The sequence below is a fragment of the Actinacidiphila alni genome (assembly GCF_900112845.1).
Lineage (GTDB): Bacteria > Actinomycetota > Actinomycetes > Streptomycetales > Streptomycetaceae > Actinacidiphila > Actinacidiphila alni.
On sequence record NZ_FONG01000026.1, the window covers coordinates 1 to 57,549 of the forward strand.

Here is a 57,549-nt window from a genome sequence, read left to right on the forward strand (position 1 = left end):
CAGACTTCCTCCACACCTACAACCACCACCGCAGCCACACCGCAATCGGAGGCCAGCCCCCGATCACCCGAATCAACAACGCTACGGGTCAATACACCTAGGGCGTGTCCGCAATGTCGCGGCGTCCGCCCGCAGGGCGGGGCCGGCGGTGTCTGGTGCGTGCGATCGCAAGGCGGAGGGTCGTCCTCGTAGTGGGCCTACTCGGACGAGCCCGACAACGCAGCGAGCGTGCGTGCCAGGCGCCGCCGGCCAGGCGCGACATTGCGGACACGCCCTAGGGCGGCGTGCGGTCGCCCGTTGTTACCACCAGGCGGAGTCGAGGCGGCCTTCGATACTGCGGAGGTGCTGACGGGCGCAGGTCACGCAGAAGTACACGCGCTGGCCGTTCTCGACGGAGCAGGTCCACGTCAGGGGAAGACCCTCGTGGGTCTCGCCGCAGCGGGCACACGTGGTCATGGTCGAGGGCGTGGCCCGGGAGTTCTTCTGATCCACTGGTTGACGATACCTCTGCATGTGCCGCGTTTGTCGTCATAACGCACCGCGGGGCCGGTCGATGTCGACCGGCCCCGCGTCAGTTGTCGGTTACTGCCTGTACTGCCTGCACGGATACTGCGTGGTTCCCTGCGGGGAACCGTGTGCCGCGACGTGCGCCGCGAGCTGTGCTGTTACTGCATGACCGCCATGGCCAGCGCCCGGCGGGCGCGCAGCGAGGCGCGTTCGGCACGGCGCTGCAGCCGGCGGGCGGCGAGCAGGCGCACGGACCTTCGTTCGTGTTCGGCCTCGTAGAGGCGCTGTTGCATATGGGCACGAGCCAGTGCTTCTGGCATGAGTTGCATCTCGAGGTTCCTGTTCTGGTGCGACGCGAAGTCGTCGGATGTACGTGCGGGGATTTCGCTGAGTGTGGGATTCATCGGGGCCTGATTCCGGGGGTCGAGCGTGAGTGGGTTGTCGATGGTGCCGGGCATGAGCGGGGTTCTGACGTTCCTGACCGGACGGGTCCTCCTGGCGGTCATACCGCGACCGCGTCCTTGCGCGGACGGCCACGGGGCCGCTTGCGGGGGACGACCACACCCTGGATGAACAGCTCGCCGCCCCAGACACCCCAGGGCTCACGGCGGTCCTTGGCACCGGCGAGGCAGGCCTCGCGGACCGGACAGGTCTGGCAGAGGGACTTGGCGTATTCGACGTCGGCCGGGGACTCGGCGAAGAAGACCTCCGGGTCGTAGGTCCGGCACGGGACGGGCACGCCGAGTCGGTCGATCTCGTCGTCGAGTTCGGTGAGGGGCAGCAAGGGAGTCTCCGGGTCGTGGGCTGCGGGCGGGTGGCTCAGGTCGGGCTGGGGTCCGGACGGTGCGTGCTGGGCGGTAGGCACGGTTGGTTCGTTCCTCGTCTGTCGGTCCGGCCGGTGGGCCGGGTCTTTTTGCTGCCTGTCCTGCGGAACAGGCCGTTTTCCTGGAGGGAAAACAGAAGGGCCGCGGATCCCGGTCTGGGATTCCGCGGCCCTGAAGGTGCCGACCTGATGCTGTATCAGGCTGGATCACTCCAGGGTTCGAGCCCGCGGAAGGCCCACTTGCCGTACTGCTGCGTCTTCTGCTGTCCATTGCCGTTGGCAAAGCCGGCGGCGAGACCATTCGTCGCGACCTTGGCGGTACCAGCGCCGGCGCCGTTGGCCGTCGCCGCGTAGGCAGAGGCATGCGCCTGAGCCTTCGCCGCTACCGCCGCCGCGGGCGCCTGGGTCGGTCGCTCGCTGCGCTCACGGATCGGCAGAACCGGGAGAGCGGCGGAGGACAGACCGGTGGTGCGCAGCGAAATGCCGAGCGGGCAGGTGGCGACGACCGAACGATCGGTCATTTTCACGGTGGTCATGATGCTGATCATTGGGCTCGCCTCCTCTCGGCGTCTCGTGGGGCTGATGGAACGGACTGCAAGTACATCACGTTCCGACCGGGTCTTGGAAGACCCGCTCTCGACCGTGCTCCCGCAGGCTATGGGGACTTCCCGGGGATGCGCAAACTATTTTTCCGCCTCTTCTTCAGATTCTTCGGAAGATCCTTCGAGGGCCTGGTCGGCGCCCGGTTCGAGTCCCGCGCACAGCGCCAGGACGTCCGCACCGAACTTGTCGAGCTTGCGCGCCCCGACCCCGGCGATCTGCGACAGCTCCGCCTCGCCGTCCGGCCGGACCTCGGCGATGGCCAGCAGCGTCTTGTCGGTGAAGACGCAGTAGGCGGGCTGGCCGAGCGCCTTGGCCTGCTCCATCCGCCAGGCGCGCAGCCGCTCGTACAGCGCCTCGTCGAGGTCGGACGGGCAGTCCTCGCAGCGCATCAGTTTGATCTCGCCGGCCTCGGACAGCGTCCGGCCGCAGACCCGGCACAGCACCGGGCCGCGCCGCTTGCGCCCGCCGGAGCCGCGCTCCGCCCCGCCCGCGCCCGCCCCCTGGCCCCGGGCGCCGCGCGGCGCCGAGCCGGGCCGCAGACCGTCGAGGAAGCGGGACGGCTTGCGCCCGCCGCGCCCGCCGGGCGACCGGGACAGCGCCCAGGACAGCGACAGGTGCAGCCGGGCCCTGGTGACGCCGACGTAGAGCAGCCGCCGCTCCTCCTCGACCTGCTCGTCGGTCTTGGCGTACGTGATCGGCAGCGTGCCCTCGGTGAGGCCGACGAGGAAGACCGCGTCCCACTCCAGGCCCTTGGCGGCGTGCAGCGAGCCGAGGGTGACGCCCTCGACGGTCGGGGCGTGCTGGGCGTTGGCCCGCTCGTCCAGCTCGGCGACGAAGTCGGACAGCGTCGCGTCCTGCCGGGCCGCCGCGAAGTCCTCCGCCAGCCGGACCAGCGCGGCCAGCGACTCCCAGCGGTCGCGGACGGCCCCCGAGCCGGACGGCGGTTCCGAGGCCCAGCCGCGGGAGCTGAGCACCGCCCGCACCTGTTCCGGCACGGTCTCGGTCTGGCCCGGGTCGGTGGAGGCGCGGGCGGCGCCGCGCAGCAGCAGCCCCGCCTCGCGCACCTCGGGCCGCTCGAAGAACCGCTCGGCGCCGCGCAGCTGGTACGGCACCCCGGCGTCGGCGAGCGCCTGCTCGTACACCTCGGACTGGGCGTTGATCCGGTAGAGCACCGCGATCTCGCTGGGCCGCACGCCGGCGGCGATCAGGTCCTTGATCCGGCGGGCGGCGCCCTCGGCCTCGGCGGGCTCGTCGGAATACTCGGCGTAGACCGGCTCGGGGCCGCCCTCGCGCTGCGAGACCAGTTCGAGCCGGTGGGCGGCGGCCTGGCCGCGTGCCTGGGCGAGCAGGCCGTTGGCGAGGCCGACGACCTGGGGGGTGGAGCGGTAGTCGCGGACCAGCTTGACGACCGTGGCGTCCGGGTGCCGGGAGCGGAAGCCGAGCAGATAGTCCGGGGTGGCGCCGGTGAAGGAGTAGATCGTCTGCGAGGCGTCGCCGACCACGCACAGGTCGTCCCGGCCGCCGAGCCACAGCTCCAGCAGGCGCTGCTGGAGCGGGCTGACGTCCTGGTACTCGTCCACGACGAAGTGCTGGTACTGCGAGCGGACGGTGTCCGCGACGTCCGGCCGGTCCTGGAGCACGCCGACGGTCAGCAGCAGCACGTCCTCGAAGTCGATCACCCCGCGGTCCCGTTTGAGCTGCTCGTACGTGGTGTAGATCTTCGCCACCTCGGCCGGGTCGCGCGGCACGTCCCGGCGGGTCTTGGCGGCGGCCGTCGCGTACTCCTCCGGCACCGTCTGGGTGACCTTGCACCACTCGATCTCACCGGTGACGTCCCGCAGTTCGTTGCGGTCCAGCCGGATGCGGCAGCGCGCGCCCGCCTCCGCGACGAGCTGCACCTTGCGCTCCAGCAGCCGCGGCATCTCGCCGCCGATCGCCCGCGGCCAGAAGTACTGGAGCTGGCGCAGCGCCGCGGAGTGGAAGGTGCGCGCCTGCACCCCGCCCGCGCCGAGCTGGCGCAGCCGCCCGCGCATCTCGCCGGCCGCGCGCGCGGTGAACGTGACCGCGAGCACGCTCGTCGGCTGGAGGATGCCGGCCCGCACCCCGTAGGCGATCCGGTGGGTGATCGCCCGGGTCTTGCCCGTGCCGGCGCCCGCCAGCACGCACACGGGCCCGTGCAGCGCCGTGGCGACGGCGCGCTGCTCGGGGTCGAGGCCGTCGAGCACCGCGTCCGCGGAGTCGGGAAGCGCGGGGAAGAGCGATTCGTGGGTTGTCGCAGTCACCCCGCCACTCTGCCAGGTCCGGCCGACACCCCGGGAAAGTTGTCCACAGCCCGCCCCGGAATGCCCGTCCCCGGCATGGTGTTCTACTGGCGCGGGACTCCCTCCCAGGATCCCCCCCATCCGCAGGCGACGAGGAGCGAGAAGCGATGTCGGGCACCGTGACCATGTACAGCACCACCTGGTGCGGCTACTGCCGCCGTCTGAAGAGCCAGATGGACCGCGAGGGCATCGCGTACACCGAGATCAACATCGAGGAGGACGCGGAGTCCGCGAAGTTCGTCGAGAAGGCCAACGGCGGCAATCAGACCGTGCCGACCGTCCTGTTCGCCGACGGCTCCACCCTCACCAACCCTTCCCTCGCCCAGGTCAAGCAGAAGATCGGCGCCTGACACATCAATGCCGTGGGCCGGTCACCACTTCACCGTGGTGACCGGCCCGAACCGTCGCAAGAGCCCGGCCGCTGGAAAGACGCCGAAAAGGCTCAGGCGGTGCCCGGTCGCGGCAGGGGCTTGCCGTACCAGAGTTCGATGAGGCGGGCGGCGATGGAGATGCCGAAGGGCGGCAGGACCTCGCCGGACTCGAAGGCGGCGCGCAGGTCGTCGCGGGAGAACCAGCGGGCCTCGTGGATCTCCTCGCCGTCGACGGTGATCTCGGACGAGGTGGCCTGCGCGTTGAAGCCCAGCATCAGGCTGGACGGGAAGGGCCACGGCTGGCTGGCGACGTATTCGACGTCGCCGATGACGACGCCGGCCTCCTCCAGGACCTCGCGGCGCACGGACTGCTCGATCGACTCGCCGGGTTCGACGAACCCGGCGAGCGTGGAGAAGCGGCCCTCCGGCCAGTGCACCTGGCGGCCCAGCAGCGCACGGTCCTTGTCGTCGGTGACCAGCATGATCACGGCCGGGTCGGTGCGCGGGTAGTGCTCGGCGCCGCAGGCGGGGCAGCGGCGGATGTGGCCCGCGGCGGCGATGACGGTGCGTTCGCCGCAGCGGGAGCAGAAGCGGTGCATGCGCTGCCAGTTCTCCAGCGCGACCGCGTGCACCATCAGCCCGGCCTCCAGCGGGGACAGCAGCCCGCCGACCTCGCGCAGCCCCGCGGGCCGCGCCTCCTCGTCCATCCGGCCGGGGAGGGTGTCCTTCTGGAGCGCGAAGTAGCGCACACCGTCGGGGTCGATGCCCAGGAAATAGCGGTGCGTCTCGGTCTCGGGGGCGTCGAAGGCGGGCGTCATCACCAGGGACGTCCGGCCGTCGGGCCCGTCCTCGACCAGCACCTGGCCGCCGGAGACGACGAAGACGCGGGTGCTCGGATGGCTCCAGGCCGCGGCCAGCCACGCCTCGTCCATACGGTGGTGTGCGGCGCGGTCGACGCCCTCGAACGTGAGGGCGAGCGGCTGCGACGTCGCGTCGAATCGGGTCAAGGCTGCATCCCACTCACGGTCGTCGTGCACATACGTTCAGCCTAACGGGAAGGGGTGACACTCCGGTGGCCGGGCGGTGCGGGCCGGGGGCCGTGCCTACGTCCCGGGGCCCAGCAGACGCTCCAGCGCCGCGCGGTCCGGGAGGTCCGCGGGGCGGACGAGGGCGCCGGTACGGATGTGCAGGAAAGCGGCGCTCACGCGGTCCGGGGGCACGCCCGCGTGTTCGGCCCACGCGAGCCGGTAGACCGCGAGCTGGAGCGGATCGGCGTCGGTGGCGCGCCCGGTCTTCCAGTCGAGGATCTCGTACGTGACGCCGTCGCCGTTCACGTCCCCGTCCCCGCTCTCCTCGCGGTACACCGCGTCCATCCGGCCGCGGATCACCCGGCCCGCGAGCACGAGGTGGAAGGGGAATTCGACCCGGTACGGGGTGCGGTCGGCGTACGGCGTACGCAGGAAGGCGTCCTTGAGCGCGGCGAGGTCGTGTTCGTCGGCGATCTCGTCCTCGCCGCCCTCGACGCCGGGCAGTTCCTCGGGGCCGAAGAGCGGGCGCGCGTCGAAACGGGACTCGATCCAGGCGTGGAAGCGGGTGCCGCGCCGCGCGGCGGGCGCCGGGGGCCGGGGCATGGGCCGGGCCAGATCCTTGGCGAGCCCGTCGGGGTCGGCGGCCAGCCGCAGCAGCTGCGTGGCGGTCAGCGCCGGCGGCAGCGGCACCTCCCGTACCCCCGCCCGCGCCCGCCGCAGCTCGTCCGCGAGCGCGCCGAGGTCCCGGTCCCAGGACGCGACCAGCCGCGCCTCCTCGGGCAGCAGCTCCGTATCGGCGTCCGGTACGGGTCCGGGTACGGACCCGGCTCCGGCTTCCGGCTCCGCCGCCTGCTCCGGTACGAGGCCGGGGAGCGCCCCGGCCGGGCGCGCGGTGTCCGGGCGCGCGGTGGGCAGCGTCTCCCAGTCCTCCGGGTCGAAGGGCTCGTCCTCCGCCGAGTCGTACGGCTCGTCCTCGACGGGCTCGAAGGGTTCGAAGGGCTCGCCCTCGGCCGCTTGCCCCTCTGTCACCGAAGCCTCTTCCGAAGCCGGCTCCGCCACGTACGCCAGCACCGTCCGCGCCGCCTGCCGCCGCCGTTCCAGCGCCGCCGGGTCCAGCGGGAGCGGCCAGGGGTGGTCGACGGGGACGGCGAGCGCCGGATTCTCCTCGCCCTCGGCGGGCTCCTCGGTCCAGTGGTCGATCTCGCCGTGCCCGGCCTCGCAGTGCTCGCGCAGCGCGTCGAGGAAGGCCGAGGGGCCGAAGGGCTTCTTCTGGCTCGGCCCCCACCAGTGCCCGGAGCCGAGCAGCAGCGAGCGCGGCCGGGTGAAGGTGACGTAGCCGAGACGGAGTTCCTCGATCCGCTGGTGCTCCTTCATGGCGTCGCGGAAGCCGTCGAGCCCTGCCCGGGTCCATTCGGGCACGTCGGGCAGGGTGCCGGCGTCGCCGCGCAGCCCGTGCGGCAGCACCTTGGCGTTGTTCGGCCACAGCTCGCGCCCGCGCTCGCTCGGGAAGCCCTTGGCGACCAGGCCGGGGACGGCGACGACGTCCCACTCCAGGCCCTTGGATTTGTGGGCGGTGAGCACCTTGACGGTGTTCTCGCCGCCCGGGAGCGAGCTGTCCAGGCCCTTCTCGTACTGGATCGCGGTGTGCAGGAAGCCGAGGAAGGCCAGCAGGGTGGCCTCGCCGTCCAGGGCGGCGAAGCCCGCGGCGATGTCGAGGAAGGCGTGCAGCGTCTCGCGGCGGCGGGCGGCCAGCGCGTGCGGGGACGCGGACAGTTCGACCTCGAGGCCGGTGACGGCCAGGACGCGGTGCAGCACGTCCATCAGCGGGTCGGCGAGCGCCCGCCGCAGATCCCTTATCTCGGCGGCGATCCGCGCGAAGCGCACCCGGGCCTCGGGCGAGAAGGGCAGGTCCGGCTCCGGTTCCTTGTCCGGCGGGTGGAGGAAGGTCTCCAGCGCGTCCGCGAGCGAGATCACCTCGGCCGGGTCGACGCCCTCCACGGCCGCCGCCAGCGGGTCGCGGCCGTCGTCGGCGCCGGGCCCGTAGCGGACGAGCTGCCGGGCGCGGCGGCCGAGCAGGGCCAGGTCGCGGGCGCCGATCCGCCAGCGCGGGCCGGTCAACAGCCGGACCAGGGCGGCGTTGGCGGTCGGGTCGTGCAGCACCTCGCAGACCGCGACCAGGTCGGCGACCTCGGGCAGGTGCAGCAGCCCGGACAGGCCGACGACCTCGACGGGGATGTCGCGGGCCACCAGCGCGGCGTGGATGTCCGCGAAATGCGTGGCCGTACGGCACAGGACGGCGATCTCGCCGGGCGGGGTGCCGGTGCGTACGAGGTGGGCGAGGGTGTCGGCGAGCCAGGTGATCTCGTCGTCCTGGCTGGGCAGCAGGGCGCAGCGCACCTGCCCGTCGCCTTCGGCGCCGGGGGCGGGCCGCAGCGCCTCGACGCCTTCGTGGCGGGCGCGCAGTTCGACGGCGAGAGTGTTGGCGAGGTCGAGCAGCCGGCCGCCGGAGCGGCGGTTCTCGCTGAGCGCGTACCGGTCGGCGGGGCGGCCGTCGGCGTACGCGAAGTGCCGGGGGAAGTCGTCCAGATTCGCGACGGAGGCGCCGCGCCAGCCGTAGATGGCCTGGCAGGGGTCGCCGACCGCGGTCACGGCGTGGCCGGTGCCGTCGCCGAACAGTCCGGCGAGCAGCAGCCGCTGGGCGACGGAGGTGTCCTGGTACTCGTCGAGCAGCACCACCCGGTACTGGTCGCGCAGGATCGCGCCGACCTCGGCGCGGCTCTGCGCGAGGGTCGCGGACAGCGCGATCTGGTCGCCGAAGTCGAGCAGTTCGCGGGAGCGCTTCTCGTCCCGGTAGGCGGCGGCGAGTCCGGCGAGGTCGAGGCGGGCGCGTACGGCCTGCTTGACCTCGCGCGCCCAGGCGTAGCCACGCCGCGCCGGGTCGATGCCGGCCAGCTCCTCGTCGAGCCGGGTGTCGTACGCCGTCAGCCGGCCGACCGGCACCAGGTGCTCGGCCAGCTCGCCCTCCAGTGCCAGCAGGTCGCCGACCAGCGCGGGCAGGCCCTTGGTCAGCGCGGGGAAGGGTCCCGGCGCGGAGCGCAGCACCTTGGCGGCGAGCTGGTAGCGGGTGGCGTCGGCGAGCAGCCGGGCGCCGGGCTCCAGGCCGATCCGCATGCCGTGGTCCTTCAGCAGCTGCCCGGCGAAGGCGTGGTACGTGGAGATCCGCGGGTCGCCGGGCGGGTGTGCCGCGTCGCCCTCGGCGGCCGGATCGGGGTCCGGGTCGGTGATGCCGGCGCGGGCCAGCGCCTTGCCGACGCGTTCGGCCAGCTCGCCGGCGGCTTTGTTGGTGAAGGTCAGCCCGAGGACCTGCTCGGGGGCCACCTGCCCGGTGCCGGTCAGCCACACCACGCGCGCGGCCATCACCGTCGTCTTGCCGGAACCGGCCCCGGCCACGATCACGCCCGGCGCGAGCGGCGCGGTCACGCACGCCATCTGCTCCGGGGTGAACGGGATCCCCAGCAGCTCCTTGAGCTGTTCGGGATCGCTGAGAGGGGCTGCCACCCTGGTGAGGCTAGCCGCCCTGGCCGACACCCGGGACGCCGGAACCTCCCGTTCCGCGACGCGCCGGGTGCTGTACCGCGTGCCGCGCCGTGTGCCGCGCCGTGTGCGGGGAGGGGCTCACTCCACGACCTGCCGCCCCTCCGGGCGGGCCGTACAGGCGCCGCGGAAGGCGCAGTTGGCGCAATGCTGGCCGGTGGAGGGGGTGAAGCGTTCGTCCAGGACGCGGCCCGCGGCCTCGGCCAGCAGCTCCTCGGCCCACGCACCCTCCAGCGCGCCCTGGTGCTGGACGGCGGGCAGCGTGTCGCCGCCGTCGCGGCGGGCGGCGCCCAGGCGCAGCTGGACAAGTTCGGCGCCGCCGGAGGGCGGCCGGGTGTCGTTGAAGAGCGGGTCGACGGCGCCTTCGCGGACGGCGAGCTGGTAGACCGCGAGCTGGGCGTGGTGGGCGACCTCGGCGGCGGTGGGTTTGGCGCGGCCGGTCTTGAAGTCGACGATGTAGGCGTTGCCCTCGGCGTCGGTCTCGACCCGGTCCATACTGCCGCGGATCCGGACCCGGGCGTCGCCCGCCTCCAGGGTGACGTCGAAGCCGTGCTCGGTGGCGACGGGCGTACGGCCGCGCTCCAGGACGTGCCAGCGCAGGAAGCGTTCGAGGACGGCGCGGGCGTTGTCCTTCTCCTGCCGGGACTTCCACGGCGCGTCGAAGGCGAGGGCGTCCCAGACGGAGTCCAGGCGCTCCATGAGCACGTCGAGGTCGGCGGGGGCGCGGCCGGAGGCGACCTCGTCGGCGAGGACGTGCACGACGTTGCCGAAGCCCTGGGCCGCGGTGGACGGCGGCTCCGCCTTGACCTCGCGGCCCAGGAACCATTGCAGGGCGCAGGTGTTGGCGAGCTGGTCGAGGGCGCTGCCGGACAGCACGACCGGCTGGTCACGGTCGCGCACGGGGACGGTGGAACGGGTCGGCTCGTACAGGCCCCACCAGCGGTCGGGGTGCGCGGCCGGGACGAGGGCGTGGCCGTCGTCGTGGAGCGAGGCGAGGGTGGCGAGCCGGCGCGCGGCGGCGTCGCGCAGCGCCGGGGAGGCGGCCGGGTCGACGGTGGTGGCGCGCAGTTCGGCGACGAGCGCGGCGACGGCCAGCGGGCGGCGGGCGCGGTGGGTGACGTCCTGCGGGGCGACGCCGAGTTCGGTGAGCAGGCGGGAGGGCTGGTCGCCGTCGTCGTTGGCCGACTTCACGGCGGTGACCAGCAGGCGTTCACGGGCGCGGGTGGCCGCCACGTAGAACAGCCGGCGCTCCTCGGCGAGCAGCGCGCCCTGGCCGAGCGGCGGGGCGAGGCCGTCGGTGCCGATCCGGTCGGCTTCCAGCAGGGAGCCGCGGCGCCGCAGGTCGGGCCAGACGCCCTCCTGGACGCCCGCCACGACCACCAGCCGCCACTCCAGGCCCTTGGCGCGGTGCGCGGTCATCAGGCGTACGGCGTCGGGGCGTACGGCCGGGCCGCCGAGGGTGTCCGCGGCGATGTCGTGGGCGGACAGCTCCTCGATGAGGTTGAGGGCGCCGCGACCGCCGGTGCGTTCCTCGGCGCGGGCGGCGGTCTCGAACAGCGCGCACACCGCGTCCAGGTCACGGTCGGCGTTGCGGCCCGCCGCGCCGCCGCGCAGCGCCGCCCGCTCCAGCCGGTCCGGCCACGGCGTGCCCTGCCACAGGCCCCACAGGGCGTCCTGCGCGGTGCCGCCGCCCGCCAGCGCGTCCCTGGCCGCCCGCAGCAGCGCCCCCAGCCGCTGCGCGCCCCGCGCGTGCGCCGGATCGTGCGCCGTCAGCCGCTCCGGCTCCCCCACCGCCTCCGCGATCAGCTCGTCCGACCCGCGCGGTACGGCCCGGCCCGCGGCCCGCTCCTCCTCCCGCAACGCCCGCCCCAGCCGCCGCAGATCCGCGGCGTCCATGCCGCCGAGCGGCGACGTGAGCAGCGTGACGGCGTCCTCGACCCCGACGACGACCCGTGGCGCCGTGGCCCCGCCATCGTCTGCGGCGTCCGGCGCGGGAGATTCGGCGTCCTCCGGCGCAGGCGCGACGTCCGTGTCGCCAGGAAGCTCAGGCGCAGCCGATTCCGCAGCCGATTCCGCTGCCAGGCGGAGGGCCAGGAGGAGGGGGGCGACGGCGGGTTCGGCGTGGAGGGGGATGTCGGGGGCGTCGAGGTGGACGGGGACGCCGGCGGTGGTGAGGGCGCGGCGGAGGGCCGGGAGGGGGGCGGCGGCGCGGAGGAGTACGGCCATGTCGTGCCAGGGGACGCCGTCCTCCAGGTGGGCGCGGCGCAGTACGTCGGCGATGCCGTCGAGTTCGGCGCCCGAGGTCGGATACGTACGGACGGCCACGCTGCCGTCGGACCGTACGGCGTGCAGCTCGCGGTGCTTGCGGACGGCCGCGGCGGGCAGCTTCGGCAGCGGCATCCGTGCGGTGAGCCGCCGGGTCGCGTCCAGCAGCCCGGCCCCGGACCGCCGGGAGACGGTGAGCACCTGGACGGGCGCGGCCTTCCGGCCGCGCGGCGGGAAGTCGGTGGGGAAGTCGAGGATGCCGTTGATGTCGGCGCCGCGGAAGGCGTAGATCGACTGGTCGGGGTCGCCGAAGGCGACCAGGGTGCGGCCCTGCCCGGCCAGGGCGCGCAGCAGCCGCACCTGCGCCGGGTCGGTGTCCTGGTACTCGTCGACGTACACCGCGTCGTAGCGCCCGGCCAGCTCCGCGTACACCTCGGGGCGTTCGGCGAGCAGCGCGGCCCGGTGCACGAGTTCGGTGTAGTCGATGACCCCTTGGAGGTCGCTGACCTCCAGGTATTCGTCGAGGAAGGCCGCCGCCGCGATCCAGTCGGGGCGGCCGATCCGGCGCGCGAAGGCGGCGAGCGCGCGTGGGCCGAGCCCCAGTTCGCGGCTGCGCGCCAGCACCGCGCGCACCTCGTCGGCGAAACCGCGGGTGGTACGGGCGGCCTTGAGGTCGGTGGGCCAGTGGAAACGGGCCCGCCCGTCCCGTTCCAGCGCGGCCTCGCCGGCCAGCAGTTCGCGTACCAGCAGGTCCTGCTCCGGGCCGGACAGCAGTCTGACCGGGTCGGCGAACAGGTCGGGCGCCTGGTGCGCGCGGACCAGGGCGTAGCAGAAGGAGTGGAAGGTGGCGGCGTGCGGCGCGACGACCGGCCCCTCCGCACCAGGACCCCCCGCCCCGCCGTCAGTCCCCGGCCCCGCCCCCGGTTCCGCGGCGGCCCGCGCCGCCATCCGGTCGCGCAGTTCGACGGCCGCCTTGCGGCTGAAGGTGAGGACGAGGATGCGGCCGGGGTCGGTACCGCGCCGCACCCGCGCGGTGACCGCCTCGACGAGCGTGGTCGTCTTGCCGGTGCCGGGCCCGGCCAGTACCAGCAGTGGTCCCTCGCGGTGCTCAACCACCGCGCGCTGTGCCGCGTCCAGCACAGGAGGCGCCGCGGCCACCGGCGGCGTCCGCACCAGCCGGTATCCGCCGCCCGCGGCGCGGTGCGTCTGGTGCGGCACGGCCGAGGTGGCGGCGGAGGATGCGGCCGAGGAGAGGGAGGGGGGTGTCACGTGGTTCGCCGGTTCTGTCGGTGCCTGGAGCGGATGCGGTGTCCGGACGCGGTCCGGGGCTCGGGTGCGGTCCGGGACGCGGTTCGGTACGCGGATTCGGTTCGGTACGCGGATTCGATTCGGGACGCGGGTGCGGTTCCGTACGTACGGGTCGGCGCGGCGCGCGGCCCGTCCGTACGGGAGAGGACGACGCTACGCCACGCGCGGGGTGTACTCCGTACGGACGGCGCAAACCCGTACGGCGCCGCCCATGACGGAAGCTGGGGAGCATGACTTCCCGGCCGTCAGCCGTCGCCGCCCTCCGCGGGCCCGGCCGCGCCCCCGTCCCAGCGGGCCCTGCGCATGTCGACGCGCGGTATGTGCCCGTCGGCGGCGGGGCCGCGGACGCGCAGCGGGGTGCCCTCGGCGCGGTAGGCGGCCAGCGCCCGCAGCTCGTGGCCGGGCAGCAGCGTCCCGTCGGAGCGCACGACACGCCACCACGGCACACCGCCGCCGTACAGCGCCATGACTCGGCCGACCTGCCGCGGCCCGCCCTCGCCCAGGTATTCGGCGACGTCCCCGTATGTCATCACGCGTCCCGGCGGGATCAGATCTACGGTGTCCAGCACCCGCTCCGCGTACTCCGTGGGGGCACCGGGGTCGAACTCCTCGCTCATCCGAACAATCCTGCACCAGACCACCGACAACGGGGGGTTACGGTCCCATTCGCAGACCTCTCATGCCACCATCGTCCGGGCGGTGACTGGTGATACGAGATCAAGAAGAAGAGACGGCTGGTGAGCAGCAGCAGGGCGCGGAGCGGGCCGGGGCGGCCGACCGCGCTCCCGGCGCGCTGCCCGCGGGCTCCGAAGCGCTGCCCGCGGTGAGCACTCCCGGAGAGAGTACGTCGGCACGGAGCACGTCCGGAAGAAACGGTTCCGGAAAGGCCACCGGCTCGGGGAAGGCCGCCGACTCCGGAAAAACCGCCGGCTCCGGAAAAGCCACCGGTTCGGAAGCGGCCGCCGGTTCGGAAAAGGCCGCGCCCGCCGCCCCCGGCCGGACCTCCGGTCCCAAACCCGGCACCGTCCTGGTCGACGAACCGCTGCTCGCCGCCCGCGTGCACCGCCCCGCCGACCTGATGCGCTTCCTGTTCGGCCTGCTCGGCATCGCCGTGGTGCTGGCGATCGCGGGCTTCGCGCACGCGACCACGACCGGCCTGGAGACCGACATCTCCAAGGGCGCCGACCACGCGCCGGACGCCCTGTCGTCCTTCGCGGGCCTGACGGCCAGCATCGCCGTCCTGATCGTGCCGGTCGCCTTCGCGATCGAGCGGCTGGTCAAACGGGACGGGCTGCGGATCGCCGACGGCGTGCTGGCCGCCGTCCTCGCGCACGGCACGGCGCTGGCCACCGACTTGTGGGTGACGAGTTCCGCGCCGAATCCGATCCAGGAGGCGCTGACCCACGACGCGCCGGGCGGCACTGGCCTGACCGACCCCGTGCACGGCTATCTCGCGCCCGTCATCGCCTATGTGACGGCGGTCGGCATGGCGCGCAGGCCGCGCTGGCGGGTCGCGCTGTGGTTCGTGCTGCTGCTGGACGCCTTCGCGGTGCTGGTCGGCGGCTACACCACGCCGTTCTCGATCGCGGTGACCGTGCTGATCGGCTGGACGGTCGCCTACGGCACGGTCTACGCGGTCGGCTCGCCGAATGTGCGCCCCACCGGTCAGCACCTGCTCGCCGGGCTGCGCCGGGTCGGTTTCGCGCCGCTGACCGCGCGCCGCGTGGAGCCGGCCGGGCCCGAACCCGCGGACTCCGACCGCGGCCGGGCGTATCTGGTGACGCTGGAGGACGGGCCGCCGCTGGACGTGACGGTCGTCGACCGCGAACAGCAGGCGCACGGCTTCTTCTACCGGCTGTGGCGGCGGCTGGCCCTGGTCGGCGGGATCACCCAGCGGCGCAGCCTGCTCTCGCTGCGGCAGGCGCTGGAGCAGGAGGCGCTGCTGGCGTACGCGGCGATCGCCGCGGGCGCCAACGCGCCGAAGCTGATCGCCACCTCCGAGCTGGGCCCGGACGCGGTGATGCTGGTCTACGAGCACATCGGCGGCCGGCGCTTCGACGCGCTGGACGACGAGGAGATCACCGACGAGCTGCTGCGCGAGGCGTGGACGCAGGTACGGGCGCTCCAGTCGCGGCGGATCGCGCACCGCCGGCTGGTCGGCGACTCGCTGCTGGTGGACGAGGGCCGCCGGGTGTTCCTGACCGAGCTGCGCGGCGGTGAGATCGCGGCCGGCGACATCGTGCTGCGGATGGACATCGCGCAGATGCTCACCACGCTGGCGCTGCGGGTCGGCCCGGAGCGCGCGGTGGCCTCCGCGCTGGCCGTCCTCGGCCCCGACTCGGTCGCGGACTCGCTGCCGCTGCTCCAGCCGATCGCGCTGAGCCGGGACACCCGCGCGCAGCTCAAGGCGCTGGCGCGGGCCCGCGCGCAGCGGGAGCGGGACGCGGTGCTGGCCGCCGCGGACGCCGAGAAGGAGGCGCGGGTCGCGGAGCGCGCGCACGGCGCGGACTCCGGCCGGCACGGCGCGACCGAGGTCACCGCCGAGTCCAAGTCGGCGTCCAAGGCCGAGCGCAAGGCGGAGAAGCGGGCCATAGAGGACGCCCTGGAGGAGGCCCGCGAGGAGGATCTGCTCGCCCGGATCCGGCAGCAGGTGCTGCTGATCCGGCCGCAGGCGCCGGTCGAGCCGGTCCGCCTGGAGCGGATCAAGCCGCGCACCCTGATCACGGTGATCGCGGGCGCCTTCGCCGCGTATTTCCTGCTGTCCCAGCTGAGTTCCGTGCCGATCGGCGACGCGATCGCCAACGCCGACTGGCGCTGGGCGGTGGTCGCGGTCCTCGGGTCCGCGGCCAGTTACGTCGCCGCCGCGTGCGCGCTGGCCGGTTTCGTGCCCGAGCGGCTGTCGCTGGTGAGGACGGTGCTGGCGCAGGTCGCCGGGTCGTTCGTGAAGCTGGTGGCGCCGGCGGCCGTCGGCGGTGTCGCGCTCAACACCCGCTACCTGCAGAAGGCGGGCGTCCGGCCGGGCCTGGCGGTGGCGAGCGTCGGCGCCTCCCAACTGGTGGGCCTGGGCGCGCATGTGATGCTGCTGATGACCTTCGGCTTCATCACCGGTACGGAGAAGACGCCGTCGCTGTCGCCGTCCCGTACGGTGATGGCCGGACTGCTGACCGCGGGCGTGCTGGTGCTGGTGGTCACCGCGGTGCCGGCGCTGCGGAAGTTCGTCTCGACCCGGGTCCGCGCGCTGTTCGCCGGTGTGGTGCCGCGCATGCTGGACGTCCTCCAGCGGCCCGCGAAGCTGCTCACCGGCATCGGCGGCACCCTGATGCTGACGGTGACCTTCGTGGTCTGCCTGGACGGCTGTGTGCGCGCCTTCGGCGGGCACCTGAGCTACGCGGCGATCGCCGTGGTGTTCCTCGCGGGCAACGCGCTGGGGTCCGCGGCGCCGACCCCGGGCGGTGTCGGCGCGGTCGAACTCGCCCTGACCGGTGGTCTGATCGCGGCCGGCCTGCCGAAGGAGGTCGCGACCCCCGCGGTGCTCTTCTTCCGGCTGCTGACCTTCTGGCTGCCGGTGCTGCCGGGCTGGATCTCCTTCACCCACCTGACGCGCAAGGGCGAGCTGTAGCACCCGCCGTACGGCCCCGGAAACGATCACGACAACGGCGAAGGCCCGCCGTACGGAGCGGACTCCGTACGGCGGGCCTTCGGGGCACCGTCCCGCGGGTGGCGGGAACGGGCCTTCTAGAACAGGTAGTTGTACGTGTTCCAGCCGGGGCCGATCTTCACGCGCGACGCGTACGGGCCGCTGGCGTTGCCGGTGCCCTTGTACAGCCACAGGTTGCCGGAACCGTCACGGGCGATCAGGTCGTTGCGGCCGTCCTCGCTCGTGTCGCCCAGGCCGAGGATCTTGTTGTACGTGTTCCAGCCGGGGCCGATCTTGGTGCGCTTCGCGAACGGCGCGTCCGCGTTGCCGGTGCCCTTGTACAGCCACAGCACACCGGAGCCGTCGCGCGCGACGATGTCCGGCTTGCCGTCACCGGTGAGGTCGCCGCGGCCGGCGATCTGGCTGTAGATGTTCCAGCCGGGGCCGACCTTGCGCTTCGTGGTGAAGGTGCCGTTGCCGTAGGACAGGTACAGCCACAGGTTGCCGGAGCCGTCCCGGGCGAGCAGGTCCGGGTTGGCGGCGCCGCCGAGGTTGCCCGGCGTGACGAACGTGTTGTACACGTTCCATCCGGTGCCGATGACCTTGCCCTCGTCGGGCGTGGACGAGGTGAAGATGCGCAGGGTGCTGCCGAACAGCGCGTAGACGTTCACGTCCGCGTCGTCGTTGGAGTTGTTCTTGAAGAACGCCTTGGCGCTCCCCATGCCGTAGCCGGACAGGTGCCGGGCACCGAAGCCGTTGGCCTTGATGTCGTAGCTGTAGATGTTGCCCTTGGAGTCACGGCCGTCGATGCCGAACGTCCAGACCTTGTCCTGCGCGGCGTTCGTCGAGAACGACGTCAGGTTGTGCGCCGTGGTCTGCTGCGCGGGCTTGACGTCGGTGATCGACGCCGACGGGCCGCCGCTGGCGCTCGCCGCGACCGATGCCCCCAGCACCATGGCGAGCGCGCCCGCCGTCACCGCGGCGGACCTGGCCTTGATGCCACGTCCGGTCCGCCGGGTCTGCTGTGCTTTCACGTAGTGGTCCCCCAATGCGAATGTCCCGAATCCGCCGCGGATCACTCCGCGCGGAAGCCACTGACGCTACCGCCTGCCTCGGACAGTCTCCCCATGGGATCGTCATGGGTCCGTCACAGTTTCGATACCGTTTCCGGACACCGGAGTTCGGCCGGACACGGCTGAGGGCCGGGTGCGCCGCACCCGGCCCTCAGGGCCTCAACTACCGCAATCCGGTCAGTAGATCGGCTTGTCCGGCTCGATCGTGTTGACCCAGCCGATCACGCCGCCGCCGACGTGCACGGCGTCGGAGAAGCCCGCGGACTTCAGGACGGCCAGCACCTCCGCCGAGCGCACACCGGTCTTGCAGTGCAGCACGATCCGCTTGTCCTGCGGGAGGTGCTCCAGCGCGCTGCCCATCAGGAATTCGTTCTTCGGGATCAGCTTCGCGCCGGGGATGGAGACGATCTCGTACTCGTTCGGCTCGCGGACGTCGATGATCTCGATGTTCTCGCCGTCGTCGATCCACTCCTTGAGCTGCTTGGGAGTGATCGTGGAGCCGAGCGCGGCCTCCTGGGCCTCCTCCGACACGACGCCGCAGAACGCCTCGTAGTCGATCAACTCGGTGACCGTCGGGTTCTCGCCGCAGACGGCGCAGTCCGGGTCCTTGCGGACCTTGACGGTGCGGTACGTCATCTCCAGGGCGTCGTAGATCATCAGCCGGCCGAGCAGCGGCTCACCGATGCCGGCGAGCAGCTTGATCGCCTCGTTGACCTGGATGGAGCCGATCGACGCGCACAGCACGCCGAGGACGCCGCCCTCGGCGCAGGACGGGACCATGCCGGGGGGCGGGGGCTCCGGGTACAGGCAGCGGTAGCAGGGGCCGTGCTCGGACCAGAAGACCGACGCCTGGCCGTCGAAGCGGTAGATCGAGCCCCAGACGTAGGGCTTGCCCAGCAGCACGCACGCGTCGTTGACCAGGTACCGGGTCGCGAAGTTGTCGGTGCCGTCGATGATCAGGTCGTACTGGGCGAAGATGTCCATCACATTGTCGGCCTCGAGCCGCTCTTCGTGGAGGACGACCTCGACGTACGGGTTGATGCCCTTGACGGTGTCGCGGGCGGACTCGGCCTTGGAACGGCCGATGTCGGACTGGCTGTGGATGATCTGGCGCTGCAGGTTGGACTCGTCGACCTCGTCGAACTCGACGATGCCGAGCGTGCCCACGCCCGCCGCGGCCAGGTACATCAGGGCCGGCGAGCCGAGGCCGCCGGCGCCGACACACAGCACCTTGGCGTTCTTCAGCCGCTTCTGCCCGTCCATACCCACATCGGGGATGATCAGGTGACGCGAATACCTGCGGACCTCGTCAACGGAGAGCTCGGCGGCCGGCTCGACCAGGGGTGGCAGCGACACAGGGACCTCAGCAATACGGTTGGTCGGTCATCAGTCAGTACGTGCGGTACGTGCTGTCCCTGCAACACTGCCACGCCCCTCTTCATTCCAAGCCACCCGGTCCGAGGGGCGAGACGGATTTCGCTCACATCCCGGGCATCGCGCCGGCCGGTCCGTTTCACGTGCTCGGCGGCGGCTGTTTGCGCAGCATGCGGACGGTTTCGTGCCAGTAGCCGGGCAGCCCGGCCCACGGGTCGGCGCCGTCCCGGTCGGTGCGGTCGGTCAGGCACACCGTGGCCGCGCCCTGCCAGCGGGCGATCCGCAGCGCGGAGTCCAGGTGCGACTTGGGCAGCCCGTGCACGAGGTGGACGAAGCGCTCGGGCGGGTAGGCGGCCGTCCACTCCGGCGCCTCCGACCAGCGGTAGCTGGTCCAGGGGCCGCAGAAGGTGACGAGCTGGTCGGCGAGTTCCGCGTAGCCGGGCCAGGGGTGCTCGCCGTGCCCGAGCACGATCTGGCCGCCGCTCTCCCCTTCCCCCGCCCCCGCCCCCGCCCCGGTGTCCGTGCCCGTGTCCGTGCCCGTGTCTTCGTCGCGGTCGCCGCCGGTGGCGGTACGCAGCAGCGCACGCAGGGTGGTGACCGTACGGCGGCACTCGCCCGCGTCGGCGCGGCCGGTCGGGGCGCGGTCCAGGTAGAAGCCGTCGACCCGGTACCAGTCCAGGTAGTGCGAGGCGTCCGCGACCAGCTCGCCGAAGGGGCGGCTGCCGCCGCGCGCGTCCAGCAGTCCGAGGACCGGGACGCCGTTCTCACGGACGCGGGTGACGACCTCGCCGTAGAGCGGGTCGGGCCGGCTGCCGGGGCCGCGCGCCACGTCGAAGGCCGCCCAGTGCAGCGGTGCGCCCGGCCGGGCGAGTTCGGCCCACTCGGTGGGCGCGACCAGCGGGTGGGCGAAGGCGGGCACCCCGAAGCCCATGCCGTCGCGGCCCGCGCCCGCCCGCCGGCGCAGGCCCGTACCCCAGTGGTGCGGCCGGGTCAGACGCGACATGCCGCCTCCATCCACACATCGGCCAGCGACTCCTCCAGGCCGATCCGGGGCCGCCAGCCGAGCCGGTCCCGCGCGGTGCGCACGTCGGCCTGCTGCCAGGCGCCGCAGCCGTCGGGGTACGGGGGCGGCCCGGCGCTGCCGGGGCCGTCGTCCAGTTCGTGCAGGCTGCCGTCGTAGCCCGCGACATGGGCGAGGGCGGCGGCCATCTCGCGCATCCGCACCGCCCGGCCGCTGCCGATGTTCACCACGCCCTGCGCGGCGGACAGCGACGCGGCGTGCACGGCGCGGGCCACGTCGCGGGCGTCGATGAAGTCGCGCTGCACGCCGAGGCCGCCGAGCTTCAGTTCGCCGTCGCCGTTCTGCATGGCGCGGCGCAGCGTCTCGGCGACCCGGCCGAGCGGGGCGCCGGTCGGGGTGCCGGGGCCGACCGGGCTGAACACCCGCAGCACCACCGCGTCCAGGCCGGAGCTGAGCACCAGCTCGGTGGCGGCGAGCTTGCTGACGCCGTACGGGCCGCCGGGGCGCGGCACCGCGTCCTCGCCGGTGGACGCGCCCTGCGGCGACGGGCCGTACTCCGAGCCGCAGCCGAGCTGCACCAGGCGGGCGTCTGCCTGGCTACGGCGCATCGCCTCGCAGACGGTGGCGACGGCGACGGTGTTCTGCCGGGTCAGTTCGCGGGCGCCGCCGCGGGTGGTGCCCGCGCAGTTGATCACCACCCCGGGGTGGACGGCGTCCAGGAACCGGGCGAGGACGCCGGGCGCGCCGCTCGCCAGGTCGAAGCGGACGTCCGCGTCGTCGCTCCTGCCGAGGGCGGTGAGCTGGACGGCGGGGTCGGCGAGGAGGCGCTCCGCGACATGGCGGCCGAGGAAGCCGTCGGCTCCGAGCAGCAGCACTCTCATCGGGTGCCTCCTCGGGTGCCGCGGGCGGCCGGGGTGCTCGGTGGTTCGTGGGTCGGGGTTCGGTGCGTGCTCAAGGGGTGTTCTCCTGGTCGGTCGTACTGCGTCAGGTCAGGGGTGGCGCGGCGGCGGCCGGTGCGCGGAGGCACGGGGCAGCAGCCGGAACGCCTGCGCGGTGAGCGCGAGGGCCGCGGCGCCGCAGATCACGGCTTCGGCGGTGGCACCGCCGGGGCCGAGGTGCAGCGGGGCGGCGGCCAGGGTCAGCGCCTCGGCGGCGCAGGCCGTGGCCAGGCCGGTGGCGGCCGGGCCGGGGAAGCCGTGCACGGTGAGCAGCCGGGCGCTGAACAGCAGCAGGCCGAGCGCGGCCGGGCCCGCCAGCGGGGCGGAGCCGGTGAGCGCGGTCGCGGCGTTCAGCAGCACGGTCAGTGCGAGGGCGTACGCGGCGAGGGCGGCGGCGAGCCGTGGCCGTACGGCGTCGGCGAAGTCCGCCAGGCCGTGGCTGGGGGCGAGTTGGGCGCGGGCGCGGACGGCGAACCAGTGCGCGCCGTACGCGGCGGGCAGCAGCGAGACGGTCAGCGCGGTGAAGGTCGCGGTGTTCGCGGTGGCGTCGAAGGCGCCGTGGCCGGCCAGCGCGGTGCGGGCCTGCGGCCCGTAGAGCGCGAAGCCGAGCAGGCCGTACGTCCACAGGGCGGTGCCGGCGCCGCGGTCGGCGCGCAGCGGGCCGAGGCGGACCGCCGCCCACAGGGCGACGGCGACGAAGGCCATGAGCAGCGCGCCCACGGTGTGCGCGGTGGCCGCGGCCAGGGCGCACACCACGCCGGGGACGGCCTGCGCGGCGCCCGTCCGCCACCCCGGCAGGGAGCGCTCCCGCTCCCGCTCGACGGGTACGGGGCGCTGTGGCGCCCGCGGCACGCGCGCGTACAACTCCTCGGCCAGGCCGAACACATCACGGTGCCGCAGCCGCCGCGCCGCCCCGTCCGTCACCCCGTGCGCCTCGAGCCCGGCCGCGATCTCCCACTCGTCCACGGCCCCGGCGATCAGCACTTCGTGCCGGTGCATGACCCCCCGCACCGGATCCGCGGGCCCCCTCCGCGGTGCCCCGCCCCGACGCGCCTCGCGCGGCCCCCTCAAGTCGCCCTCGCGAACAGCCCTTTCCCGCACGGGTACGCCACCCCCGCCGATGTTCGACCGCTCCCCGGCCGAGTCACCCTCGCGCGCGGCACCTTCACGCCCGCGCTCGGGCCGCACCGGTACGGCGCCGCCGTCGCGCGTCTCCGACTCCCGGGGCGCAGGAGCGGCTGATCCGGCCGCGTCACCCTCGCGCCCGCCCCGCCGCTCCGGCTCGGCAGTGTCCGAGCGCGTCTCGGGCCGCACCGCCACGTCGGCTTCCCGAGCGGCTGCTTCACGCTCGCGCGCCGGCTCGTTCCGTACGGGCGCGGCCTCGGCGGAACCGCCCGGCTCCCGCGGGCCGGCGTCCTCGTCGCCGTCCGACGGCAACGCTCGCTCATCTACGGCGAGTCGAGGCTCCCCCGCCGGGCCGTCGCCCGCGTCCTCGTACGGTTCGGAGCCGGCCGCTTCCGGCTCCCCCTCCCCGGAGGGAACCGTCCGGGGAGCGCGCGGGGCGCCGAAGAGGGCGGTGACGGTACGGCCGAGGGAGCCGGTGTCGTCCGGGTCGAAGTCGGGGTCCGCGTCCGCAGCCGGAATCGGCGTCACGTCCGGAGCGAAGTCCGGCTCCTGTCCCGGCGTCGGGATCACGTCGCGTTCGAAGCTCTCGTCCGCGTCCGGGGACACGTCAACATCCGGCGCCCGGCCCGGAATCGGCGCCGGGTCGAGAGCCGGATCCGCGACCGGCGACGCGGCCGGGTCCACAGGAGCCGCGTCGGCGTCGGCGTCGAAGGCCGGATCCGCGACCGGGTCAGCGGCCGGCGCCGCGGCCGGGCCCGCAGGAGCCGCGTCGGCGTCGGGGGCCGGGGCCGGGGTCGGCCTCGGGACCAGGACCAGGTCGAGGTCCACGTCCCCTTCCGCGTCCTGGATCAGCACGGGGGCGAGGCCCAACTCCGTTGCCTGGCGGGCGACGTGCGCCGGGGTGGGGTCCGGGCGCGGGTCGGAGGTTATGTCCTCCTCGGACGGGGGCGCCGGGGAGTCGGGGGCTGCCGCCCCTGAGGCGGAGCGGGCGAGGCGGGTGAGTAAGGCGTGGGCCGGGGTGGGGGTGGTCATGAGAGGGGGCCTCCGGGGGCGGACGGGGCGCCGACGGGCTCGGGGGTGCGGGCCCAGGCCGGGTGGGCGGGGGTGGGGGCGAGCCGGGCGGGGACGTGCGACTCGGCGGGCGCGGTGAACGGCCGCGGGTCCCCGGCGGCGTCGAGCAGCGGCTCGCGCCGTACGGGATGGTGCGCGACCACGTCGAGATAGCTCTCGCGGAAGGCGTCCACGCACCCCGTCACCGTGAACAGGGCGAGGGCCCGTTCGCGGGCAGCGGCGCCGAGCCGCGCCGCCCGCTCCGGCCCGCGCAGCAGATCCCGCGCGGCGTCCGCGAGCGCCTTGGGGTTGCGCGGCGGCACCACGAGCCCGGTGCCGCCGATGACCTCGCGGACCGCCCCCACGTCCGTGGACACCGTCGGCCGCCCGCAGAACATCGCCTCCACCAGGCTCAGCGGAAACCCTTCCGCGCTGCTGGAGAGCACGACGACATCGCCCGCCGCGTAGGCGTCGGCCAGTTCGGGCGCGCCGGGCGACCCGATCTCCTCGAAGCTGACCGGACTCTCGCCGACGGCGTGCGCGTCGGCCGCCTCGTACGGGAAGAGCTGGGCGGCCAGCGTGCGGCAGTGCCCGAGATACGCGGCGCCGCGCTCGTCGGCGGGCCGCAGCCGCAGGTAGAAGATCCGCAGCCGCGCCTGCGGCTCCTCCTCCCGTATGGCGTGGAAGGCGTGCAGCAGCGCGATGATGTCCTTGGCCGGATCGATCCTGCCGACCCAGGCGAGCGTGGGGTCGGCGTGCGCGGCGGGCGCCGCCGCCTCGGCCTCCGCGGCCTCCCCCGCGCGGGCGAAGCGCGTGGCGTCGATCCCCGGGTACACCGTCCGCATCCGCGCCCGCGGCGCCCCGCACCGCTCCTGCCAGCGGCGTACGTGCGTGGAGCCGGGCGTGACGAGCGCGGCCTGCCGGTAGCTCTCGCCGGCGAGCAGCCGGTGGTAGTCGCCGAGCAGCGCCCGTACGGCGGGGGACAGCCCGGCCGCGCGGTGCCCGAGCAGCGCCTCGCGCAGCCGCACGGTGTATTCGGTGACGATGAGCGGCGTTCCGCAGAACCGTTTGGCCAGCAGGCCGGGCAGCGCCGCGGGCCCGCCCGAGACGGCGTGGCACAGGTCGACCGCGCCCAGCTCGCTCGACCCGTACCAGGGCGCGGACAGCGGTCGCAGCTGGAGTTCCAACAGCTCGGCGACGGCGAGGAGTTCGGTGACGACGATGTCGCCGAGCAGCGGCCGGACGCCGGGCGCCCGGCACGCCGACTCCAGTGCGGCGAGCGCGTCCTCGCCGCACAGCAGGTCGGGCAGCCCGCCGTGGTCGGCGGCGACCTCGGCGAGGCCGTAGAGCCCGGAGGCGAAACGGTCCGCCCGGTCGCCGGGGCCGTCCGTGCCGCCGGCCAGCGCGCTGACGAAGTCCCAGTAGTGGGTCAGGAAGTCGGCGCGTCTGGCGCGTCCGGCCGCCCGGCCGCCACCGCACGTCGGCGCGAGGGCGGCGGCCGGGGGTTCCCCCCAGAGGCGTTCCGCGCGGATCCGCCGTACGTGCGACGGCACTTCGACGCGGCCCCCCGCCTCGGTCCGCGGTGACCGGCTGAGCGCGTACACGTCGAAATCGTGGTGCGCGAGCCCGCGGACGAGCCGGTCGCACCACGCGCCTCCTTCACCTCGCGCATACGGGTAACCACCCTCGGTGAGCAATGCGATACGCACGTGTACGCCCCCTCTCTCCCTTGCCGGGTCACAGCGGATTCCGGCCGGGCGGCGCCCACGGGAACGCTGTCGAGGAGCGGTGTCCACCCGGCGCGACGACGTTATTGCGCCATGGCGGTGGCGCGGCGGACGGTTGTCCGCCGCGCCACCAAAAGGGGTGAACGGGCGTAACTTCTCACACTGCCATGCGTTGATGTGACCTAAGGTGCGGTCACCATTACGCTCCGCAGTTCCCTGCGGTCCGCCCTGCGGGCCGCGGACTCGGCCGGGTCCAGCACCGGCACGGCCGCCAACAGGCCCTTGGTGTACGGGTCCTGGGGCGCGTCGTACACCTCGTCGACGGTGCCGGACTCCACGATCCGGCCGCCGCGCATCACCGCGACGCGGTCGCTGACCTGCCGTACCACAGCCAGGTCGTGGGCGATGAACACCAGCGACAGGCCGAGGTCACGGCGCAGTTCGGCGAGCAGCGCGACGACCTGCGCCTGCGTGGTGACGTCGAGCGCGGAGACCGGCTCGTCGCACACGATCAGCTTCGGCCCGGGGGCCAACGCGCGGGCGATGCCGACGCGTTGGCGCTGGCCGCCGCTGAACTCGTGCGGGTAGCGGTGGTACCAGTCGGGGTCGAGGCCGACGCGTTCCAGCAACTCCTTCACGCGGGCGACGACGGCCTTGTCCGAAAGTTCACCCGCGGCGCGCAGCGGGTCGGCGATGGATTCGCCGATGCTGCGGCGGGGGTTGAGGGAGGAGACCGGGTCCTGGAAGACCATTTGCAGGTCGCGGCGCAGCGGGCGCAGCGCCTTCTCGCCGAGGCCGCCGATCTCCCGGCCGCCGTAGCGGATCTGCCCCGCGCTCGGGTCCAGCAGCCGGACCAGCATCCGTCCGAGGGTCGTCTTCCCGCTGCCGCTCTCCCCCACGACGCCGAGCGTCTCCCCGGCCCGTACGGTCAGCGACACGTCGTCCACGGCCCGCAGCCGCTCGCGCCCCTTGCCGAACTCCCGCCGCAGCCCGACGGCTTCGAGGAGTACGTCGCCGCCCTCACCGGAAGTCACGGGAGCCTCAGGGGACTTGACGAGTACCGGTGCCGCGGCCCGCTCCTCACCTTCTGCCGACCGCAGGTCGACCCGCGGTACCGCCGACAGCAGGGCCCGCGTGTACGGGTCCGCCGGGGCGCGCAGCACCTCGGTCACCGGGCCGCGCTCCACGGCGGAGCCGCCGCGCATGACGAGGACGTCGTCCACGCTGCCCGCGACGACGCCGAGGTCGTGGGTGACCAGGAGCAGGCCCATGCCGGTCTCGGCGCGCAGCTCGTGGAGCAGGTCGAGAATCTGCGCCTGGACGGTGACGTCCAGGGCGGTGGTCGGCTCGTCCGCGACGAGCAGCCGCGGCTCGCAGGCCAACGCCATGGCGATCAGGGCGCGTTGCCGCATGCCGCCGCTGAATTCGTGCGGCCGGGACCTGGCGCGGCGGGCCGCGTCCGGGATGCCGACCCGGTCGAGCACCTCGACGGCGCGAGCGCGGGCCGCCGCGCGCGAGCCCCGGTGGTGCACCCGGTACACCTCGGCGATCTGGTCGCCGATCGCGTAGTAGGGGTCGAGCGAGGACAGCGGGTCCTGGAAGACCATCGCGGCGACCCCGCCGCGCAGCCGCCGCAATTCGGCGTCCTGCGCGGCCAGTACGTCGGTGCCTGCGACCCGTACGGTCCCGGAGACCCGGGCGCCGGTGCCGCGGTGCAGCCCCAGCAGCGCGTACGCGGTGGCGCTCTTGCCGGAGCCGGACTCGCCGACCAGGCCGAGCGCGCCGCCCGGCGCGAGGGTGAAGTCCAGCCCGTCGACGGCCCGTACGGACCCGCCCTCGGTGGGGAATTCGATCCGGAGGCCGGCGACCTCCACCAGATTCCCGTCGGACACTGCGCTCATGCCAGCACCACCCGTCGGTCGGCCACCGCGTAGAGCACGTCGGCGACGGCGTTGGCCACGACGACGGCCAGGCCCATCACGAGCACGATCCCGACCACCACCGGCACGTCCTTGATCTGCACGGACTGCACGAGCTGCTGCCCGAGTCCGGGGATGTTGAAGAGGGTCTCGGTGAGCAGCGCGCCGCCGAACATCGTGCCGAGGTCCAGCGCGGACAGCGCGATCACCGGGGTCAGCGCGCCCCGCAGCGCGTGCCGTACGACGATCGCCCGCTCGCCGACGCCGTACGCGCGGAAGGTCCTGATGTGGTCCTCGGCGAGCGTCTCCAGCATCGAACTGCGGGTCAGCCGGGCGTATTTGGCGGCCTCGACCAGGGCGAGGGCGAGCCAGGCGAGCAGCAGATTCCACGCCCACTGCTGCGGGTCCTCGGTCAGCGGCACGTACGAGGGGTACGGCAGCCACTGGAGCCAGGAGCAGAAGACGAGCAGCAGCAGGATGCCGGTGATGAACACCGGGGTGGCGGTGCCGACGAGGGTGAAGCCGGTCAGCAGCCGTTCGGTGACGGTGCCGCGGCGCAGCGCGGACAGCAGTCCGGTGCCGACGCCGATGACCAGCCACAGCACCATCGCGCCGAAGGCGAGCGACGCGGTGGCGGGCAGCTTCTGGCCGATCATCGTGGTGACCAGTTCACCGGTGCGGTACGACTGGCCGAGGCAGGGCGCCGGGCAGTGCAGCACATCGGTGCCGGTGCTGTAGTCGTGGCCCGCGACGATGCCGGACAGGAAGTGCCAGAACTGCACGTAGACCGGGTCGTCGAGGCCCATCTGCCCGCGGATCTGGGTGATTTGGGCGGTGTTGCACTTGGGTCCGCAGGCGAGCCGGGCGGCGTCGCCCGGCGCGAGGTAGAAGCACGCGTAGAGGACGGCGGCGAGCACGACGAGGACGACGGCGGCCTGGAAGAGCCGCCGCAGCAGGAAGCGGGTCATTCGCCCGTCACCGCCTTGCGCGAAGCCGTCTCGGGCTCGGCCACGTCGGGCGAGACCTTCCCGGACGCAACCGCTTCGGGCGAGACCGTGCCGGACGAACCCGCGTCCGCCTTCGCCTGCTTCCGCCGTCCCGTCCCCACCCGCAGCCGGCTGGCGACCCGCGGGTCCAGCGCCGTACGCACCCCGTCGGCGAAGACGGTGAAGGCGAGCACGGTCACGAACAGCAGTACCGCCGGCAGCAGCACGTACGCCGAGTCGGCCTGGTACCAGGTCGAGGCGGAGGACAGCATCTGTCCCCAGGACGGGGTCGGCGGGGTGACGCCGATGCCGAGGAAGGACAGGCCCGCCTCGGACACGATGTTGGAGGGCAGCAGGATCGCCGCGTAGGTGACGACCGGCGCGACCAGCGCGGGCAGCAGTTCGCGGCGCGCGGTGCGCCACGGGCCGGAGCCGCCGAGCCGGGAAGCGGCCACGTAGTCCAGGGACTTGAGGGTGAGCACCTGCGCGCGGACGATCTTGGCGATGCCGCCCCAGGCGAGCAGCCCGAGGACGAGCATCAGCAGCACCGGCCGCGGGAAGCCGTCCGGCACCACGGCGAGCAGCGCGATCGCGAAGATCAGCGCGGGCATGGTGACGAAGACATCGGTGATCCGGCTGAGCAGCCCGTCGAGGAAACGGTTGCCCAGGCCCGCGGCGAGGCCGAGCAGCACACCGAGCAGCACCTGGAGGACGGTCGCGCCGAAGGCGACGATCAGCGAGATCCGGGAGCCGTAGACGAGGCGCGCGAACAGGTCGCGCCCGGTGCCGGGTTCGACGCCGAGCCAGTGGCTGCCGGAGACGCCGCCGAAGGTGCCGAGCGGGACGCCGCCGGAGGCGGAGTCGACCAGCCCGGCGTGGTAGCTGGTGGTGTCCTGGCCCTCGATGGCCGCGAGCAGCGGCGCCGCGACGGCGACCAGGACGAACAGGGCGATGACGGCGCCGCCGGCGAGGGCCGCGCGCTGTCCGCGCAGCCGCCGCCAGACCTGCCGCGCCCCGGAGGGGGGCGCCGACGCGACGGCGTCGGTGCCCCCCTCCGCGGCGGAGAGTGCTTCGACGGTCACGGACTACTTCACCGCGACCTGCGAGATGTCCAGCACACCGGTCCAGTCGCTGATCACGACGTTCTTGATGTTCTTGCCGAACAGCCGCTTGTAGACGGGGTGCCAGAGCGGCACGGTGAGCGCCTGCTCGCCGATCTTCTTGTCCAGCGCGCCCCAGCGGACGGCGGCGGCCTTGAGGTCGGTGATCTTGTTGATCGCGTCGATCTCGCTGTTCACCGACGCGTCGTCGAGCTGCGCGTTGTTGAAGTTGGCGCCGTTGTCGACGATCTGCCGGCCGTCGAAGATCGGGCCGAGGAAGGGACCGCCGGACGGCCAGTCGGCGCCCCAGCCGGTGAGGAAGAAGCCGGGCTCGGTCTTCAGCGTGTGGATCTTGTCGGAGAAGGCCGCGTGCTCCTGGCCGTCGAGCTTGACGGTGATGCCGGCCGCCTTGAGTGCCTCCTGCACGGCGGTGGCGACCTCGGGGCCCTGCTCGTCGCCCTTGGTGACGTCGTGGGTGAGCGAGACCGTCAGGCCGTTGGGGTAACCGGCCTCCTTCAGCAGCTCCTTGGCCTTGGCCGGGTCACCGGTCTTGCCCGCCGGGAAGGGGTCGTACGGCGTGTAGCCGAAGGACGCCTGCGCGGGCAGGAAGGTGGTGGCGGGCTCGTTGAGCGAGGAGCCGCCCTGCGCGTTGATGACCGTGGTGCGGTTGACGGCGTAGGCGATGGCCTCGCGCACCTTGATGTTGTCGAACGGCTTCACCTTCGGGTTGAAGGCGATGTAGTCGGTGTAGCCGAAGTGGCCGGTGCCGACGCGCTTGGCGAGGTTCTTGTCGCCGGTGACCTTGGCGAGTTCGGCCGGGCCGAGGTTGGTGTCGGTGGTGACCGCGTCCGCGTCCTTGCCGACGCCCGCGGACAGCCGCTGGTTGATCACGGCCTGGTCCAGGCCGGACTGCACGTCGATGGTGTCGGGGTACGCCTTGCGCTGGTCGTCGGTGGCGGCCGACCAGTTGGGGTTGCGCTTGAGGACGATGTGCTCGCCGTTGTTCTCGTTGCTGATCACCTTGTACGGGCCGGAGGAGACCGGGTGCGCCGCGTATTTGGTGCCGGTGTCCTTGGCCTTGGGCACCGGCGCGAAGGACGTCTGGGTGGCGAGCAGCGGGAATTCGCCCTCGGGCTTGTTGAGGTGGAAGACGATGGTCTTCGCGTCCGGCGTCTCGATCGCGGACAGGCCCTTGGGGTCCTTGTACGGGCCCTGGTAGTCGGCCGCGCCCTCCAGCCAGTCGCGCAGGTAGGGCGCACCGCCGGACAGCTCGGGCGCGAAGGACCGCTCGATATCGTACTTGATGTCGGCGGTGGTGATCGGCGAGCCGTCCTCGTACTTCAGGCCGTCCTTGAGGTGGTACGTCCACACCGTGGCGTCCTTGCTGGGCTCGCCGGTGGTGGTGGCGAGGTCGGGGACGACCTTGGAGCCCGCGGCGCCGTCGGCGCGGTTGCGGGTGGTGAGGGTGCGGTAGACCAGCGACGGGACGTTGCCGCCGCCGGAGGTGTACAGGCGCGCGGGGTCGAAGTCCTCCTGCGCCTGGTTGTTCAGCACGTACAGGGTGCCGCCCTGCTTCGGCTTGCCGTCGCTGCCGGACTTGGCGTCGTCACCGCTCTTGGGGCCGCAGGCGACGGCCCCTCCGGCAAGGGCCAGACCGACGGCTATCACGCCTATACGGCGAGATGTGAAGGACAGATGACGCATGAGAGGAAACCTTTCGCGGCAGCGATGTCCCACGCACCCTGTGGGGCGCGTGGGACACAAGAGAAGAGGGAGAGGTACTGCGGGTCCTGCCGGAGGCCCGTGGCGGAGGGGCGCCGTGATGCCGGGGTGCGGCGGCGCCGGTGTCTCTACGCGGCGGGGCGGGAAGCGGTCAGCGACAGTGGACGTCGGCGACGCAGTGCGCGGCCACGCCGATCAGCGCCAGCTCGATGCTGGCGCGTGCGATCGGATGTGCGTGGCGGTGCTGCATGGACGCAAGCGTGCAGCGACGCGGCACGAATTGTCAAAGCCAGATCAATACGGTCTCAAACGATCGCTTATGGATCGGGGCCTGTGGTGCGGCTGTGACCGGGGGGACGGCGGCCCGGGCGGCGTCCCGCGGGGTCCCGCGGGGGTCCGGAACTACGGGAAGGGCCAGGCGTTCGGCTTGCAGGCGGGGCCGCCGTCGAGGGACAGGAATTTGGTCTGCTGCATCATCACCGGGGCCGGCGCGCCGGCCTTCGGACAGCCCACATGGCCGTGCCCGAGCCGGTGCCCGACCTCGTGATTGATCAGCATCTGCCGGTACTCGTGGATGCGCGCGGCCCCGTACGTCGCGGCGCCCTGCGCCCACCGGTAGGCGTTGATCATCGTGCGCGGGGTCGACGCCGCGTCACATGACACATTGTCAACTGTCGTGTCCAGCCCGTCCTTCGCACACCACTTGGCCGTGGTGCCGGGGCTGGCGAGCGTAATGACGATGTCCGCGGGGCCCGTTGACACCCGCTCGAAGCTCATCGTGCCGCCGTGGCCCCAACTCCGGCTGTCGTTCAGCGTCTTGAAGACGGTCTCGCTGAACATCAGGGCGTCAAGCGGCAGCCCCTTCTCGACGTCCACCCGGAAGCGCATGACCTTTCCGCGGCCCGGCGCGGGCTGGTGGCCGCCCACCGTGGTGAAGGCGCCGGACAGCTTCAGCCCCGGGTCCAGCGGATACAGCCGCGCCATCAGGTCGTCGTACGTCGGCGCCGTCGCGGTCACCGTCGGGGCGGCGGCCGGCAGGGTCGGCCCGGTGGTCGCGCGGTCCTGGGAACGCGACGCCTCGTCGGCCGACGAGCGCGTGCCCGCATCCTTGCCCGCGTCGCCGCTGTGCCGTTTGTCACTCCCGGTGACCTGGCCCGCGACGACCACCGCGAGCACCGTGACGACGGCCGCGGCGGCGACCCCGCTCAGCGTGCGGCCCTTGCCGCCGCCCTTCCCGTCCTTGCCGTCCTTCCCGTCCGCCGGGCCGTCGCCGTCGGGGCCGGGTCCGGTGTCCGGTACGCCCACGAGCCGGCCGGGCGGCGGTCCTGCCGGGCCGTCCGCGTCGTCGGTCCCGCCTGCGGGCGCGGCGGGCTGCTGCGGCCCGAAGGCGTCCACGAATTCCTGCCGGGGCCGCGGGATGACCCGGCCCGGGCCCTGCATCTGCCCGAGCCCCTGGGCCTGCGCGTGCCGGGCGTACGGGCCGGCCCCGGGCCCTGCGGACGGGGGTCGCAGGGCGGCGGCGGTGTCGTACTCCGCCCAGTCCTCGGCCCACTCCTCGACCAGGTCGACCGGCAGGTCGCGGGTGCGCGGCGGCCCCGCGTAGCGGCCGGCGTCGGGCGACCAGGCGGCGTCCGTGCCCCACGCGCCGTGTTCGCGGTGCTCGGGGTGCGCGGGCGGCGGCGCGCCGTGGTCCTGCGGGCGGTAGTGGGCGAAGCCGCCGGTGTCGTGGCCGGCCAGCGGTCCGCCGCGGCGGCGGCGCCCGCTGCCGGGCGTGCCGGGCCGCAGCGGGCCGGGGCCGCCCGGCACACCGGGCGCGCCCGGTATGCCGTTGTCCCGGCCGTCCTGGCCGTCCCGCGCGCTGTGCTTACCCACGTCGCCCACCCACGTCTCGATCAGCTCCCGGTCGCCGAGGCGCCGGCCGGGCCCGTACCGCGGTCCCCGCCGGGACCGGAGTCCGCGCCCGGGTCCGTACGAGCGCCCTGGTCCGTACCCGCCGGGGTGTCCGCGACACCGGTACGAGTGGCCGGGTCCGTACGGGCCGCCGTGTCCGGGGTGTCCGTACGGACGGCTGTGTCCGTACGCTCCGCCGGTGTGTCCGTACGCTCCGGCCGGTCCGCGGTCTCGGCCAGGAGGTCGCGGAAGGCCCGGGCCACCAGTTCGGGGTGCTCCATCATCGCCACGTGCCCGCTGCCGGGGATCACCAGCAGCCGGGAGTCGCGGAACGCCCTGGACGCCCGCCGGGCGACCTTGACCGAGACGAGCTTGTCCCGGCCGCCGTAGACCAGCAGCGTCGGGGCGAGCACCCGCTCGGCCTGCCGCCACAGCGAATGCTGCCCGCCGAGGGTGTACGCGTCCACGATCCCGCGGGTGGAGCGCACCATGACGTCCCAGAAGTACGGCAGCCCGATCCGCCGCTGGTACTCGGCGACCGCCTCCGCGCGGGCCTGCTCGCCGACCACCGACGGATCGCCGTAGCAGAGCGCCAGCAGTTCCCGCGTCCTGCGCTCGGTCGGCCAGTTCCTGGTCGCCCGCAGATACAGCGCCGGGACGCCGGGCACCGAGATCAGCCCGGTCGGCAGCGCGGTGCGCTGCGGCGGCACCTCGGGGAGCGCGGGCGAGATCAGGGTCAGTGTGCGCACGAGGTCGGGCCGGGCCGCGGCGACCTTGACCGACACCGCGCCGCCCATCGAATTGCCGACCAGGTGGACCGGGCCGCGCGGCTCGGCCTCCAGCAGCCGGATCACGGCGCGCGCGTGCCCGGCGATCGAGTAGTTGCCGTCGTCCGGCGGCGGGGAATGGCCGAATCCCGGCAGGTCCAGGGCCCGCCCGTCGACCCGGTCGCCGAGCGCCGCCATCAGCGCGGACCAGTTCTGCGAGGAGCCGCCGAGGCCGTGCACGTACAGCGCGGGCGGGGCGTCGGGGCGGCGCGCCGTGCGCGATCTGACCACCAGACCGAGCCCCGGCAACCGCACCGTACGCGCCGATTCCCCGGGCGAGAGCCGCGGTCCCTGCGGGGGCGCGGCCCCCGGCACCGCGGCCGTGTGGGGTGCGTCGGTCGAGGACATGGGTGAATGTTACGAGACGATCACGTGTGCGGCCCCGTGTTCGCGGTCACAAGACCCCTCGCAAGAGCCGGAAGCCGCCATGCCCGGAAGCCGTCGTGCGCCGCGGCCCGTGGGCTTCTAGGCTCCAAGGGAGAGACAGGACTCCAACGAAAGGACGGGGCCATGTCCGAGAATCCGCAGAACGCACGCGTCCCCCGCACCGCCGGGCCGGACGCGGTGCCCGACGCCGAACTGGATCTGGAGGCGCCCGAGGCGGATGCCGCGGAACAGCGCGCGGAAGTCCTCGACACGGACGACGAAGGCACGGAGAACAGCGCGGATCCGCTCACCCCCCGCCCCGCCGACCAGGCGGAAGACGCCGATCCCGCCGACGCCGCCGAGCAGCGCGCAGTCGTCGCGCTGGACGAGGACGACTACCGCTGAGGTCCCAGGTAGTGAGAATGTGCGCTCGCACGGCGCACAGTGTCGTTACCGAAAAGTACGATGGCCAGCGCGGTGTTCTTTCGTTCCCCACTACAGATTTGGGAGGCGGCGTGACAGCCATCGAGCAAGCACAGGCGCGGCCGCGCGGCACACGCCTGCCCCGCCGGGCCCGCCGTGAACAACTGCTGGGCGCGGCCCAGGAGGTTTTCGTCGCACAGGGCTACCACTCGGCCGCGATGGACGACATCGCCGAGCGGGCCGGCGTGAGCAAGCCTGTGCTCTACCAGCACTTCCCCGGAAAGCTCGAACTGTATCTGGCGCTGCTCGACCAGCACTGCGAGTCACTGCTGCAGTCGGTGCGCACCGCGCTGGCGTCCACCACGGACAACAAGAAGCGCGTCGAGGCGACCATGGACGCGTACTTCGCCTACGTCGAGGACGAGGGCGGCGCCTTCCGGCTGGTCTTCGAGTCCGACCTGACCAATGAGCCGGCCGTGCGCGAGCGGGTCGACAAGGTCTCGCTGCAGTGCGCCGAGGCGATCAGCGAGGTCATCGCCGAGGACACCGGGCTCTCCCGCGACCAGTCGATGCTGCTGGCGGTCGGTCTCGGCGGCGTCTCGCAGGTCGTGGCCCGCTACTGGCTGGCCAGCCGCAGCGGCGTCCCCCGGGACACCGCGGTCGGCCTGCTGACGTCGCTGGCCTGGCGCGGCATCGCCGGTTTCCCGCTGCACGGCGCCGAGGGACAGGTCCAGGGCCACCACTGAGCCGGGCCCGCCCGCGACCGGACCGTCCTCCGCACACGGCCCGACCGCACCTGCCCGCTCGTCACCGCCCCGGCCCGTACGTCTCCCGCCCGCCCCGCTCCCCGCGCACGGCCCGTCCGCCCGGGGCCTGTTCGCTCACGGCGTTGCCGGGGTACGGATGTCCACCGTCCGCGCGGGGCTAGTCTTTGCTGCGTACGGCGCGAAACCAACCGCGCACACCGCCAGACCATCGGAGGTATCCAAGCCGTGGAGGTCAAGATCGGCGTGCAGCACGCGCCGCGCGAGATCAACATCGAGAGCGCGCAGTCCGTCGCGGAGGTCGAGCAGGCCGTCGCCGACGCGCTGTCCGGCACGTCGAAGGTCCTGAGTCTGACGGACGAGCACGGCCGCAAGGTCCTGATCCCCGCCGACCGGCTCGCGTACGTGGAGATCGGCGAGCCGTCCGCCCGCAAGGTCGGTTTCGGCGCCTCGCTCTGACGTTCAGCACGCCCGGAGGGCGGCGGCCGGTGTTCCCGGCCGCCGCCCTCCGTCGTACCCGGCCGCCCGCGGTGTCCCACACCCCTCCGGCCGTTTTGCCCCACCTCACTCGGGGGTAGGACCAGTACGCACAGGTCCGTACCGTCCGCAGCTCCGGAGGGGATCACGATGCTCGTGGTGGCGGCAGTTCTCTTCGCGCTCCTCGGTGTGGTCGCCGCCTACGCGGCGTCCCGCTTCTTCCCCGCCCGCATCCCCGCGGACGGGCTGCTGCTGGGCACCGGCGCGGCCGGCGGCCTGATCGGCGGGCTGGTGATGCGCACCATCCTCGACGGCAGCTATCCGGCGGCCACCCTGCCCGCCGCCTTCGCCACCGCCGCGGCCCTGGTCAGCCTGCTGGCCCGGCCCCCGAAGCGCGGCCGGCACGCGAAGACCCGCCCGGCCGCCTGACAGCGCGACACCGGCGGAAAGGGGCTACGCGGCCAGGCCGAGCGCCGCCATCCGCTTGGTGTGCGCCTCGGTGATCCGGGAGAACATCCGGCCGACCTCGGCGAGGTCGAAGCCGTCCGCGACACCGCCGACCAGCATGGTGGACAGCGCGTCCCGGTCCGCGACCACGCGCTGCGCCTGCGAGAGCGCCTCGCCCATCAGCCGCCGGGCCCACAGCGCGAGCCGGCCGCCGACCCGCGGCTCGGCCTCGATGGCGGCGCGCACCTTCTCCACGGCGAAGGTCGCGTGGCCGGTGTCGTCCAGCACGGCGAGCACCAGGGTGCGGGTGTCGGTGTCGAGCCGGGCGGCCACCTCGCGGTAGAAGTCCGAGGCGATGGAGTCGCCGACGTACGCCTTGACCAGGCCCTCCAGCCAGTCCGACGGCGCGGTCTGGCGGTGGAACTCGTCCAGCGCGGCACCGAAGGGCTGCATCGCCTTGTTCGCCGACTCGCCGATCTCCGTCAGCCGGTCCCGCAGCCGCTCGAAGTGGTGGAACTCCGCGGCGGCCATCGCGGCCAGCTCCGCCTTGTCCTCCAGCGTGGGCGCGAGCTTCGCGTCCTCCGCGAGCCGTTCGAAAGCGGCCAGCTCGCCGTAGGCCAGCGCCCCGAGCAGATCGACGACGGCGGCGCGGTACTGCGGGTCCGCGGACGCGGCGGTCCAGTCCTGGGCGGCGATTCCGGTGGCGGGCGTCGTGGTCTCGTCAGGCGTCTCCATGCTGGGCACAATAGCCAAGTCACGGCCCCCCGCCATCACCCGTACGACGATCATCACGGGCCCGGTGACATGCCGATGACGGGCCGGTGCCGTCCCGAACGAAACATTTGATCGGGTGCACCTACGTGTTTCCGGGGTAGAGTGGTATTGCACCCGCCGGAAATCGGCTTGTTCCGATGCCCGACGGGCGACGTGTGCAACACCTGGATGCCCGGTCGGTGGCCCGATCGGCTCCGACACCGACCGCCCTCCTGACATCGGGAGGGGCCCACTCGCGGCACGAGCGAGGGCAGCGGTCCCGCGCTCTGCACAGCCACCCACGGCTGTACGACACCTTTGCGCGGTCAGCGACCGGCGTCGTCATCTCTGCGACCCGGCTGCTCGACCCCTCTCGCCGCACAGTGCCGCGTCTCACAGAAGAGGCAAGCATCCTGACCACCACCACGACTTTCCGCAGTCTGGGCATCCTCGCCGAGACCGCCGAGGCCCTCGAGGCCGTCGGCATCACCACCCCGTTCCCGATCCAGGAGATGACGCTCCCGGTCGCCCTCGCGGGCAACGACGTCATCGGCCAGGCCAAGACCGGCACCGGCAAGACCCTCGGTTTCGGCCTGCCGCTGCTGGAGCGCGTCACCGTCGCCGCCGACGTCGAGGCCGGCCGCGCCACGCGCGACCAGCTGACCGACACCCCGCAGGCGCTGGTCGTCGTCCCCACCCGTGAGCTGTGCCAGCAGGTCACCAACGACCTGCTGACCGCCGGCAAGGTGCGCAATGTGCGCGTGCTGGCGATCTACGGCGGCCGCGCGTACGAGCCGCAGGTCGAGGCGCTGAAGAAGGGCGTCGACGTGATCGTCGGCACCCCGGGCCGGCTGCTGGACCTCGCGGGCCAGAAGAAGCTCAATCTCAAGCACGTCCGCGCGCTCGTCCTGGACGAGGCCGACGAGATGCTGGACCTCGGCTTCCTGCCCGACGTCGAGAAGATCATGGCGATGCTGCCGGTCCGCCGGCAGACGATGCTCTTCTCCGCGACGATGCCCGGCGCCGTGATCAGCCTGGCCCGCCGCTACATGTCGCAGCCCACGCACATCCGCGCGACCGCGCCGGACGACGAGGGCGCGACGGTGGCCAACACCACCCAGCACGTCTTCCGCGCCCACTCGCTGGACAAGGTCGAGCTGGTCTCGCGCATTCTCCAGGCCGAGGGCCGCGGCCTGTCGATGATCTTCTGCCGGACGAAGCGGACCGCGGCCGATGTCGCCGAGCAGCTCGGCAAGCGCGGGTTCGCCGCGGGCGCCGTGCACGGCGACCTCGGGCAGGGCGCGCGCGAGCAGGCGCTGCGCGCGTTCCGCAACGGCAAGGTCGATGTGCTGGTCTGCACCGACGTGGCCGCGCGCGGCATCGACGTCGAGGGCGTCACGCACGTGATCAATTACCAGACGCCGGAGGACGAGAAGACGTATCTCCACCGCATCGGCCGCACCGGCCGGGCGGGCGCGTCGGGTATCGCGATCACCTTGGTCGACTGGGACGACATCCCGCGCTGGCAGCTGATCAACAAGGCGCTCGACCTGACCTTCAACGACCCGGAGGAGACGTATTCGACGTCTCCGCACCTTTACGAGCTGCTGAGCATCCCCGTCGGCACCAAGGGGATACTGCCGCGTGCCGACCGCACCCGGGCCGGTCTCGACGCCGAGGTCGTCGAGGATCTGGGCGAGACCGGTGGCCGCGGCGCCCGTGGCAACGGCCGCCGGCCGGCCGGTGGCCGGGGCTCCGGTTCCGGCCCGGCCGCCGCTCCCGCCGAGGAGCGTCCGGCCAGGACCCGCACCCCGCGCCAGCGCCGCCGCACCCGCGGCGGAGCGGCGCCGTCCGAGCAGCCGGCGGTGGCGTCCGGCGCCGAGGCCGTGGAGTCCGCGGTCGCGGTGTCCGCGCCGGGCACCGACGAGGCCGTCGCGCCGCGCACCCCGCGCCGCCGTCGCCGTACGCGCGGCGGTTCCGCGGGCCAGGAGCAGGCGGCCGTGACGGCTGTGGAAGCCGCGCCGGTCGCGGAGGCCGACGAGGAGGCCCCGAAGGCCCCGCGCCGCAGGACCCGCAAGACCGCCGAGCCGGTCGTCGAGGCGCCGGTCGAGACCGAGGCCGTCGTCACGCCGGTCACGGAGGAGGCCCCCAAGGCGCCGCGCCGCCGGACCCGCAAGGTCGCGGAAACTCCCGTCGAGGCCGTCGTCACGCCGGTTACGGAGGAAGCCCCGAAGGCCCCCCGCCGCCGTACGCGGAAGGCCGCCGAGGCTCCCGTCGAGGCCCCGGTCACGCCGGTGGCCGAGGAGGCCCCCAAGGCAGCCCGGAAGCCGACCCGCCGCTCCATCCTCAACGGCGAACCCGAGCAGGCCGCGGACGCGGTCGCGGAGGCGGCCCCGAAGGCGCGCAGGACCCGCAAGGCCGCCGTCGAGGCGCCGGTCACCCCGGTGGCCGAGGAAGCGCCCAAGGCCGCGCGGAAGCCCACCCGCCGCTCCATCCTCAACGGCGAACCCGAGGAAGCCCAGGCCGCCGTCGAGGCGCCCAAGGCGCGCCGGACGCGCAAGGCCGTCGCCGAGGTGCCCGCGCCCGCGGCCGCCCCGGACGCGGAGGCGCCGGCGAAGCCGGTGCGCAAGCGGGCGCCGCGCAAGACGGCCGCCGCGGTGGCCGAGGTGCCGGCTCCGGCCGCCGCCGGGGACGAGGCGCCGAAGGCGCCGCGCCGCAGGACCCGCAAGGCCGCCGCGACGGCGACCGCCGACGAGGGCTGACGCCCGGCCCGTACGGTTCGCGACCGAACGCCCCCGGCCACCGGCCGGGGGCGTTCGTATATCGGGGCGGCCGGGATCCCCCGACGGCAACCTGTCGGACATATGCACCACGTAATCTCGGTCCATGAGCCGACCCACCGCCCTGGATCTGCCGGAGAACGCGTCCGCACACCGGCTGGAAACGGCCCGCGGATCCTTCGCCGTCCTCGACGCCGCCCCCTCCCCCGACGCCCCCGCGCGCGGCACCGCGCTGCTGGTCCCCGGCTTCACCGGCAGCAAGGAGGACTTCCTGCCGCTGCTCGCCCCGCTGTCGGCGGCCGGCTTCCGGGTGGTGTCGGTGGACGGCCGCGGCCAGTACGAGAGCGGCGGCCCCCGCGAGGAGGGCGCGTACGCGCAGCGCGAGCTGGCGGCGGACGTCGTCGCCCAGTCGGCTGCGCTGGCGGCCGGTGACGGCAGTGGTCCGGGCGGCGGCACGGGGAACGGTACGGGCGGCGGTCCGCTGCATCTGCTGGGCCACTCGCTGGGCGGACTGATCGTCAGGGACGCGGTGATCACCCATGGCACGGCCGCCTGGGCGTCGTTGACCCTGATGAGTTCGGGACCCGCCGCGATCTCCGAGGAACAGCAGGCACGTACGCGGTTGTTGATCGACGTACTGCCCGTGATGGATCTGGAGGCCATCTGGCAGGCGATGCGGTCGATGGACGTGGAGAACGGCGAGCAGCCGGACACCCCGCCCGCCGTCGAGGACTTCCTGCACCGCCGCTGGACGACCACACTGCCCGAACAACTCGCCGCCACCGCCCGGCAGTTGATGGAGGAACCGGACCGGGTGGCGGAGTTGGCGGCGGCCGGTCCGCTGCCGAAAATGGTGATCTCGGGGGAGGTCGACCACGCCTGGCCGGTGCCGTGGCTGGACGCGATGGCGGTCCGGCTGGGCGCCGAGCGCGCGGTGATCAAGGGTGCCGAGCACTCGCCGAACACCGAGCGGCCGGCCGAGACGGCGGCGGCACTGATCGACTTCTGGCAAAGCCTTACCGGCGAGTAATTAGATCGGGAAAGAGTTTCCTTAGCCTAGGGAATGTTTTCGAGGGGGTGTTGGTTGACCACACATGTAACGCGCGACGAAGGGAGAAGCCCCATGCGCTTCGAGATCATGCGCCTCGACGACCGCAACGGCAATGCCGTGGACAGCACCGTCGTAGACGCCTCCGCCGTCAACAAGATCGTGCAGCAGGCCGCTGCCATGGGCCAGCGCATCTACATCCGCCCCGCGGACTGACGACACCACAGGGCCGACCGGCCCCCACGCATCGGCGCCCCGTACACCAGACGTACGGGGCGCTTTCGCGTACCCGGGCGCGTCACCGGCCGCGGGTTCACGACCGGCTCAGGCGCCCTCGCCGTGGATGAAGCCGAAGATGCCGTTGGCGATCTGCTGGACGGCGATCGCGGACAGCAGCATGCCGGACAGCCGGGTCACCAGCACCACACCGCCCTCCTTGATCAGCCGGATGATCGCCAGCGAGTAGCGCATCGTCAGCCACAGCACCGCGTGCATCGCGATGATCGCGGCCCACACCGACACCTGCGAGCCGAAGCCGTCGGCGTGCTGCACCGCCAGGATGACGGTCACGATCGCGCCGGGCCCGGCCAGCAGCGGCATGCCGAGCGGCACCAGGGCGACATTGACATCCTTGGTCTGCGTCGGCTCGTCCGCCTTGCCGGTCAGCAGGTCGAGCGCGATCAGCAGGAGCAGCAGCCCGCCCGCCACGCGCAGCGCGGGCACCGACACATGCAGATAATCCAGGATCTGCTGCCCGCAGATGCCGAACACCGTGATCACGCCGAGCGCGACCAGCGCCGCCTGCCAGGCCATCCGGCGCTGCACCTTGGTGGCGCGCCCGGACGTCAGCGCGAGGAAGATGGGCGTGATACCGGGCGGGTCCATGATCACGAAGAGCGTGACGAAGACCGACCCGAAGAGGGTGACGTCGAACATGGGGGGCTTTCTGGTGTGAGAGGGATGGGACTCGGGAGCGCCTGCGGGGGTGGTGCCGGGCGCGGGACGGCGCCCGGCAGCCGCGGTCCCCGGCGGCGGGAAGCCCCGCGGGGAGGCCGTCGGCCGACAGCGAATCCGCATGGGGGCGGGGAGGTGGGAAACCGCACAGCGCCGCAGGCGCGGGTCCCCGGGCACCCGGGCGGCACCCGGGGCGCGAGGAGCGGGGCCGCGTAGCGGCGCTAGACGGCGCTGATCGGTACCGCGCCCGTCGCCCGCCGGGCGATCTCGCGGTACACCTCGGGGTCGGTCACGAACTCCCCGAGCCGGACCGTCTTACGGCTCCCGTGGTAGTCGCTGGAACCGGTGACCAGCAGTCCCGTCTCCCCCGCCAGGGCCCGCAGCCGCGCCCGGGTGGGCGCGTCGTGGTCGATGTGGTCGACCTCGATCCCGTCGAGTCCCGCGGCGGCCAGTTCCGCTATCACCGGCTCCGGCACCGTCTCGCCCCGCGCGTGCGCGCCCGGGTGCGCGAAGACGGTCACGCCGCCCGCGCCCTTCACCAGCCGCACCGCGTCGAAGGGGTTCAGCTCGTGCTTGGGCACATAGGCCCGGCCCGCGTTGGTCAGCCAGTCGTCGGTGAAGGCGTCCGAGACGGTGGGGACGACGCCCAGCTCGACCATCGCGGTCGCGATGTGCGGCCGGCCGACCGAGCCGTCCCCGGCGATCTCGGCGACGCGTTCCCAGGTGACGGGCACGCCGAGGCCCTGGAGCTTGCCGACCATGGCGCGCGCCCTGGGCACACGGTCGTCCCGTACGAGTTCCCGTTCGCGGTCCAGCTCGGGCTCGGTGGGGTCGAAGAGGTAGGCCAGCATGTGCATGCTGATGCCGTCGATCCGGCAGGACAGCTCCGCGCCGGTCACCAGCGTCAGGGGGGCGCCCAGCGCCCGCAGTTCGGCCGCCGCCTCCGCGTACCCGCCGACGGTGTCGTGGTCGGTGAGCGCCACCACGTCCAGGCCGGCGCCTGCCGCGGCCCGTACCAGTCCGGCCGGGGAGTCCGTGCCGTCGCTCGCCGTGGAGTGGGTGTGCAAGTCAATGCGCACGGCGGGCTCCGCGGGGTTGCAGGGGGCGATCGGACCGCTCGCCAGCATACGCGGTCCGTACACGCGTTCCGGCCGCGGCGGATTCCGCCCGGGGCCGGCTACGGGTCAGCCGAGCAGGCGCGGCGACAGGGCGCCGCACGGCAGCATGTCCACCTCGGCGCCCGCGTCCCGCAGATCGGTGAGGACCAGCTCGTCGTACATCAGCAGCCCGGTCTGCTCGGGCCAGACCACGGCCCACAGCCACAGCCCGCGGGCCTCGCCCGCGAAGACGACGCGGTCGTCGGGGGCGCCGCCGACGTGCCAGAGCGGGGTCGGCCGCCCGGCGGCCAGCACCTTGGCGTGCGGCGGCTTGTCGACGCACATGCCGGGGCCCGGGTCGGGACCGGGGATCCCGGCATAGCGGGCGCCGAGCCCGACGCCCAGCTCCTCGGCGATCAGCATCAGCTCGCCGGGGCCGCCGAGCGGTCCGGGGCCGGAACAGGCCACGGCGGTGGCCCGGCCGCCGCTGCGGTCGTCGCCCGCGGCGGCCACCCCGGAGAAGAGCCAGCCGACGGGCAGCGGCCACGGCATCCACACCGGTACCTGCGCGCGGTGCACGACAACGCCGAGCGCCTCGACGCTCGGCGGTACGACGGGTTGCAGCGGATGCACGGTCCCGTGCTCATCGCACTGCCAGGAGTCGGCGAAGAGGCCGGGCGCCCTGACCCTGCCACCGCACTTCGGGCAACTGGGTTCGCCCCTCATACCGCCCAACGGTCCTCCGGGTATGTGCCGCCGTCAAGGACGATCACCCGGGTGGTTGCACGCTCTCGCCCGTTGGGCCGCATACGGCGTACGGCGGCCGGACGCGCCGGGCGGGGCGGCCGGGTCAGTCGGATCAGCCGGGATTCAGTCGGCCAGCGGCACCGCGGCCCGCAGCGGGTCGCGCAGATCGGTGCCGTGGGTGAGCCAGCGCTCCTGGAGGGCGGCGGCGCCGCGCACCCGCTTCCAGGCGCTCTCGGCGGGCGTCATCGGCAGCAGCGGCAGGAAGCGGACCGGGTCGTGCGGCGGGTCGAGCTCCAGATCCTCGACCAGGCCGCCGGCCTCGGCGACCAGCACGGAGGTGAAGGGCGCGCCCGGCCACAGCGGCTCGCCGACGTCCAGCGAATTGCCGGGCGCCACGACGACGCCCTCGACCTGGGGCGAGGCGGCGAGCACCGCGAGCGGGCGCAGCACCTTGTCGGTTTCGGCCAGTCCCGCGCGCACGCTCAGCAGCAGTTCCGCGCGCGGGCCGCGTACCGGGTCGGGGAAGGGGTCGGTGGGATCCGTCATGGGCCGGCCGGACATCCCGAGCGTCGCATAGCGCCACAGGCCGAGGGATTCGTCGGAGAACCGGAGCACCTCGATGCGCTCGGCGCCGAGGAAGGTCACCGCGGCGCGCGCGTCGGGCTCGCCGAAGGCGGAGCGCAGCCGGGCCTCGGTCAGCGTCAGGATGTCACCCATGCGGCGAGCATAGATCGCGTATGGAACCGGCCAAGCGCGGTCTTGCGGGCATGCGGAGTTGGTAAGGTGGGGTGTTCATGTGAGACGTCCCCCAGCGGGGAACGGCCGGAGGAGGTGGGGACTGCAATGGATCCGAGTCGACCGTGCAGTACCGGCAGCTCTTCCGAATGCCTCCCCGTGATGTGAGCCTGCGCGCTACTTACCCGGCCCCTGTGCCGTGAAACGCGTGACTTTCACGATGTGCCCGCGGAGTGCCCGAAGCGACTCCGCGTCGGAAGAGCGCCCTGAACTGCCTGTGATCAATGTGGTCAATGTGATCGATCAGTCCTGATCCGCATTCAGTCAGCTTTCAGTGCGGCGTGATGCCGTCGGCCAGTCCGTGAAGGAGCTTGCCATGTCGATGATCCGTGATCTGCGCGCTGTCGTACGTCCCGCGCTGCGCAAGAACACCGCGTCCTACGACTACGGGCCGACGCATGACGTCTCCGCCGCCGGGAGCGCGGTGGTGGACTGCGCCGTCTACCGCGACGGTGTGCGGTGCAGCGACACCATCGACCTGAGCGAGGCGCTGGCGAGCGTGCGCGCCGGGCGCAGCAGTGAGCAGTGCGACGGCCGCGACGGCTTCGTGTGGATCGGTCTGCACGAGCCGACCGAGCAGGAATTCGCGGGCATCGCCGAGGAGTTCGGGCTGCACCCGCTGGCCGTCGAGGACGCGGTCCACGCCCACCAGCGGCCCAAGCTGGAGCGCTACGACGACTCGCTGTTCACCGTCTTCAAGACGATCCGCTATGTCGAGCACGCCGAGCTCACCTCCACCAGCGAGGTGGTGGAGAGCGGCGAGGTGATGGTCTTCACCGGCCGGTATTTCGTGATCACCGTCCGGCACGGCGGCCACGGTTCGCTGCGCTCACTGCGGCACCGGCTGGAGGACGACCCGGAGCTGCTGGCCAAGGGCCCCTCCGCGGTGCTGCACGCCATCGCCGACCAGGTGGTGGACGACTACCTGGCGGTCACCGAAGCGGTGCAGGACGACATCGACGAGGTGGAGATCGACGTCTTCTCCGCCGAGAACGGCAAGCCGTCGCGCGGCGGCGACGCGGGCCGTATCTACCAGCTCAAGCGCGAGGTGCTGGAGTTCAAGCGGGCGGTGGCGCCGCTGCTGCGGCCGATGCAGGTGCTCGGCGAGCGGCCGATGCGGCTGATCGACCCGGAGATCCAGAAGTACTTCCGTGACGTCGCCGACCATGTCGCGCGCGTCCACGAGCAGGTCGTGGGCTTCGACGACCTGCTCAATTCGATCCTCCAGGCCAATCTGGCGCAGGCCACCGTCGTGCAGAACGAGGACATGCGCAAGATCACCGCGTGGGCGGCGATCCTGGCCGTGCCGACGATGATCACCGGTGTGTACGGGATGAACTTCGACACGATGCCGGAACTGCGCTGGCAGTTCGGCTATCCGACGGTGCTCGCGGTGATCCTGGCGATCTGTTACACGATCCACCGCGGCTTCCGCCGCAACGGCTGGCTGTAGCCACCCTGCGGTGACGGCTCAGGCGCTTTTCCGGCGGTCGGCGAGGATCACCAGGGCGAGGCCCGCGAGGATCACACCGAGCGCCGGATAAGCGGCCGCCGGCGGTGTCTGGCCCAGCCACAGCGCGGCGATCAGCGCCGCGCCCGGCGTCTCCAGCAGGATCGCGGTCGAGGTCGTGGACGGGCCGAGACCCCGTACGACCCGGTTGAGCAGCGAGTGCCCGAGCAGTTGGGCGGCGATCGTCAGGGCGACGATCTTCAGCCAGGTCGTCCCGTCGTAGCCGCCGAGCGCCGAGCCGGAGACCAGGCAGGCGGCGAGCAGCACCACGGCCGTGGTGCCGTAGCAGACATAGGTGTACGCGGTGGTGCTCGCGGTCCGGCGCACCTCGGAGCCCAGCAGGACGTAACCGGCGGCGGCCATGCCCGCGCCCAGCGCGAGGGCGTCGCCCGCCAGCGCCCGGGTGTCGGTGGACAGGTCGATGCCGGTGAGCAGTACGACGCCGACGACGGCCAGGACGGTGCCCGCCCACACCAGACGGGGCGGGCGGTGGCCGCGTATGCGCAGGATGAGGGTGGTCCAGATCGGGGTGGTGGTGACCAGCGCGGTCGAGGTCGCCACCGATGTCATCGACAGGCTCGGCAGCCACAGCCCGAAGTGCAGCGCGAGCACCACGCCGGCCAGCAGCGACAGCGACAGCGCGCGGCGGCCCATCCGCCGCAGTTCGCCGCGGTGCCGCCACAGCGCGAGCGGGCTGAGCACGCCGACCGCCATCGCGTTGCGCCAGAAGGCGATGGCCAGCGCGGGCGCGGCCGTGGCCGCGATCAGCGGCGCCGACAGCGAGACGCCCGCGATGGCGACGGCGAGCAGCGAGAAGTCCAGCGTCCGCGCGGCCCCGGGCTCGGCCCCCGGCTCGGTGCCGGGACCTGCGGCGGTGCGGGCGCCGAGCGCGGCGGCGGGCTGCGGGGCGGTCACGGGACTCCTCGTACGGGGGCGGTGCGGTGGCGGGCCGCACGGGCGTTCGGCCGTCACCAGCGTAAGGCCCGTGGCGGGGTGGAGAACCTGTCGTTCCGAAGCGCGGGAGGGCGCGCTTAAAGTGTCCGCATGACGACCGACGCCGCCGTGACGGCAGAGCAGACCGCCCTTGTCGAGGAGGCCACCAAGAAGTCGGGGCTGGTCTGGGTGGACGGTCAGGCGCTGTGGCACGCCTGGGTCGACGACGCGATGTGCGTGGTCGGCGGCGGTGGTGCCGAGCAGCCGCTGCCGCCCGGGCTGGCCGACGGCGGCCGGGCCGAGGTCGTGGTCCGCAGCAAGGACAAGGGCGGCAGGCTGGTCGCCTGGACCGCCCGCGTCGCCCTCCTCCCGCCCGGCGGCGACGCCTGGGAGGCGGCCGTCACCGAGCTGAAGGCCAAGCGCCTCAACGCGGTCGACGCCGACACCGTCACCGACCGCTGGGCCCGCGACTGCCGCGTCTTCCGCCTGACCCCGGACGGCCCCCCGCACCAGCACCCCTCGGCCATGCCCGCCACCTCCCTCGCCGCCGCCCCCGCCCCCACCCCGGCCACCACCCGCCACCCGATCCCGCCGGCCCTCCCGAAGCTCCTCACCCGCCGCCGCAAGGGCTGAGCCGTCGCGGGACCGCCGTGAGGGCGGCTTTCCCCAGGCCGGGCACGGGCGGCCGGGCGCGGCGGCGGGGTGCGCGCTGCTTGCGCCTCCGCACGCCCCCGGGCGGGCGCATGCGGCGGGGGTTCGCGGGACATCTGTCCCGCACGGCCGGCGCTATGCCGCCGCAGGCGCGATTCACCTTTTCGTGCGGTCGCCGCACATTGTGGCCCCAGGGGCGCGGCGCGAGCCGGACAGTGGTGTCGCCGCCGGAATTCGGCCCCCGCGGAATGCGGGCCGGAAAACGGCGGAGCGAAAGGCATTCTCCGGAAAGCTCGGCATGTTCGGAAAGGGCGACGTCACTGATGCGTACCGAGGCCACCGACCGGGTCAGGGTCATTTTCTCGCTTCTCGACGCCAATGGGAACGGCGTACTGGATCCCGACGACTTCGAACTCATGGGACAGCGGGTCGTCGCGGCGGTCCCGGATGCGGACAGCGCCGCGAAGGACGCGATGGTCAGCGCCTTCCGGCGGTACTGGACCACGCTCTCGGACGAGTTGGACGCCGACGGCGACGGCACCATCAGCTGGGACGAGTTCACCGCCTGCGTGCTGTCGCCCGAGCGGTTCGACCGTACGGTCGCCGACTTCGCCGAGGCGCTGGCCCGGCTCGGTGACCCGCGCGGCGACGGCATGGTGCCGCGGCCGGCGTTCGTGGCGCTGATGACCGCGATCGGCTTCGGGCAGGCGAACATCCGGACGCTCTTCGACGCCTTCGGCCCGACCGCCGACGACCGTATTCCGGTGGCCACCTGGGTGGCCGGGATCAAGGACTACTACAGTCCGGAAAAAGCCGGAATTCCGGGCGATCTGCTGGTCGGAAGCGCCGACGCCTGATGGCGCCGGCCGTCGGACTCGCGGTCGGCCGCGGTACGGGAACGGAAATCGTGGCCGTATTCGAGAAAGTGCTCGGTGCGCTCGCGCGCGCCTATGCGGTGGACATCGGCATCGTACGGTCGCCGCGTCTCTACCATTCGTACGTCTCGCTCAAGGAGGAAGGCGGAATCGGCGCGCCGCACGGCGCCGACATCGAGCGGATCAGGGCGCTGACCCGGGAGGACGCCGACCACTACGAAAGCTTCTGCCGCACGCAGGCGGCGCTCGGCACCCGGGCGGTGTTCCGTACCGCGATCAACGCGCAGTCGCTGTATCTGGTCCGGCAGCGGCTCCAGGCGGTGAAGGTCGACACGATCACCTCGCCGGACGCGTCGCTGCTGCTGGTCAGGGACGAGGCCCAGGGCTTCTACACCGGGGAGAACGTGCATGGTCCCGGCATCGTCACCCGGGCCACCGTCTTCAGCCGGGAGATCACCGAGAAGGTCGTGGACTTCGCGCTGCGCCGGGCCCGGCAGGAGTGGCCGGACGGCGAGATCGGCGAGGTGGTCATGGCGTACAAATTCCACCTGCTGGACGGCGCCCTCGACCAGTGGGTCGCGGAGATCTCCGCGCGGCACGGCGTGAACATCAGGCTGTTCCAGCCGGACACGGTCAACCGCAATCTGATCGAACACGGCCCGCTCCCCCGCACCGTCGTGATCGCCGGCAACGAGTGGGCGGACATCATGCATGTGGTGCTGCTCGACCGCTTCGGCTCCGAGCGGCAGGAGAACCGCTGCACCGAGAACGTCCATCTGCTGCCCGAGGTGCACGGCCTGGTCGAGTACCAGACGGTGCACGGCTCGGCCGACGACATCGCGGGCCGGGACACGGTCAACCCGATCGCGACGGTACGCGCGGCGGCGGCGATCGCCGAGCGGCACGCGGGCTGTACGGGAGCGGTGGACGCGGTCGAGCGGGCGCTGGCGGCGGTGGCCGCCGCGGGGGTCCGTACGCCCGACCTCGGCGGCCGGCACTCCACCACGGCGGTGGTGGACGCCCTGCTGGACGCGCTGGCGCGCGACGCGCACGCCTCGGACACCTCGCGAGCACCGGAGGCCGGGAATGCCTCGGGCGCCGGTGCCGCCCTGGTCGCCGGGCCGTGAGCGCGGGCGGGGGAACGGCCTCGGGAGCGGAGCGGGAGGCGAGCGGTACCGCGCTGGTCGTCGTGGACCTGCAGAACGACTTCTGCGCGGGCCCGGTCGCCACCGCCCGCTACGGCGGCGACCCCGCCGCCCTGGCGACCGTCGCCGCCAACTGCGCGCGGGCCGTGGCGGCGGCCCGCGCGCACGGCACCGAGGTGGTCTTCGTGCGCTTCCTCGGTGACATCCCGTACCAGGGCCCGAGCTGGCGGCGCCGCGACCTCACGCTGGGGAAGCGGCCGAAGTGCCTGGAGGGGACGTGGGGCGCCGATTTCCACCGGGTGCGGCCCGCGCCCGGCGAGCGCGTCTTCACCAAGCACGCCTGCTTCGACGCCTTCCTCAGCGACGGCTTCGAGGCCCATCTGACCGAGCGCGGCACCGGACACCTGGTCATGGCGGGGCTGTTCACGGACGTCTGCGTGGACACCACCGCGAGGACCGCGTTCCAGAAGGGCCTGGACATCACGGTCCTGACCGACTGCACGGCAGCCCTGCACCTGCCTGACGAGGAGATCCTGCGGTTCATGCGCCGTGTCTACGGCGCCCGCACCACGACCCACGACGACCTGGCGTCGTGGTCGCGGCCAGCCGCCCAGGGCGAGGAGGAGCTGTGGCCGACCCGGTCGGACGGAATCCCGGTGTGGAGGGCGGCGTCGGACGGACCGCCCTGATGGTCGCCGCGGCCCGCGCCATCGAGACGCACCGCCCGGACGCGCTGGCCGTGGACGGCTACGCGGAGCACTTCGTACGGGCGGCCCGCGCGTCCGCGCACTGGCCGGTGCACCCCCGGCAGGTCCCGGGCGGCGAGGCGCACCCGCTGTGGGGGCGCCTGGCCCGCTACTTCGCGCTGCGCACCCGGGTGCTCGACGACTTCCTGCTCGACGCGGTGGCCGCGGGCGCCCGCCAGGTGGTGCTGCTCGGCGCGGGCCTGGACGCCCGCGCGCTGCGCCTCGGCTGGCCGCCGGGCCGCACGGTGTACGAGATCGACACCGCCGACGTGCTCGCCTTCAAGCACCGCGTGCTGTACGGCCCGGCACCGGCAGGGGGCACCGGCGCCGTGCCAGGACCCGCCACCGGCACCGCGTCCGCCGCCGTACGCGTCCCCGTCGCCGCCGATCTGCGGACCGACTGGGCCGGGGCGCTGACCGGGGCCGGCTTCGACCCGGCCGTGCCGACCGCGTGGCTGGCGGAAGGGCTGCTGCTCTATCTGCCGCGGGCCGCCGAGCGGGCGCTGATGGACACGGTGGACCGGCTGAGCGCGCCGGGCAGCGCGCTGGCGTACGAGGTCAAACTGGTCAGGGAGATGCCGGAGGTGCGCGACAGCCCCGTCTACACCGTGACCGAGCGGGAGACCGGCGTCGATCTGCTGGCGCTGTTCGACGGCGAGCCGCGCCCCGACTCGGCGGCCGACCTGACCGGCAGGGGCTGGTCCGCGGAGGTCCGTACGCCCTTCGACTTCAGCCGGCTGCACGGCCGCGGCCCGCTCCCGGAGCGGCACGACGCGCTGGCCGCCAACCGCTGGGTGTTCGCCCACAAGGCGCGGGTCCGCACGCCCGCGCGGGAACCGGCCGCGGACGGCGGCGGCTACTTGGTCGTCACCGACTTGCCGTAGTCGACCACCGCCGACTTGGCGGGCGCGGCCAGGGTGAATTCCTCGCCCCAGTCGGACAACGTGAGCGTCCCGGCACCGCCCGCGCGCTGGTAGCGCAGCGGATACGGCGTGCCCTTGAGCGAGACGTCCAGCGAGCCGCCCTTGCTGCCGTTGAGCGCGATGGTCTTGACGCCGTCGACCTTGCGGTGGTCGCCGAGCTTCAGCTCGCCGTCCAGCACGAACAGGTCGGCGAGCAGCACCTTCTTGTCGGTGAAGCCGCTGAACTGCTGATACGCCGGGTCCCCCGTGGGCACCTTGACGTATTTGTCGTCGAGCTTCTGGGCGGCGGCCTTGCTGTCCTTGGAGGAGTCCTCGTCGCCGTAGAAGTCGGCGCCCGCCTTGAGGTAGAGGTCGGCGCCGACCCGCAGCAGCTGGAAGGTGCTGCCCTTGGTGGAGACCTCGCCGACACCGCCGGAATCCCGCAGCCGCATGTCGAGCCGGAAGGTCTGGCCCTTGCTGACCACCGTGCCGGCCAGCCGTACCGTGGGCGCGGTCTCCGCGGCCGACTTCGCCTTCTGCTCCACGGTGGCGGGCGGCAGCTTGGCGACGCCGTTGGTGCCCTGGTCCGGGTCGCCGCCCAGGCCGAGGCAGCCGCTGAGCAGGGTGCCCGCGCACAGTGTTCCGAGAGCGGCGGCTGACGTCCGGCGGCCGGGATACACGGGTACTGATCCTCCAGCGGAGACGGCGGGGGCGTGCAGAAGCTACCGCAGGGTACCCCTGGCGGGCACCCCGCAGGGCGGGCAAGATCCACCGGGAGTAGCCTGGCGGCGGATGCTGTACCGCTGGTGTACAGATGATGTGCGGATGATGTGACCGACGTCGGGTGAACCGGAGCTGCCGGAGCAGCCGGAGCGGCCCGCCGAGGACCGGCAGGAGGCCCTGATGGCCGCAGGCACCCCCCGGGTCTTCGTCTCGCATCTGTCGGGCGTCGCGGTCTTCGACCCGAACGGCGACCAGGTCGGCCGGGTGCGGGACGTCGTGGTGATGCTGCGGGTCGGCGGACGGCCGCCGCGGGTGCTCGGCCTGGTGGTCGAGGTGGTCAGCAGGCGCCGGATCTTCCTGCCGATGACACGGGTGACGGGCGTGGAGTCCGGGCAGGTGATCACCACCGGGGTGCTGAACATGCGGCGCTTCGAGCAGCGGCCGACCGAGACCCTGGTGCTGGGCGAGCTGCTGGACCGCCGGGTGCGACTGGTCCCGGAGGACGCCTCCAAGGACGCGGTGGAATCCGTAGAGCCCGTGGAATCCGGCGACTCCGCCGATTCGGGTGAGGAGGTCACCGTCCTCGACGTCTCCATGACCCAGCTCCCGGCCCGCCGCGACTGGGAGATCGACAAGGTCTTCGTGCGCCGCGGCAAGCCCGGCGCGCTGCGCCGCAAGGGCTCCACGCTGACCGTCGACTGGTCCGCGGTGACCGGCTTCCGGCTCGCCGAGGATGGCCAGGGCGCCGAGAATCTGGTCGCCACCTTCGAGCAGCTGCGCCCCGCCGACCTGGCGAACGTGCTGCACCACCTGTCGCCCAAGCGACGCGGCGAGGTGGCCGCGGCCCTCGACGACGACCGGCTCGCCGACGTCCTGGAGGAGCTGCCGGACGACGACCAGGTGGAGATCCTCGGCAAGCTGAAGGAGGAGCGCGCCGCGGACGTCCTGGAGGCGATGGACCCGGACGACGCGGCCGACCTGCTGGCCGAGCTGCCCGCCGACGAGCAGGAACGCCTGCTCGCCCTGATGCAGCCGCAGGACGCGGCGGGCGTACGGCGGCTGCTGTCGTACGAGGAGCGGACCGCGGGCGGTCTGATGACGACCGAGCCGATCATCCTGCGCCCGGACGCCACCGTCGCGGACGCGCTCGCCCGGATCCGCAACCCCGACCTGTCCCCTGCGCTGGCCGCGCAGGTCTACGTCACCCGGCCGCCGGACGAGACGCCGACCGGCAAGTACCTGGGCCTGGTGCACTTCCAGCGGCTGCTGCGCGATCCGCCGTTCACACTGCTCGGCTCGATCGTGGACACCGACCTCCAGCCGCTGTCCCCGGACACCCCGCTGCCGGCGGTGACCAGCTATCTGGCCACGTACAACATGATCTCGGCGCCGGTGGTCAATATGACCGGGTCGCTGCTGGGCGCGGTCACCGTGGACGACGTGCTGGACCACCTGCTGCCCGAGGACTGGCGGGAGACGGATCTGCACGGCGCCGTCGGCCCGCACGCGCACCACATGACGGAGGACGAGGCCGACCGCGACAGGACCGTCGACGGTACGGCGACGACGGGGGTGGACGACGATGGCGGCCGATGACCGGGACCGCCGGCACCCGCCGGGCGCGACCGCCGCCCCGCGCCGACGGGTCCGGCTGGACCAGCCGCGCGCCCCGCGCCGCAGCCTGCTGCCGACGTACGACCCGGAGGCGTTCGGCAAGTTCTCCGAGCGGATCGCGCGCTTCCTGGGCACCGGGCGGTTCATCGTCTGGATGACGGTCCTGATCATCATGTGGGTGCTGTGGAACGTCTTCGCGCCCAAGGACATGCGCTTCGACAACTACCCCTTCATCTTCCTGACGCTGATGCTGTCCCTCCAGGCGTCCTACGCGGCCCCGCTGATCCTGCTCGCACAGAACCGGCAGGACGACCGGGACCGGGTCAACCTCGAACAGGACCGCAAGCAGAACGAGCGCAGCATCGCCGACACCGAGTACCTGACCCGCGAGGTCGCGGCGCTGCGGATGAACTTGGGCGAGGTCGCCACCCGCGACTGGATCCGCTCCGAACTCCAGGACCTGCTCAAGGAGATCGAGGAGCGCCAGGCGGACCACGGGCCCGGGCGGCAGGCGGACCGCCGCAGTGACGAAGGCGACGGACGGGGGCGCTGAACGGGGCCCCGCCACCGCCGTACCATCGACGTATGGCTACCGACCCCGCAGGCTCCACGCCGACCGAAGACGCCGTGCGCGCCGCGCTCGCGACGGTGAACGACCCGGAGATCCACCAACCGATCACCGACCTCGGCATGGTCAAGTCCGTGGACATCGGCGCCGACGGCTCGGTCGACGTCACCGTGTACCTGACGGTGTCCGGCTGCCCGATGCGCGACACCATCACCACCAATGTCACCGCGGCCGTCGAGCGGGTCCCCGGGGTCACCTCGGTACGGGTCGCGCTCGACGTGATGAGCGACGAGCAGCGCCGCGAGCTGGCGTCGTCGCTGCGCGGCGGCCAGGCCGAGCGGGAGATCCCGTTCGCCCAGCCCGGCTCGCTGACCCGGGTCTACGCGGTCGCGTCCGGCAAGGGCGGCGTCGGCAAGTCGTCGGTGACGGTCAACCTGGCGGCGGCGATGGCGGCCGACGGGCTGAAGGTCGGCGTCGTGGACGCGGACATCTACGGGCACAGCGTGCCGCGCATGCTCGGCGCGGAGGGCCGGCCCACCCAGGTCGAGAACATGATCATGCCGCCGTCCGCGAACGGCGTGAAGGTCATCTCGATCGGCATGTTCACCCCGGGCAACGCGCCCGTGGTGTGGCGCGGGCCGATGCTGCACCGCGCGCTCCAGCAGTTCCTGGCCGACGTCTACTGGGGCGACCTGGACGTGCTGCTGCTCGACCTGCCGCCCGGCACCGGTGACATCGCGATCTCCGTGGCGCAGCTGGTGCCGAACGCGGAGATCCTGGTCGTCACCACCCCGCAGCAGGCGGCGGCCGAGGTCGCCGAGCGCGCCGGGTCGATCGCGGTGCAGACGCACCAGAAGATCGTCGGCGTGGTGGAGAACATGGCGGGCATGCCGTGCCCGCACTGCGACGAGATCGTGGACGTCTTCGGCACCGGCGGCGGCGAGCGGGTCGCCGAGGGCCTGACCCGCACGACCGGCGCGACCGTGCCGGTGCTCGGGCAGATCCCGATCGACGTGCGGCTGCGCGAGGGCGGCGACGACGGCCGGCCGGTCGCGGTCAGCCACCCCGACTCCCCCGCGGGCGCCGCGCTGCGCGCCATCGCGGGCAAGCTGGGCGGCCGTCAGCGCGGCCTGGCGGGCATGTCACTGGGGATCACCCCGCGCAACAAGTTCTGAGCGCCCGGCGGGGCCGCGGGACGGCTCCGGGGGCGGCTTGAGCAGGACGCCGGAGGGGCGGGCCGATGATCGGCCCGCCCCTCCGGCGTTCGCTGTCACGGCGCGAGCGGCGCCTCAGCCCTCGTAGAGCGTCACGTCCTTGACGACGGCCAGGCCGAGACCGTACGCGCTCATGCCCCGCCCGTACGCGCCCAGATGCACCCCGCGCGCGGAGCCGGCCAGCACCCAGCCGTACTCGGACTCGCGGTAGTGGAAGGGGGTCGGGCTGCCGTCCACCGGGAGGGTCAGCGTGGACCAGCCGGGGCCCGTGAGGTCGTCGGCGAGGTCCCAGGCGGTGGCGGTCTGCTGGTCGAGCCAGTCCTGCCGCAGCGCGCGGTCCATCGTCGTCGGCCAGGTGCACGACAGCAGCCCGGAACCGGCCAGCCAGGCCGCGGAGGAGACCGAGGTGGCCTCCAGGACGCCGGTGCCGTCGGAGCTGCGCCGTCCGGGGCGGTCGGCGAGGGTGACGACGACCGCGAAGCGCAGTCCTTCGGCGTCCGCGGGGGCCGCCTTCAGCGAGGGCTCGTCACCGTGCCCTATCGAGCCGTGCTCGACGGTGCCGTCCGCGCTCGCGCCGGTCGTGTGCAGCCAGCGCCGTCCGGTGAACGCCTCGTCCAGCCCGTACCAAGGGAAGTCGGCCATCAAGTAGCCGTCGACCGCCCCCTGTGCCCTGCCGGTCTTCGTCTCCATGCGGGGTAACGCCTCCTCCGTGCCCAAGTGGGCGACTCGCCATCTTGCCCGACCCTGGGTGGGTTCGGGAGCCGAAACGGCTCACGGTGACGGCGAACACACGGACAATAGCCACCCGCAGGGGTGAAACGGCGTCAACCGGTTGACTTGGCTCAGGTCGCGTCGGAATCGAAGGGCGGTGCCTCGCCCGGGTCGAGCCGGTCGGGCTTGCGGAGTTTGTCGGGCGTGCCGGACGAACCGCTGCCCGAGGAACCGTTCGCGGACGAGCCGTTGGCGGAGGTGGTGGGCTCCACACCGTTGACGGCGTCGGTGACCTCGGCCATCTCCTTGCGGAAGTCGAAGCCGTTGCGGATCTCCTTGAGACCCAGCTCGTCCATCTCGCCGTCGCTCATCAGATTCTTCTTGATGAACGTCTTCGGATTGAGGTCCTCGAACTCGAAGTCCTTGAACTCCGGGCCCAGCTCCCGCCGGATGTCCTCCTTGGCGCTGTCGGAGAACTCCCGGATCTTCCGGATGAAGTTCATCGTGTCCTGGATGACCTTGGGCAGCTTGTCCGGGCCGAAGACGAGGACGGCAAGGACCACGAGCGCGACCAGCTCCAGCGGGCCTATGTCGAAGAACACCTTGCAGCTCCTTGGGACGTCCACAGCCGGGAAGGCAGGGTCCGGCGGACATTACGGTACCTGCCCGCGCGGGCGGTGCGGGAGTGGCTCCGGCCAACACTACGTCGCGACCGGGTAAAGGGTCAGCCCCCGGTCGGCAGGTCAGTGGTGTATCGCGGGCGTCTGTGCCGCCGACGGCGCCGGGGTCGCGCTGGTGGTCACCAGGGGCAGCGCCTTGGGCGCGAGCAGCGGCCGGGTCACCGAAACGGGTGTCACCGAACTGACGGCGCCGGGCGCGCGCAGCAGCCGTCGGTCCTCGGCGTCCAGCACGCTGCGCGGGGTGACCCCGCGGGTGTCGGGCACCGAATTGGCGCTCAGCGGGCTGACCGCGGGGCCGTCGTCGGGGCGGGCGCCGCCGTCGACCGCGGCCTCCATCGGCAGCGCGCTGCCCAGGGCGATGGCCGCCAGCGAGAAGGCGCCCGCGGCGGCGAAGGCGAACCGCCGGCCGCGGGAGGCCGCGGCGCCGGAGCCGGAGTGCGCGGGGTGGTCGGGGTGTCCCGGGTGCGCAGGACCGCCCTCGGTGGTGGCGGCACGGGTCAGCTCGTGGATACGGAAGCCGCGCGCGCCGGAGCCGCCGGGCACGAGGTCGCGGGCCGGGGCGAGGAAGGAGAACTCCTCGCGGCGCCGGCCGCCGCCGAAGACACCGGAGCCGAGCAGGCCGCCGTCGAAGGGGCCGCGCCGCTCCTGGTCGCGGCCGCCGGTGACGGCGCCGGGTCCCTGATCGTCGTCGTCGCGGTCGTCGCGCCCGCTCCTGCCGGCCGCGTCGTCCGCGCCGAAGCCGTCGCCCGCCGCCGGGTCCTCGCCGGACGGCGGCAGGCCCGGCAGGCCCTGCAACCGGGCCAGCAGTCCGGCGGAGAGCGCGGGCGGCTCGGAGGCCGCCACCACGTTCTTCAGCCGCCGCTGTTCACTGGCGGCGGCCTTGCACTGCGGACAGGTCACCAGATGGGCGAGCACCCGGTCCCGGGTGTCGTCGCCCAGTTCACCGTCGACGAACGCGGCGAGCCGGTCGCCAAGGTGCTGCTCGGCAGGCGTCGCATGCTGTTCGCCTGAACCGCTGCTGCTCACGCTCTCCCGCCCTCCAGGCCAGGTTTCGGTGCAGTGGCAGCGAGCGCGGGAGCCGGCCGGGCGCCGGGCGCCCGGTGTTCCAGAGCCTTGCGCAGGTGGGAGCGGCCGCGGTGGATCCTGCTCCGCACCGTACCCAGCTTCACACCCAGCGTCGCGGCGATCTCCTCGTACGACAGTCCCTCGATGTCGCAGAGCACGACGGCGGCGCGGAACTCCGGCGCGAGGGTGTCCAGCGCCTGCTGGACGTCCGCGTCGAAGTGCGTGTCGTTGAAGTGCTGCGCGGGAGACGGCTCGCGGCTGGGCAGCCGCTCTGCCGCGTCGTCCCCGAGGGCGTCGAAACGGATCCGCTGGCGGCGGCGCACCATGTCCAGGAAGAGATTGGTGGTGATGC

50 protein-coding genes and 1 pseudogene (1 of these 51 only partly in view) are annotated in these 57,549 nt (G+C 73.2%); 19 read left to right on the plus strand and 32 right to left on the minus strand.

The features are described 5' to 3' along the window. Positions 1–101, plus strand: a pseudogene (locus tag BM076_RS35845) (IS481 family transposase); the annotation flags it as partial. Between the two features lie 564 nt (positions 102–665). On the opposite strand, the gene BM076_RS31055 reads toward BM076_RS35845, so the two are convergent. The 4 genes from BM076_RS31055 to BM076_RS31070 all read right to left on the minus strand — a co-directional run bounded on the left by BM076_RS31055 (position 666) and on the right by BM076_RS31070 (position 4,215). Beyond that, complete coding sequence (locus tag BM076_RS31055; RefSeq protein ID WP_093717170.1) at positions 666–965, minus strand: hypothetical protein; 300 nt, start codon at positions 963–965, stop codon at positions 666–668. Positions 966–1,009: 44 nt separating this feature from the next. Then, the gene (locus BM076_RS31060; RefSeq protein WP_093717080.1) at positions 1,010–1,372 is read right to left on the minus strand and encodes a WhiB family transcriptional regulator; all 363 of its coding nucleotides are present in this window, start codon (positions 1,370–1,372) and stop codon (positions 1,010–1,012) included. A gap of 155 nt (positions 1,373–1,527) precedes the next feature. After that, complete coding sequence (locus BM076_RS31065; protein WP_093717081.1) at positions 1,528–1,878, minus strand: hypothetical protein; 351 nt, start codon at positions 1,876–1,878, stop codon at positions 1,528–1,530. 135 nt (positions 1,879–2,013) lie between these two features. Next, a complete protein-coding gene (locus BM076_RS31070; protein WP_245796563.1) occupies positions 2,014–4,215 on the minus strand; it encodes an ATP-dependent DNA helicase UvrD2 in 2,202 nt (733 codons plus the stop codon). 146 nt (positions 4,216–4,361) lie between these two features. On the opposite strand from BM076_RS31070, the gene BM076_RS31075 reads away from it, so the two are divergent. Beyond that, positions 4,362–4,604: a mycoredoxin gene (locus BM076_RS31075; RefSeq protein WP_093717083.1), complete on the plus strand. Its 243-nt coding sequence runs from the start codon at positions 4,362–4,364 to the stop codon at positions 4,602–4,604. A 92-nt stretch (positions 4,605–4,696) separates the two neighbouring features. Here BM076_RS31075 and nudC read toward each other — a convergent pair whose 3' ends face one another. The 4 genes from nudC to BM076_RS31095 form a co-directional block, all read right to left on the minus strand. After that, entirely contained in the window at positions 4,697–5,632 is a 936-nt protein-coding gene (gene nudC / locus BM076_RS31080; protein ID WP_245796564.1) for an NAD(+) diphosphatase, read from the minus strand. 96 nt (positions 5,633–5,728) lie between these two features. Beyond that, a complete protein-coding gene (locus BM076_RS31085; RefSeq protein ID WP_093717084.1) occupies positions 5,729–9,211 on the minus strand; it encodes an ATP-dependent DNA helicase in 3,483 nt (1,160 codons plus the stop codon). A gap of 117 nt (positions 9,212–9,328) precedes the next feature. Beyond that, the gene (locus tag BM076_RS31090; protein ID WP_177246696.1) at positions 9,329–12,781 is read right to left on the minus strand and encodes an ATP-dependent helicase; all 3,453 of its coding nucleotides are present in this window, start codon (positions 12,779–12,781) and stop codon (positions 9,329–9,331) included. Between the two features lie 284 nt (positions 12,782–13,065). Beyond that, positions 13,066–13,437, minus strand: a complete 372-nt coding sequence (locus BM076_RS31095) for an MGMT family protein (protein ID WP_093717085.1) — start codon at positions 13,435–13,437, stop codon at positions 13,066–13,068. 89 nt (positions 13,438–13,526) lie between these two features. Here BM076_RS31095 and BM076_RS31100 point away from each other — a divergent pair, with 89 nt between their 5' ends. After that, entirely contained in the window at positions 13,527–16,439 is a 2,913-nt protein-coding gene (locus tag BM076_RS31100) for a lysylphosphatidylglycerol synthase transmembrane domain-containing protein (RefSeq protein ID WP_245796565.1), read from the plus strand. Positions 16,440–16,555: 116 nt separating this feature from the next. On the opposite strand, the gene BM076_RS31105 is transcribed toward BM076_RS31100, so the two are convergent. The 13 genes from BM076_RS31105 to BM076_RS31160 all read right to left on the minus strand — a co-directional run bounded on the left by BM076_RS31105 (position 16,556) and on the right by BM076_RS31160 (position 33,557). Beyond that, complete coding sequence (locus tag BM076_RS31105; RefSeq protein WP_093717086.1) at positions 16,556–17,491, minus strand: FG-GAP repeat domain-containing protein; 936 nt, start codon at positions 17,489–17,491, stop codon at positions 16,556–16,558. Positions 17,492–17,707: 216 nt separating this feature from the next. Then, complete coding sequence (gene moeZ, locus BM076_RS31110; RefSeq protein WP_093717087.1) at positions 17,708–18,886, minus strand: adenylyltransferase/sulfurtransferase MoeZ; 1,179 nt, start codon at positions 18,884–18,886, stop codon at positions 17,708–17,710. Between the two features lie 157 nt (positions 18,887–19,043). After that, complete coding sequence (locus BM076_RS31115; protein WP_245796569.1) at positions 19,044–19,835, minus strand: spherulation-specific family 4 protein; 792 nt, start codon at positions 19,833–19,835, stop codon at positions 19,044–19,046. A 59-nt stretch (positions 19,836–19,894) separates the two neighbouring features. Next, positions 19,895–20,806, minus strand: coding sequence for an NAD-dependent epimerase/dehydratase family protein (locus BM076_RS31120; RefSeq protein ID WP_093717089.1), 912 nt, complete (start codon positions 20,804–20,806; stop codon positions 19,895–19,897). A gap of 108 nt (positions 20,807–20,914) precedes the next feature. Further along, positions 20,915–23,020: a hypothetical protein gene (locus BM076_RS31125; RefSeq protein ID WP_143120681.1), complete on the minus strand. Its 2,106-nt coding sequence runs from the start codon at positions 23,018–23,020 to the stop codon at positions 20,915–20,917. After that, positions 23,017–24,747 (minus strand): DUF3492 domain-containing protein, encoded by a 1,731-nt coding sequence (locus BM076_RS31130; RefSeq protein WP_093717091.1) that lies wholly within the window; start codon positions 24,745–24,747, stop codon positions 23,017–23,019. The genes BM076_RS31125 and BM076_RS31130 overlap by 4 nt, the downstream gene beginning before the upstream one ends. Positions 24,748–24,947: 200 nt before the next feature. Next, the gene (locus BM076_RS31135; protein ID WP_093717092.1) at positions 24,948–26,666 is read right to left on the minus strand and encodes an ABC transporter ATP-binding protein; all 1,719 of its coding nucleotides are present in this window, start codon (positions 26,664–26,666) and stop codon (positions 24,948–24,950) included. Beyond that, complete coding sequence (locus tag BM076_RS31140) at positions 26,663–27,652, minus strand: ABC transporter permease (RefSeq protein WP_093717093.1); 990 nt, start codon at positions 27,650–27,652, stop codon at positions 26,663–26,665. Before BM076_RS31140 ends, BM076_RS31135 begins: the two co-directional genes overlap by 4 nt. Next, positions 27,649–28,752, minus strand: a complete 1,104-nt coding sequence (locus tag BM076_RS31145; RefSeq protein WP_093717094.1) for an ABC transporter permease — start codon at positions 28,750–28,752, stop codon at positions 27,649–27,651. Before BM076_RS31145 ends, BM076_RS31140 begins: the two co-directional genes overlap by 4 nt. Before the next feature lie 3 nt (positions 28,753–28,755). After that, positions 28,756–30,474 (minus strand): ABC transporter substrate-binding protein, encoded by a 1,719-nt coding sequence (locus tag BM076_RS31150; protein WP_093717095.1) that lies wholly within the window; start codon positions 30,472–30,474, stop codon positions 28,756–28,758. Between the two features lie 169 nt (positions 30,475–30,643). Next, positions 30,644–30,742 carry an Ms4533A family Cys-rich leader peptide gene (locus BM076_RS38225; protein WP_322936740.1) on the minus strand — a complete coding sequence of 33 codons (99 nt, stop codon included), beginning with the start codon at positions 30,740–30,742 and terminating at the stop codon, positions 30,644–30,646. A gap of 152 nt (positions 30,743–30,894) precedes the next feature. Beyond that, the gene (locus BM076_RS31155; RefSeq protein WP_245796566.1) at positions 30,895–32,364 is read right to left on the minus strand and encodes a DUF3152 domain-containing protein; all 1,470 of its coding nucleotides are present in this window, start codon (positions 32,362–32,364) and stop codon (positions 30,895–30,897) included. A 20-nt stretch (positions 32,365–32,384) separates the two neighbouring features. Next, a complete protein-coding gene (locus BM076_RS31160; protein ID WP_093717096.1) occupies positions 32,385–33,557 on the minus strand; it encodes an alpha/beta hydrolase in 1,173 nt (390 codons plus the stop codon). A gap of 162 nt (positions 33,558–33,719) precedes the next feature. On the opposite strand from BM076_RS31160, the gene BM076_RS31165 reads away from it, so the two are divergent. From BM076_RS31165 to BM076_RS31180, 4 genes are all read left to right on the plus strand, one after another. Continuing rightward, a complete protein-coding gene (locus BM076_RS31165; RefSeq protein WP_093717097.1) occupies positions 33,720–33,980 on the plus strand; it encodes a hypothetical protein in 261 nt (86 codons plus the stop codon). 110 nt (positions 33,981–34,090) lie between these two features. Next, positions 34,091–34,744, plus strand: a complete 654-nt coding sequence (locus BM076_RS31170; RefSeq protein ID WP_093717098.1) for a TetR/AcrR family transcriptional regulator — start codon at positions 34,091–34,093, stop codon at positions 34,742–34,744. 246 nt (positions 34,745–34,990) lie between these two features. Further along, the gene (locus BM076_RS31175; protein WP_093717099.1) at positions 34,991–35,221 is read left to right on the plus strand and encodes a DUF3107 domain-containing protein; all 231 of its coding nucleotides are present in this window, start codon (positions 34,991–34,993) and stop codon (positions 35,219–35,221) included. A gap of 177 nt (positions 35,222–35,398) precedes the next feature. After that, positions 35,399–35,668: a hypothetical protein gene (locus tag BM076_RS31180; RefSeq protein ID WP_143120682.1), complete on the plus strand. Its 270-nt coding sequence runs from the start codon at positions 35,399–35,401 to the stop codon at positions 35,666–35,668. Positions 35,669–35,692: 24 nt separating this feature from the next. Here BM076_RS31180 and BM076_RS31185 read toward each other — a convergent pair whose 3' ends face one another. Continuing rightward, positions 35,693–36,421, minus strand: coding sequence for a ferritin-like fold-containing protein (locus BM076_RS31185; protein WP_093717101.1), 729 nt, complete (start codon positions 36,419–36,421; stop codon positions 35,693–35,695). Between the two features lie 401 nt (positions 36,422–36,822). Here BM076_RS31185 and BM076_RS31190 point away from each other — a divergent pair, with 401 nt between their 5' ends. The 3 genes from BM076_RS31190 (at position 36,823) to BM076_RS36880 (ending at position 40,483) form a co-directional block, all read left to right on the plus strand. Next, positions 36,823–39,201 carry a DEAD/DEAH box helicase gene (locus BM076_RS31190; protein WP_407640739.1) on the plus strand — a complete coding sequence of 793 codons (2,379 nt, stop codon included), beginning with the start codon at positions 36,823–36,825 and terminating at the stop codon, positions 39,199–39,201. 124 nt (positions 39,202–39,325) lie between these two features. Continuing rightward, positions 39,326–40,249, plus strand: coding sequence for an alpha/beta fold hydrolase (locus tag BM076_RS31195; RefSeq protein WP_093717102.1), 924 nt, complete (start codon positions 39,326–39,328; stop codon positions 40,247–40,249). A 93-nt stretch (positions 40,250–40,342) separates the two neighbouring features. Then, positions 40,343–40,483: a hypothetical protein gene (locus tag BM076_RS36880; protein ID WP_093717103.1), complete on the plus strand. Its 141-nt coding sequence runs from the start codon at positions 40,343–40,345 to the stop codon at positions 40,481–40,483. A gap of 108 nt (positions 40,484–40,591) precedes the next feature. Here BM076_RS36880 and BM076_RS31205 read toward each other — a convergent pair whose 3' ends face one another. The 4 genes from BM076_RS31205 to BM076_RS31220 form a co-directional block, all read right to left on the minus strand. Continuing rightward, positions 40,592–41,203: a MarC family protein gene (locus BM076_RS31205; protein ID WP_093717104.1), complete on the minus strand. Its 612-nt coding sequence runs from the start codon at positions 41,201–41,203 to the stop codon at positions 40,592–40,594. 239 nt (positions 41,204–41,442) lie between these two features. Beyond that, positions 41,443–42,300: a PHP domain-containing protein gene (locus BM076_RS31210; protein WP_093717174.1), complete on the minus strand. Its 858-nt coding sequence runs from the start codon at positions 42,298–42,300 to the stop codon at positions 41,443–41,445. A gap of 105 nt (positions 42,301–42,405) precedes the next feature. Next, positions 42,406–43,044, minus strand: coding sequence for a DUF6758 family protein (locus BM076_RS31215; protein ID WP_093717105.1), 639 nt, complete (start codon positions 43,042–43,044; stop codon positions 42,406–42,408). A 144-nt stretch (positions 43,045–43,188) separates the two neighbouring features. Next, complete coding sequence (locus BM076_RS31220) at positions 43,189–43,782, minus strand: suppressor of fused domain protein (protein WP_093717106.1); 594 nt, start codon at positions 43,780–43,782, stop codon at positions 43,189–43,191. A 394-nt stretch (positions 43,783–44,176) separates the two neighbouring features. On the opposite strand from BM076_RS31220, the gene BM076_RS31225 reads away from it, so the two are divergent. Then, positions 44,177–45,313, plus strand: coding sequence for a magnesium and cobalt transport protein CorA (locus BM076_RS31225; RefSeq protein ID WP_093717107.1), 1,137 nt, complete (start codon positions 44,177–44,179; stop codon positions 45,311–45,313). 18 nt (positions 45,314–45,331) lie between these two features. On the opposite strand, the gene BM076_RS31230 is transcribed toward BM076_RS31225, so the two are convergent. Then, positions 45,332–46,285, minus strand: coding sequence for a DMT family transporter (locus BM076_RS31230; protein ID WP_093717108.1), 954 nt, complete (start codon positions 46,283–46,285; stop codon positions 45,332–45,334). Positions 46,286–46,414: 129 nt separating this feature from the next. Here BM076_RS31230 and BM076_RS31235 point away from each other — a divergent pair, with 129 nt between their 5' ends. The 5 genes from BM076_RS31235 to BM076_RS31255 all read left to right on the plus strand — a co-directional run bounded on the left by BM076_RS31235 (position 46,415) and on the right by BM076_RS31255 (position 50,604). Beyond that, positions 46,415–46,936, plus strand: a complete 522-nt coding sequence (locus BM076_RS31235) for a hypothetical protein (RefSeq protein WP_093717109.1) — start codon at positions 46,415–46,417, stop codon at positions 46,934–46,936. A gap of 341 nt (positions 46,937–47,277) precedes the next feature. After that, positions 47,278–47,811 carry an EF-hand domain-containing protein gene (locus BM076_RS31240; protein WP_093717110.1) on the plus strand — a complete coding sequence of 178 codons (534 nt, stop codon included), beginning with the start codon at positions 47,278–47,280 and terminating at the stop codon, positions 47,809–47,811. Further along, positions 47,811–48,956: an isocitrate/isopropylmalate family dehydrogenase gene (locus BM076_RS31245; RefSeq protein WP_093717111.1), complete on the plus strand. Its 1,146-nt coding sequence runs from the start codon at positions 47,811–47,813 to the stop codon at positions 48,954–48,956. Before BM076_RS31240 ends, BM076_RS31245 begins: the two co-directional genes overlap by 1 nt. Continuing rightward, the gene (locus BM076_RS31250; RefSeq protein WP_093717112.1) at positions 48,953–49,663 is read left to right on the plus strand and encodes a cysteine hydrolase family protein; all 711 of its coding nucleotides are present in this window, start codon (positions 48,953–48,955) and stop codon (positions 49,661–49,663) included. The genes BM076_RS31245 and BM076_RS31250 overlap by 4 nt, the downstream gene beginning before the upstream one ends. Then, on the plus strand, positions 49,663–50,604 hold the full coding sequence (locus tag BM076_RS31255) for an SAM-dependent methyltransferase (protein ID WP_218160132.1): 942 nt from the start codon (positions 49,663–49,665) through the stop codon (positions 50,602–50,604). The genes BM076_RS31250 and BM076_RS31255 overlap by 1 nt, the downstream gene beginning before the upstream one ends. On the opposite strand, the gene BM076_RS31260 is transcribed toward BM076_RS31255, so the two are convergent. Then, positions 50,577–51,302 (minus strand): hypothetical protein, encoded by a 726-nt coding sequence (locus BM076_RS31260; protein WP_093717114.1) that lies wholly within the window; start codon positions 51,300–51,302, stop codon positions 50,577–50,579. The two genes, BM076_RS31255 and BM076_RS31260, sit on opposite strands and share 28 nt — an antisense overlap. Positions 51,303–51,525: 223 nt before the next feature. On the opposite strand from BM076_RS31260, the gene BM076_RS31265 reads away from it, so the two are divergent. Genes BM076_RS31265 through BM076_RS31275 form a run of 3 tightly spaced genes read left to right on the plus strand, consistent with a single transcriptional unit; the run spans position 51,526 to position 54,702 of the window. Further along, positions 51,526–52,941, plus strand: coding sequence for a magnesium transporter MgtE N-terminal domain-containing protein (locus BM076_RS31265; protein WP_093717115.1), 1,416 nt, complete (start codon positions 51,526–51,528; stop codon positions 52,939–52,941). Further along, on the plus strand, positions 52,928–53,512 hold the full coding sequence (locus tag BM076_RS31270; protein WP_093717116.1) for a DUF1003 domain-containing protein: 585 nt from the start codon (positions 52,928–52,930) through the stop codon (positions 53,510–53,512). Before BM076_RS31265 ends, BM076_RS31270 begins: the two co-directional genes overlap by 14 nt. A 32-nt stretch (positions 53,513–53,544) precedes the next feature. Then, positions 53,545–54,702 carry an Mrp/NBP35 family ATP-binding protein gene (locus BM076_RS31275; RefSeq protein WP_093717117.1) on the plus strand — a complete coding sequence of 386 codons (1,158 nt, stop codon included), beginning with the start codon at positions 53,545–53,547 and terminating at the stop codon, positions 54,700–54,702. A gap of 114 nt (positions 54,703–54,816) precedes the next feature. On the opposite strand, the gene BM076_RS31280 is transcribed toward BM076_RS31275, so the two are convergent. From BM076_RS31280 to sigE, 4 genes are all read right to left on the minus strand, one after another. Then, entirely contained in the window at positions 54,817–55,431 is a 615-nt protein-coding gene (locus BM076_RS31280) for a hypothetical protein (RefSeq protein ID WP_093717118.1), read from the minus strand. Between the two features lie 152 nt (positions 55,432–55,583). After that, positions 55,584–56,054: a sec-independent translocase gene (locus BM076_RS31285; protein ID WP_093717119.1), complete on the minus strand. Its 471-nt coding sequence runs from the start codon at positions 56,052–56,054 to the stop codon at positions 55,584–55,586. A 141-nt stretch (positions 56,055–56,195) separates the two neighbouring features. After that, on the minus strand, positions 56,196–57,158 hold the full coding sequence (locus tag BM076_RS31290) for an anti-sigma factor family protein (protein ID WP_093717120.1): 963 nt from the start codon (positions 57,156–57,158) through the stop codon (positions 56,196–56,198). Beyond that, positions 57,155–57,549, minus strand: partial view of an RNA polymerase sigma factor SigE gene (gene sigE / locus BM076_RS31295; RefSeq protein ID WP_093717175.1) — the 3' portion only. Its footprint extends 379 nt past the window's final position; only the last 395 of its 774 coding nucleotides appear in the window; its start codon lies beyond the right edge, outside the window; the stop codon is at positions 57,155–57,157. The genes BM076_RS31290 and sigE overlap by 4 nt, the downstream gene beginning before the upstream one ends.

Excerpts from the sequence above, each read along its gene's own strand:
- BM076_RS31055 (WP_093717170.1), bottom strand. The coding sequence starts at position 965 with ATGCCCGGCACCATCGACAACCCACTCACGCTCGACCCCCGGAATCAG.
- BM076_RS31065 (WP_093717081.1), bottom strand. The coding sequence starts at position 1,878 with ATGATCAGCATCATGACCACCGTGAAAATGACCGATCGTTCGGTCGTC.
- BM076_RS31075 (WP_093717083.1), top strand. The coding sequence starts at position 4,362 with ATGTCGGGCACCGTGACCATGTACAGCACCACCTGGTGCGGCTACTGC.
- BM076_RS31095 (WP_093717085.1), bottom strand. The coding sequence starts at position 13,437 with ATGAGCGAGGAGTTCGACCCCGGTGCCCCCACGGAGTACGCGGAGCGG.
- BM076_RS31115 (WP_245796569.1), bottom strand. The coding sequence starts at position 19,835 with ATGGGCTTCGGGGTGCCCGCCTTCGCCCACCCGCTGGTCGCGCCCACC.
- BM076_RS31120 (WP_093717089.1), bottom strand. The coding sequence starts at position 20,806 with ATGAGAGTGCTGCTGCTCGGAGCCGACGGCTTCCTCGGCCGCCATGTC.
- BM076_RS31125 (WP_143120681.1), bottom strand. The coding sequence starts at position 23,020 with ATGACCACCCCCACCCCGGCCCACGCCTTACTCACCCGCCTCGCCCGC.
- BM076_RS31135 (WP_093717092.1), bottom strand. The coding sequence starts at position 26,666 with ATGAGCGCAGTGTCCGACGGGAATCTGGTGGAGGTCGCCGGCCTCCGG.
- BM076_RS31140 (WP_093717093.1), bottom strand. The coding sequence starts at position 27,652 with ATGACCCGCTTCCTGCTGCGGCGGCTCTTCCAGGCCGCCGTCGTCCTC.
- BM076_RS31150 (WP_093717095.1), bottom strand. The coding sequence starts at position 30,474 with ATGCGTCATCTGTCCTTCACATCTCGCCGTATAGGCGTGATAGCCGTC.
- BM076_RS38225 (WP_322936740.1), bottom strand. The coding sequence starts at position 30,742 with ATGCAGCACCGCCACGCACATCCGATCGCACGCGCCAGCATCGAGCTG.
- BM076_RS31160 (WP_093717096.1), bottom strand. The coding sequence starts at position 33,557 with ATGTCCTCGACCGACGCACCCCACACGGCCGCGGTGCCGGGGGCCGCG.
- BM076_RS31165 (WP_093717097.1), top strand. The coding sequence starts at position 33,720 with ATGTCCGAGAATCCGCAGAACGCACGCGTCCCCCGCACCGCCGGGCCG.
- BM076_RS31185 (WP_093717101.1), bottom strand. The coding sequence starts at position 36,421 with ATGGAGACGCCTGACGAGACCACGACGCCCGCCACCGGAATCGCCGCC.
- BM076_RS31195 (WP_093717102.1), top strand. The coding sequence starts at position 39,326 with ATGAGCCGACCCACCGCCCTGGATCTGCCGGAGAACGCGTCCGCACAC.
- BM076_RS36880 (WP_093717103.1), top strand. The coding sequence starts at position 40,343 with ATGCGCTTCGAGATCATGCGCCTCGACGACCGCAACGGCAATGCCGTG.
- BM076_RS31205 (WP_093717104.1), bottom strand. The coding sequence starts at position 41,203 with ATGTTCGACGTCACCCTCTTCGGGTCGGTCTTCGTCACGCTCTTCGTG.
- BM076_RS31215 (WP_093717105.1), bottom strand. The coding sequence starts at position 43,044 with ATGAGGGGCGAACCCAGTTGCCCGAAGTGCGGTGGCAGGGTCAGGGCG.
- BM076_RS31220 (WP_093717106.1), bottom strand. The coding sequence starts at position 43,782 with ATGGGTGACATCCTGACGCTGACCGAGGCCCGGCTGCGCTCCGCCTTC.
- BM076_RS31225 (WP_093717107.1), top strand. The coding sequence starts at position 44,177 with ATGTCGATGATCCGTGATCTGCGCGCTGTCGTACGTCCCGCGCTGCGC.
- BM076_RS31235 (WP_093717109.1), top strand. The coding sequence starts at position 46,415 with ATGACGACCGACGCCGCCGTGACGGCAGAGCAGACCGCCCTTGTCGAG.
- BM076_RS31240 (WP_093717110.1), top strand. The coding sequence starts at position 47,278 with ATGCGTACCGAGGCCACCGACCGGGTCAGGGTCATTTTCTCGCTTCTC.
- BM076_RS31245 (WP_093717111.1), top strand. The coding sequence starts at position 47,811 with ATGGCGCCGGCCGTCGGACTCGCGGTCGGCCGCGGTACGGGAACGGAA.
- BM076_RS31255 (WP_218160132.1), top strand. The coding sequence starts at position 49,663 with ATGGTCGCCGCGGCCCGCGCCATCGAGACGCACCGCCCGGACGCGCTG.
- BM076_RS31265 (WP_093717115.1), top strand. The coding sequence starts at position 51,526 with ATGGCCGCAGGCACCCCCCGGGTCTTCGTCTCGCATCTGTCGGGCGTC.
- BM076_RS31270 (WP_093717116.1), top strand. The coding sequence starts at position 52,928 with ATGGCGGCCGATGACCGGGACCGCCGGCACCCGCCGGGCGCGACCGCC.
- BM076_RS31275 (WP_093717117.1), top strand. The coding sequence starts at position 53,545 with ATGGCTACCGACCCCGCAGGCTCCACGCCGACCGAAGACGCCGTGCGC.
- BM076_RS31280 (WP_093717118.1), bottom strand. The coding sequence starts at position 55,431 with ATGGAGACGAAGACCGGCAGGGCACAGGGGGCGGTCGACGGCTACTTG.